47 protein-coding genes and 3 pseudogenes (1 of these 50 only partly in view) are annotated in these 57,671 nt (G+C 61.5%); 24 read left to right on the top strand and 26 right to left on the bottom strand.

Translation table 11 applies throughout. The features are described 5' to 3' along the window. From AC4CS3_RS05715 to AC4CS3_RS05705, 3 genes are read right to left on the bottom strand one after another with little or no spacing between them, the layout of a single operon-like run. Window positions 1-969: an amidohydrolase family protein gene (locus tag AC4CS3_RS05715; protein ID WP_490782585.1), complete on the bottom strand. Its 969-nt coding sequence runs from the start codon at window positions 967-969 to the stop codon at window positions 1-3. Window positions 970-998: 29 nt separating this feature from the next. Next, window positions 999-1,949 (bottom strand): MBL fold metallo-hydrolase, encoded by a 951-nt coding sequence (locus tag AC4CS3_RS05710; protein WP_490782584.1) that lies wholly within the window; start codon window positions 1,947-1,949, stop codon window positions 999-1,001. Window positions 1,950-1,991: 42 nt separating this feature from the next. After that, window positions 1,992-3,242 (bottom strand): MFS transporter, encoded by a 1,251-nt coding sequence (locus AC4CS3_RS05705; protein WP_490782583.1) that lies wholly within the window; start codon window positions 3,240-3,242, stop codon window positions 1,992-1,994. 413 nt (window positions 3,243-3,655) lie between these two features. Here AC4CS3_RS05705 and AC4CS3_RS05700 point away from each other — a divergent pair, with 413 nt between their 5' ends. From AC4CS3_RS05700 to AC4CS3_RS05680, 5 genes and pseudogenes are all read left to right on the top strand, one after another. Then, window positions 3,656-4,342, top strand: a complete 687-nt coding sequence (locus AC4CS3_RS05700; protein ID WP_490782582.1) for a TetR/AcrR family transcriptional regulator — start codon at window positions 3,656-3,658, stop codon at window positions 4,340-4,342. Between the two features lie 148 nt (window positions 4,343-4,490). Further along, on the top strand, window positions 4,491-5,234 hold the full coding sequence (locus tag AC4CS3_RS05695) for an SDR family oxidoreductase (RefSeq protein WP_490782581.1): 744 nt from the start codon (window positions 4,491-4,493) through the stop codon (window positions 5,232-5,234). A 45-nt stretch (window positions 5,235-5,279) separates the two neighbouring features. Next, window positions 5,280-6,176 (top strand): SDR family NAD(P)-dependent oxidoreductase, encoded by an 897-nt coding sequence (locus tag AC4CS3_RS05690; protein ID WP_490782580.1) that lies wholly within the window; start codon window positions 5,280-5,282, stop codon window positions 6,174-6,176. Between the two features lie 123 nt (window positions 6,177-6,299). Beyond that, window positions 6,300-6,446: a hypothetical protein gene (locus tag AC4CS3_RS05685; RefSeq protein ID WP_490782579.1), complete on the top strand. Its 147-nt coding sequence runs from the start codon at window positions 6,300-6,302 to the stop codon at window positions 6,444-6,446. A gap of 201 nt (window positions 6,447-6,647) precedes the next feature. After that, window positions 6,648-7,759 (top strand): annotated as a pseudogene (locus AC4CS3_RS05680) (IS3 family transposase); the annotation flags it as partial. 68 nt (window positions 7,760-7,827) lie between these two features. Here AC4CS3_RS05680 and AC4CS3_RS05675 read toward each other — a convergent pair. Genes AC4CS3_RS05675 through AC4CS3_RS05655 form a run of 5 tightly spaced genes read right to left on the bottom strand, consistent with a single transcriptional unit; the run spans window position 7,828 to window position 13,935 of the window. Further along, window positions 7,828-8,943: an NAD(P)-dependent alcohol dehydrogenase gene (locus AC4CS3_RS05675; protein ID WP_490782578.1), complete on the bottom strand. Its 1,116-nt coding sequence runs from the start codon at window positions 8,941-8,943 to the stop codon at window positions 7,828-7,830. Window positions 8,944-8,991: 48 nt separating this feature from the next. Then, complete coding sequence (locus tag AC4CS3_RS05670; protein WP_490782577.1) at window positions 8,992-10,440, bottom strand: aldehyde dehydrogenase family protein; 1,449 nt, start codon at window positions 10,438-10,440, stop codon at window positions 8,992-8,994. Between the two features lie 24 nt (window positions 10,441-10,464). Then, window positions 10,465-11,292: a fumarylacetoacetate hydrolase family protein gene (locus AC4CS3_RS05665; protein ID WP_490782576.1), complete on the bottom strand. Its 828-nt coding sequence runs from the start codon at window positions 11,290-11,292 to the stop codon at window positions 10,465-10,467. Between the two features lie 29 nt (window positions 11,293-11,321). Continuing rightward, window positions 11,322-12,251: a VOC family protein gene (locus AC4CS3_RS05660; protein ID WP_490782575.1), complete on the bottom strand. Its 930-nt coding sequence runs from the start codon at window positions 12,249-12,251 to the stop codon at window positions 11,322-11,324. A 40-nt stretch (window positions 12,252-12,291) separates the two neighbouring features. Then, window positions 12,292-13,935, bottom strand: a complete 1,644-nt coding sequence (locus AC4CS3_RS05655) for a bifunctional 3-(3-hydroxy-phenyl)propionate/3-hydroxycinnamic acid hydroxylase (RefSeq protein WP_490782574.1) — start codon at window positions 13,933-13,935, stop codon at window positions 12,292-12,294. A 548-nt stretch (window positions 13,936-14,483) separates the two neighbouring features. Here AC4CS3_RS05655 and AC4CS3_RS05650 point away from each other — a divergent pair. The 11 genes from AC4CS3_RS05650 (at window position 14,484) to AC4CS3_RS05600 (ending at window position 27,680) form a co-directional block, all read left to right on the top strand. Then, on the top strand, window positions 14,484-15,431 hold the full coding sequence (locus tag AC4CS3_RS05650; protein WP_490782573.1) for an ABC transporter permease: 948 nt from the start codon (window positions 14,484-14,486) through the stop codon (window positions 15,429-15,431). 346 nt (window positions 15,432-15,777) lie between these two features. Then, a complete protein-coding gene (locus AC4CS3_RS05645; protein ID WP_490782572.1) occupies window positions 15,778-16,362 on the top strand; it encodes an ABC transporter permease in 585 nt (194 codons plus the stop codon). Beyond that, window positions 16,359-18,047 (top strand): dipeptide ABC transporter ATP-binding protein, encoded by a 1,689-nt coding sequence (locus AC4CS3_RS05640; protein ID WP_490782571.1) that lies wholly within the window; start codon window positions 16,359-16,361, stop codon window positions 18,045-18,047. The genes AC4CS3_RS05645 and AC4CS3_RS05640 overlap by 4 nt, the downstream gene beginning before the upstream one ends. 155 nt (window positions 18,048-18,202) lie before the next feature. After that, window positions 18,203-19,654, top strand: coding sequence for an ABC transporter substrate-binding protein (locus AC4CS3_RS05635; RefSeq protein WP_490782570.1), 1,452 nt, complete (start codon window positions 18,203-18,205; stop codon window positions 19,652-19,654). Window positions 19,655-19,779: 125 nt separating this feature from the next. Beyond that, on the top strand, window positions 19,780-20,841 hold the full coding sequence (locus AC4CS3_RS05630; RefSeq protein WP_490782569.1) for a ketopantoate reductase family protein: 1,062 nt from the start codon (window positions 19,780-19,782) through the stop codon (window positions 20,839-20,841). Window positions 20,842-20,853: 12 nt separating this feature from the next. Further along, a complete protein-coding gene (locus tag AC4CS3_RS05625; RefSeq protein WP_490782568.1) occupies window positions 20,854-22,044 on the top strand; it encodes an LLM class flavin-dependent oxidoreductase in 1,191 nt (396 codons plus the stop codon). An 11-nt stretch (window positions 22,045-22,055) separates the two neighbouring features. After that, a complete protein-coding gene (locus AC4CS3_RS05620) occupies window positions 22,056-23,135 on the top strand; it encodes an amidohydrolase family protein (RefSeq protein ID WP_490782567.1) in 1,080 nt (359 codons plus the stop codon). Further along, window positions 23,119-24,384: a dipeptidase gene (locus AC4CS3_RS05615; protein ID WP_490782566.1), complete on the top strand. Its 1,266-nt coding sequence runs from the start codon at window positions 23,119-23,121 to the stop codon at window positions 24,382-24,384. Before AC4CS3_RS05620 ends, AC4CS3_RS05615 begins: the two co-directional genes overlap by 17 nt. A gap of 53 nt (window positions 24,385-24,437) precedes the next feature. Then, window positions 24,438-25,625, top strand: a complete 1,188-nt coding sequence (locus tag AC4CS3_RS05610) for a M20 metallopeptidase family protein (protein ID WP_490782757.1) — start codon at window positions 24,438-24,440, stop codon at window positions 25,623-25,625. Window positions 25,626-25,656: 31 nt separating this feature from the next. Continuing rightward, the gene (locus tag AC4CS3_RS05605) at window positions 25,657-26,892 is read left to right on the top strand and encodes a flavin reductase (protein ID WP_490782565.1); all 1,236 of its coding nucleotides are present in this window, start codon (window positions 25,657-25,659) and stop codon (window positions 26,890-26,892) included. Beyond that, a complete protein-coding gene (locus AC4CS3_RS05600) occupies window positions 26,889-27,680 on the top strand; it encodes an SDR family NAD(P)-dependent oxidoreductase (protein ID WP_490782564.1) in 792 nt (263 codons plus the stop codon). The genes AC4CS3_RS05605 and AC4CS3_RS05600 overlap by 4 nt, the downstream gene beginning before the upstream one ends. A gap of 13 nt (window positions 27,681-27,693) precedes the next feature. Here AC4CS3_RS05600 and AC4CS3_RS05595 read toward each other — a convergent pair whose 3' ends face one another. The 8 genes from AC4CS3_RS05595 to AC4CS3_RS05560 form a co-directional block, all read right to left on the bottom strand. Further along, window positions 27,694-28,659, bottom strand: a complete 966-nt coding sequence (locus tag AC4CS3_RS05595; RefSeq protein WP_490782563.1) for a MarR family winged helix-turn-helix transcriptional regulator — start codon at window positions 28,657-28,659, stop codon at window positions 27,694-27,696. 846 nt (window positions 28,660-29,505) lie between these two features. Further along, window positions 29,506-31,623 (bottom strand): transketolase, encoded by a 2,118-nt coding sequence (tkt, locus tag AC4CS3_RS05590; protein ID WP_490782756.1) that lies wholly within the window; start codon window positions 31,621-31,623, stop codon window positions 29,506-29,508. Window positions 31,624-31,731: 108 nt separating this feature from the next. Further along, complete coding sequence (locus AC4CS3_RS05585) at window positions 31,732-32,475, bottom strand: GolD/DthD family dehydrogenase (RefSeq protein WP_490782562.1); 744 nt, start codon at window positions 32,473-32,475, stop codon at window positions 31,732-31,734. Window positions 32,476-32,479: 4 nt separating this feature from the next. Beyond that, window positions 32,480-32,938, bottom strand: a complete 459-nt coding sequence (locus AC4CS3_RS05580; protein ID WP_490782561.1) for a ribose-5-phosphate isomerase — start codon at window positions 32,936-32,938, stop codon at window positions 32,480-32,482. Next, a complete protein-coding gene (locus AC4CS3_RS05575; protein WP_490782560.1) occupies window positions 32,935-34,662 on the bottom strand; it encodes a dihydroxyacetone kinase family protein in 1,728 nt (575 codons plus the stop codon). The genes AC4CS3_RS05580 and AC4CS3_RS05575 overlap by 4 nt, the downstream gene beginning before the upstream one ends. A gap of 78 nt (window positions 34,663-34,740) precedes the next feature. Then, on the bottom strand, window positions 34,741-35,802 hold the full coding sequence (locus tag AC4CS3_RS05570) for a substrate-binding domain-containing protein (RefSeq protein ID WP_490782559.1): 1,062 nt from the start codon (window positions 35,800-35,802) through the stop codon (window positions 34,741-34,743). A gap of 69 nt (window positions 35,803-35,871) precedes the next feature. After that, window positions 35,872-36,864, bottom strand: coding sequence for an ABC transporter permease (locus AC4CS3_RS05565; RefSeq protein ID WP_490782558.1), 993 nt, complete (start codon window positions 36,862-36,864; stop codon window positions 35,872-35,874). After that, window positions 36,861-38,420 (bottom strand): sugar ABC transporter ATP-binding protein, encoded by a 1,560-nt coding sequence (locus tag AC4CS3_RS05560; protein WP_490782557.1) that lies wholly within the window; start codon window positions 38,418-38,420, stop codon window positions 36,861-36,863. Before AC4CS3_RS05560 ends, AC4CS3_RS05565 begins: the two co-directional genes overlap by 4 nt. Window positions 38,421-38,613: 193 nt before the next feature. Here AC4CS3_RS05560 and AC4CS3_RS05555 point away from each other — a divergent pair, with 193 nt between their 5' ends. The 4 genes from AC4CS3_RS05555 (at window position 38,614) to AC4CS3_RS05540 (ending at window position 44,670) form a co-directional block, all read left to right on the top strand. Then, the gene (locus AC4CS3_RS05555) at window positions 38,614-39,555 is read left to right on the top strand and encodes a sugar-binding transcriptional regulator (protein ID WP_490782556.1); all 942 of its coding nucleotides are present in this window, start codon (window positions 38,614-38,616) and stop codon (window positions 39,553-39,555) included. Between the two features lie 2 nt (window positions 39,556-39,557). Beyond that, window positions 39,558-40,961: a xylulokinase gene (locus tag AC4CS3_RS05550; protein ID WP_490782555.1), complete on the top strand. Its 1,404-nt coding sequence runs from the start codon at window positions 39,558-39,560 to the stop codon at window positions 40,959-40,961. A 278-nt stretch (window positions 40,962-41,239) separates the two neighbouring features. Next, a complete protein-coding gene (locus tag AC4CS3_RS05545) occupies window positions 41,240-42,202 on the top strand; it encodes a hypothetical protein (RefSeq protein ID WP_490782554.1) in 963 nt (320 codons plus the stop codon). Between the two features lie 338 nt (window positions 42,203-42,540). Further along, window positions 42,541-44,670 (top strand): AAA family ATPase, encoded by a 2,130-nt coding sequence (locus AC4CS3_RS05540; RefSeq protein ID WP_490782553.1) that lies wholly within the window; start codon window positions 42,541-42,543, stop codon window positions 44,668-44,670. A 157-nt stretch (window positions 44,671-44,827) separates the two neighbouring features. Here AC4CS3_RS05540 and AC4CS3_RS05535 read toward each other — a convergent pair. From AC4CS3_RS05535 to AC4CS3_RS05520, 4 genes and pseudogenes are all read right to left on the bottom strand, one after another. Next, window positions 44,828-45,023: pseudogene (locus tag AC4CS3_RS05535) on the bottom strand (transposase); the annotation flags it as partial. 1 nt (window position 45,024) lies between these two features. Continuing rightward, window positions 45,025-45,237 (bottom strand): hypothetical protein, encoded by a 213-nt coding sequence (locus AC4CS3_RS05530; RefSeq protein ID WP_490782552.1) that lies wholly within the window; start codon window positions 45,235-45,237, stop codon window positions 45,025-45,027. Between the two features lie 445 nt (window positions 45,238-45,682). Continuing rightward, a complete protein-coding gene (locus AC4CS3_RS05525) occupies window positions 45,683-46,198 on the bottom strand; it encodes a hypothetical protein (RefSeq protein ID WP_490782551.1) in 516 nt (171 codons plus the stop codon). A 316-nt stretch (window positions 46,199-46,514) separates the two neighbouring features. Next, window positions 46,515-47,288: a metallophosphoesterase family protein gene (locus tag AC4CS3_RS05520; protein WP_490782550.1), complete on the bottom strand. Its 774-nt coding sequence runs from the start codon at window positions 47,286-47,288 to the stop codon at window positions 46,515-46,517. A 240-nt stretch (window positions 47,289-47,528) separates the two neighbouring features. Here AC4CS3_RS05520 and AC4CS3_RS05515 point away from each other — a divergent pair, with 240 nt between their 5' ends. After that, window positions 47,529-47,750 carry a type II toxin-antitoxin system Phd/YefM family antitoxin gene (locus AC4CS3_RS05515; RefSeq protein WP_490782549.1) on the top strand — a complete coding sequence of 74 codons (222 nt, stop codon included), beginning with the start codon at window positions 47,529-47,531 and terminating at the stop codon, window positions 47,748-47,750. Between the two features lie 861 nt (window positions 47,751-48,611). Here the strand turns inward: AC4CS3_RS05515 and AC4CS3_RS05510 are convergent. Together AC4CS3_RS05510 and AC4CS3_RS05505 are read right to left on the bottom strand one after the other, a co-directional pair. Then, entirely contained in the window at window positions 48,612-49,019 is a 408-nt protein-coding gene (locus tag AC4CS3_RS05510) for a hypothetical protein (protein WP_490782548.1), read from the bottom strand. Between the two features lie 122 nt (window positions 49,020-49,141). Beyond that, window positions 49,142-49,312, bottom strand: coding sequence for a hypothetical protein (locus AC4CS3_RS05505; protein ID WP_490782547.1), 171 nt, complete (start codon window positions 49,310-49,312; stop codon window positions 49,142-49,144). Window positions 49,313-49,846: 534 nt separating this feature from the next. Between AC4CS3_RS05505 and AC4CS3_RS05500 the strand changes: the two genes are divergently transcribed. Continuing rightward, window positions 49,847-50,509, top strand: coding sequence for a DUF3841 domain-containing protein (locus AC4CS3_RS05500; protein ID WP_490782546.1), 663 nt, complete (start codon window positions 49,847-49,849; stop codon window positions 50,507-50,509). On the opposite strand, the gene AC4CS3_RS05495 is transcribed toward AC4CS3_RS05500, so the two are convergent. The 3 genes from AC4CS3_RS05495 to AC4CS3_RS05485 form a co-directional block, all read right to left on the bottom strand. Further along, complete coding sequence (locus AC4CS3_RS05495) at window positions 50,493-50,666, bottom strand: hypothetical protein (RefSeq protein ID WP_490782545.1); 174 nt, start codon at window positions 50,664-50,666, stop codon at window positions 50,493-50,495. The two genes, AC4CS3_RS05500 and AC4CS3_RS05495, sit on opposite strands and share 17 nt — an antisense overlap. A gap of 326 nt (window positions 50,667-50,992) precedes the next feature. Continuing rightward, window positions 50,993-51,892, bottom strand: coding sequence for a diacylglycerol kinase catalytic domain-containing protein (locus tag AC4CS3_RS05490; protein ID WP_490782544.1), 900 nt, complete (start codon window positions 51,890-51,892; stop codon window positions 50,993-50,995). Between the two features lie 9 nt (window positions 51,893-51,901). Continuing rightward, window positions 51,902-52,972, bottom strand: coding sequence for an SPFH domain-containing protein (locus AC4CS3_RS05485; RefSeq protein WP_490782543.1), 1,071 nt, complete (start codon window positions 52,970-52,972; stop codon window positions 51,902-51,904). Between the two features lie 106 nt (window positions 52,973-53,078). On the opposite strand from AC4CS3_RS05485, the gene AC4CS3_RS05480 reads away from it, so the two are divergent. Then, complete coding sequence (locus AC4CS3_RS05480) at window positions 53,079-53,813, top strand: NUDIX hydrolase (protein ID WP_490782542.1); 735 nt, start codon at window positions 53,079-53,081, stop codon at window positions 53,811-53,813. 30 nt (window positions 53,814-53,843) lie between these two features. Here AC4CS3_RS05480 and AC4CS3_RS05475 read toward each other — a convergent pair whose 3' ends face one another. Next, entirely contained in the window at window positions 53,844-56,603 is a 2,760-nt protein-coding gene (locus AC4CS3_RS05475; protein WP_490782755.1) for a DUF4365 domain-containing protein, read from the bottom strand. A 639-nt stretch (window positions 56,604-57,242) separates the two neighbouring features. Here AC4CS3_RS05475 and AC4CS3_RS05470 point away from each other — a divergent pair. Beyond that, window positions 57,243-57,671, top strand: a pseudogene (locus AC4CS3_RS05470) (TniQ family protein); its annotated part runs 9 nt beyond the window's last position; the annotation flags it as partial.

Raw genomic sequence — 57,671 nt, 5'->3', positions numbered from 1 at the left:
CTAGTGTGCTGGCGCTGTCCTGAGCCTGGGGAAGAGCCGCAGGGAATTCTCCGAGAGAATGCGTTGGCGCAGTCCCCCATCCAGCGTCGAAGTTCCGTCAAGCTTCTTCTTCAGGCCTACGCAGGCGTCCGCCGGGGTGAACGGATAGTCACTGCCATAGTGGATGTTGTCCGGATCTGCGACCGAAAGGAGGGCCGTAAGAAGTTCGTCGACGGGCGCTCCGGCAAGGTCGAAGTGAAGAGACCGCAAGGCCTCCCTCATGCTGGGGGGTACGTGGCCGCCCGGTGGGGTGAGCAAGGGCAGAAGCAGTTCGATGCGGTTCGCCAGGACTGAGAGGGCGGCACCGGCGTGCGGGACGACAACCCGGGCATCTCGATGGCGCTCCAGGACACCGGAAAGGACCATGTTCGTAACCGACCGGGTCGTTTCAAACATGAACTCGAGCATTGGCCGGGGATACCCGAGTGCGAGGTGTTCGGCGCCAGGAGCTGAGGTCGGGTGGATGAAGATTACAGACGACCGGGCTGAGACCTCGGCATAGACTGCTTCCAGCCTCTCGTCACCGAGATACATGCCATGATGGTTGGTCTCCAACACAATTCCGTCGGCGTGGAGTTCGTCGAGTGCGAAGCGCGCCTCGGCGATGGATGCATCAATGTCGGGCAATGGCAGGCTGGCGAAGAAGCCAAACCGGTCCGGGTTGGCCTCTTTGAGCCGGGCTGCCTCTTCATTGACCGCCCGTGCCAGTTCAGCGGCTTTGGCGTCATCGCCGAAGTGCACCCCAGGGGATGAGATGGACAGCATGGCCACGTCGATGTCCAGCCTGTCCATGGAGTCAAGCGCCAGCCGCTGGTTCCACTCGGGGATGCCTTTGATGCCGTCCGGGTGGTCATGGCCCGCGTCAATCAGTGCTGTGCGATAGAAGTCTGGTACGAAGTGGCTGTGGATATCGACGGTACGGCGAGTCATGGTGTTCTTCCTTCAGGAGTGTTCGGCGGTCAGCGAGCCAGGAGTGCAGTGGTTTCGGGTGGAAGGCGGAGCTCAATTTCGCTCGGAAGCCACGCATATCCGCCACCGTCCTTTTTGAGATGGCCGAGGCCTGGGAACGGGAAATGGTAGGCCAGTACCGAATATCGGTTCGACTCGACGAGGTCGTAGATTCGCCACCGCTGGGCAGTGGCGGCCTTCTGTTCGTAGTCGAACTGGAATCCCCACTCCGGGTGCTGGAGGAGAAGGACCTGGTGGTGGCAGAGGTCACCCCAGGCGATCATGGTGTCCCCGTCACTCTCGACCTTGTATACAACATGACCTGGGCTGTGGCCCGGGGTGGCGACGGCCGTGATCCCCGGCGCGATTTCCGAGCCGTCCCTGACCCAGATGATACGCCCGGAATCCGCATACGGCATCAGATTCTTGTGGGCACCCCTGAAGTGGTCCTTCATGTGTTCATTGGGCGCGGACTCGATCCGCGACAGATCGGTCCAGTATTCGAAGTCCTCGCGACTGACCGCGATACTCGCGTTAGGGTACAGGGGTGTGCCGTCGGCATCCACCAGCCCCCATACGTGGTCGGGGTGTGTATGAGTGATCGCGACGATGTCGATGTCGGCGGGCTCGATTCCCGCGGCGCGGAGATTCGGTATCGCCTGTCCGGTTTTCGGGCCGAAGAACCCTCGGCCCAGTTCTGGGTCGACGCCGACTCCTGAATCAAACTGGATGAGTTGATCGCCGATGTTGACGATGAGCACGTTCTGGTTGAGTCGGACGTTTTCGGTTGGCAGGTAGTGGACCGTAAGCAGTGCGTCGATATCCTCAGGGTTCGCCGTGGGAAAATTCACCCTGGCCGCCCCCATTTCGAGTATTCCGTCGCTAACTACGGTGCACTCGAACGAACCGTGGGGGAAGCGAACATAGGGGACAGGACGCTCAGTCGGAGGTGTGGATGACATGACACTTCTTTCTCGTTGCTTTGGAAGGCGTGAACCGGTGGTTCAAGCATGCTGCTTGCGGGTGACGGCGGCAAAGAGCCCGGTCGCGACGAATGCCAGCGCTGCTGAGCCTCCAAAAAGCACAAATACGCCGCCCGGACCAGCGGCCGAGGATAGCACCAGGCCGCCGGCGATCGGCCCGAAAGCGCCGAAGTAGGAGATGCCGTTAGCCCATCCAATGGCGGTTCCGCGGATCTGAGGCGCGAACAGGTTGCTGGTGGCCGCGTTGAGGAGGTTCATTGTGGAGTGTCCCCCCGCGCCCATGAGCGCGATGAACACGAGCAAGGCAGGCAGCGATTGTGATCCGATCCACACGACTCCCACGAGACCGACGACCGTGAAGAGTGCTGTGACGGTACCAACGCGAAGCGCGCCCCATCGGTCGGCCCAGAACGCTGTGGCCAGGGAACCGATCACCGCACCGGCCGTCAGGGTCAGGGAGAAAAGCAGTGCTGATGCCAAAGGAAACTTGAGAGCATTCATGGTCGCGGTGAGCCACACGTTAAGTCCAAACCAGGTGAACATGTTCGGCACCGCAACGGCTGCAATGAGAATGGCGAGTAGGGAACCTTTCCCGGAGAACAGGAGTTTGAGTGAGGAGTCCCGGGTCGGCGCGCTGGCCTTGGCTTCCCGGAGAGCATGCCGGTCTTCCAGGCGCACGGTCAGCACAATCAGCAGTATGACCGTCGTGAGGGCAGCCCCAACGAAGAACATCACGCGCCAGCCGTACAGCGGCATTAGCCAGATGCCCAGCAGTGCTGCGATGGTTCCGCCAAGGGGGATGCCTGCCATCGTTATGTTAACGACGAGACTGGATCGGTTCGCAGGTGCGTGATTTCGCGCCAGGGCAAGTGCTGTCGTGACCGCGCCACCGACACCCACCCCTGAAAGCAATCGTGCGAATCCCAGTCCGGTGGCGGAGTCAGCGAATCCGGCGACCAAACCGCCGAGAGCGAAGAGGGCGATGGCAACCACGAGAACCGGCTGCCGTCCGACCCGATCACCGATGATCCCGGCGAGGATCGCTCCGAAAAACATTCCGACATACACCAAGCTACCGAGTAGCCCGGCGGATTGGGGCGTGATTCCGAGCGAGCCATCTGTCAGGAGCAGCGGGATGACTGAGCCGAAAACGATCAGGCTGTATCCCTCCATCACGGTCACGATGGTGCAGATCAGGATGGCGATGGCCGGAGCCGAGTTCTTGCGGTCGGGAGTCTGCGTTGGTCCCGAGGTGCTGATAAGTGTGGCCACTTTGCTCTCCATTGAGAAGTGTGATGATCCAGGTGCGGACGCATCCGGGGAATACAATCGAGTATTCAGTACTAAAGTTCAGGAGTCAATACCTAAATAATAGGACACGGCGGGTTTGTTCCATGGGTGGAGTCGGTCCGCCTAGGGGTTCGTCCGTTAGGGCCTCGGCGGAGCGAGTTCCGGCTCGCCGGGCCGCCGTGTGGGCGATGGGTGCTTCGGTCCCGCCGTCAAATCTTTGTCCTATTTTGTCGGATCCCGGATCCCGGATCCCGGTTCGCGGCCGCGCTTCTTCATTCCTGTTCCCGCGACCCGGACTTGCCCCCGGTGAATCCCGACAGGCTCGCGGACGCTTGGATGCCACCGCGGTCAATGCATGTTTGCACTGATAACAAATCTTGGATATCGTTGATAACATGAGTGCGAGATCAGCGATAATCGAAGCCACCTCCCAGCTGTTGGCGGCTTCAGCCGTGGCGGATGTATCCACCCGCGCCGTTTGCGAAGCTGCTGGCGTCCAGCAACCGGTGCTCTATCGGCTGTTCGGAGACAAAGACGGGCTTTTGTCGGCGACGGTCGATCATGCCTTTGAGGAGTATCTTGCTTCAAAACGCAAAGCGGAACCTACTGAGGATCCTGTGGACGACATCCGAAAAGGGTGGGATGCGCATACGGGATTTGCCCTAGCTCGTCCGAATTTTTATCGACTGATGTTTGGTCCGGGACTAAAGCGCCAACCCGACGCAGTCCTGGCCTCACACCAGCTCCTTCAGGCTCTCGTAGACCGGGCCGGCAGGAAGGGGCGTCTGCTCGTGCCGCCCGGTCTCGCAACCCAGATGATCATGGCAGCCAATACCGGTGTGGCGCTTGCCCTGATCACGCGCCCGGAAATTTACACCGACCGTTCCGTCTCCGACCGAGTTCGGGACATCACCCTGCATGGCGTGTTCACTTCCGACCCCGGGCACGGGCAGCCCGGCGCCTTGGCCAAAGCTGCGGCGACATTCGCTTCCACCCTAGCTACGGACCCTCCGCCCCAGCTGAGCCAAGGAGAACGGGTACTGATGGCCGAATGGATGGACCGATTCACCGGCGCCTTCTAGCAAACACCAACGCCGTTAACAACGAGATCCCCCACCTAGGCTGTTCTGCAACCGACACGTCATGGGTTGCAGATGCTCGCGCATCGTTCGCCGCAACGAACCTCACAGACCCAAATCTCCGTCACACCCCAACAAAAGGACAAATCGAATGAACCCCACAACAACAGCAACCCGCGTCGCTCTCGTCATCGGCGGTTCCGGCGGGATCGGCCGTATAGCGGCCGAACGGCTCGCACGAGACGGCATGGCGATAGCCGTGCACTATGCAGGAAACAAGACCAAGGCCGACGACGCCGTCGCGGCGATCACGCAATCAGGAGGCCGCGCCATAGCCTTAGCCGGCGACGTGTCTGATGAGGCAGCGATGTCGGCGGTGTTTGACGCCACTGAAGTCGAGTTCGGCGGAGTCGACGTCGTTGTGAACACAGCCGGGGTGATGGTTCTTGGCACGGTGGCCGGCTTCGATCTCGATGATCTGGATCGGATGCACAGAACCAACATCAGGGGGACCTTTGTGGTGAACCAGCAGGCCGCCCGCCGGGTCCGGGCCGGTGGCGCGGTCATCAACTTTTCATCCTCGGTGACGAAGCTTGCGTTCCCCGGATATGCGCCCTATGCAGCGAGCAAAGGGGCAGTGGATGCCATGACGCTCGTCCTTGCCCGCGAACTGCGAGGTCGAGACGTCACCGTCAACGCCGTGGCACCTGGGCCGACGGCGACCGAGTTGTTCCTGGACGGCAAGGACGAGGCCACCATCGAAAACCTGTCCAAGGTCACCCCTTTGGAGCGACTCGGAACTCCGGCGGACGTCGCCGAGGCTGTGGCGTTTCTGGCTGGTCCGGCCCGGTGGGTGAACGGCCAGGTCGTTTATGTCAACGGCGGAGCCATCTGACATCTTCGTATGTCCCTCGTTTCGATAAGTTAAGGAGAGAGTCTCATGAGCAAAAAGATCATCGTCATCAGCGGTGCCAGTTCCGGATTCGGCGCGCTCACGGCACGGACGTTGGCGGATCAAGGAAACACCGTCTATGCCGGCATGCGCCATACCCGCGACCGCAACGCGGCCCGTGTCAAGGAGGCCACCGATTACTCCGTGGAGAATTCCGTCGACCTTCGTGCCATCGAAATGGATTCCGCCTCACAGCAGTCCATTGACGGGGCCATCGGGCGGATTTTGGCAGAAGAGGGCGGCCTCGACGTGGTCGTCCACAATGCAGGGCACATGGTCACGGGCCCGGCAGAGGCTTTCACGCCGGAGGAGCTCGCCCAAGCCTACGACGCCAACGTCCTGTCAACCCAGCGCCTGAATCGTGCCGTTCTTCCCACTCTGCGCCGCCAGGGCCATGGCTTGGTGCTGTGGGTCGGAAGCTCGAGTACGCGGGGCGGGACTCCGCCGTATCTGGCACCCTATTTCGCAGCGAAGGCTGCGATGGATGCCCTTGCTGTAAGCTATGGGGCCGAGTTGGCCCGATGGGGCGTCGAAACCACCATCGTTGTTCCGGGTGCATTTACCTCCGGGACGAACCATTTTGCCAACAGCGGCCGGCCCGGCGACCAAGACCTGGTCGTCGACTACGACCAGCACTACGCAGGACTCATGGACCAGGTGTCGGATAAACTCGCCGAACTGGCACCCCTCGGAGCGGAGGCCTCCTTAGTCTCCGACGAAATCGCCCGCATCGTGGCTTTGCCCTCGGGGCAACGTCCTTTCCGGGTTCACGTTGACCCCGCAGACGACGGCTCGGAGGAAGTCAGTGACTTGGCGGATCGGATTCGCGCCCGATTCCTTAAGCGCATCGGCCTCGGAGACCTCCTGATCCCTCTCAACAACTGACGCATTTGCGACACATCTCCTCGCCCAAGCTTCTTGTTGAGAAGCTTGGGCGAGGCATGACTAGAACTAGAAGGGCAAACTTGGGACTGTCATTTCACTCCCGAATCGCCTCAAAGATTTGAAGTGCCGTCATTGGAACAGGCCCGAGGCATCGATGTGGTTCTCGGACGGGTAACGGCGTCCGGCGGCGGAGCAGGTCCGGGCGGTGATCGAGAATCCTGGCCTGCCCCGGAGCCGGTCTCCTTCGCATGGACGGAAATCTTCTTCTGACTCAGTCCAGGCGACCATTCACAGGCGTTCAGGAAGATTTTCTGCGCGCCGGTCTGGCCCTAGGCGAACACTGGCTGGGGTTCAGCACGCAGGGAGAGGTTGCGACCGGTTCCGCGCGAGTGTGTGCCCGTGCCAATGAACTCCGTCACGGCCGAAGAAATAGGGCTTTCGTCGCTCAAATGGTGTTACTAGCGATAGCCACGGCCGATCAAGGACGTGGCTACCGCGTACGGTGTCGGCCCTGAGACGCTCCGGAACTGGCTGGTCAAGTACCGGGAGGCGAACGGCGGCACGGAGGTTGATCTGACGGTGTCGGAACGGGCCCGGCTGAAGGAGCTCGAGCGTGAAGTTCAAGAGCTGCGGGCAGAGACTGCCTTCTTGAAAAAAGCCAGCGCTTACTTCGCGCGGGAGCAGCGGTAGTGAGCAAGTATGAATTCATCGATTCCCAAAAAGCCGAGCCTGCCAATCTGAATTCGGTGGTGAAAATGTGTCGTTGGTTGGCCGTCTCGACGTCCGGTTTCTATCACTGGGCCACGTGTCCGCAATCGGCCACGGCGGCCCGCCGCGAGGCCCTGACGGCCCGGATCCAGCACTACTTCGAGGAGTCCGACGGCACCTACGGGTACCGGCGCATCCACGCCGATCTCGCCGCGGAACAGACCGAGTGCTCTCCAGAGTTGGTGCGGCAGATCATGCGCTACCGGGGCCTGGTGGCCTGTCAGCCACGCCCGTTCCGCGTCACCACCGAGGCTGACGCTGAGGCCGCCGCGGGCATGCCCGACCTCGTCAGGCGGGACTTCACGGCCGACCGCCCCGGGGTGAAGTTCGTCGGCGACATCACCTATATCCACACCTGGCAAGGGTTCGTCTACCTCGCCACCGTCATCGACTGCTATTCGAAGAAAGTCGTCGGCTGGTCCATCGCCGATCACATGCGCACCGGGCTCGTCGCAGATGCGCTCAGGAACGCCGCCGCCACGACCCTGATCGAGCCTGCCGCGATCTGGCACTCCGATCGGGGCAGCGTCTACACCTCGACCGGGTTCAGGGCCTTGGTGACCGGCCTGGGCATGCGCTCCTCGATGGGACGCACCGGGGTGTGCTGGGACAACAGCATGGCCGAATCGTTCTTCTCGATGCTCAAGAACGAGCGTGTCTATCGGACCGTTTACGCGACTAAATCACAGGCCCGCAGCGACGTCATCCGCTACATCGAGGGGTTTTACAACAGCCGGCGCCGTCACTCCGCGCTCGGTTACCGTCGGCCTAACGAAGTCCACTATGGTTATCAACAGCCAGCCTTGGCAGCGTAGAATCATCCACTAATTCCGCTGTCCGAAATCCCCGCAGCAGCTCACTATCTTGGCTTGTTTAGTTTGGGTCAGAAGACGAGCACGGGTTTGATGGTTTGACCGGAGCCTGCGTCTGCGGCTGCCTGCTCGATGTTCTCGAAGGCATAGCGGCGCTCGAGCCGGTCGATCGGGAACCGGCCAGCCCGGTACAGCTCAATGAGCTGGGGAACGAATGACAGCGGCTCGCTGTCTCCGATGGTGACGCCGACGATCCTTCGGCCGGGGAGCAGAGCGTTGACGTCAAAACTTGCCCGAGTGCCGGCCTTGGGAGCGCCGATGACCGCGCAGGTGCCGGCGATTGCCAGGGAATCAATCAAGGATTCCAGGACTGTGACGTTGCCTGTCGTCTCTACAGCCATATCGGTCCCTCGTTGCCCGGTCAGGTCCGCCAGCCGTTTTCTGGTGTCTTCCGTTGCGGCGTTGATAGTGTCCGTGGCGCCTAGGGACTTGGCGAGAGCCAGTCGTTCAGGCACAACGTCGATGACGATGATTTTCGTGACGGGTGTGAGTGCTGCAGCCATGACCGCTGCCAAGCCGACGGCACCCGCTCCAGCGACTGCCACTGTGTCTCCGGTGCCGGGCCTGAGTACGTTGAGGATTGCACCGGCTCCGGTTTGGAAGCCGCAGCCCAGGGGGGCGAAGGTGATCAGTTCTTCGTCAGTGGTGTCTGATGGCAAGGGAATCAGACTTCGTTCGTCAACCACGGCCAGGGAAGAGAAGGAGGACTGCCCGAAGAAATGGGCATTGAGGTCTTGGCCATCGCGGTGCATCGTCGCCGTGCCATCGGCACGCCGCCCTCCGAGGAGGTTCCATTGCAGATGCGATTCGCAGAGTGCGGGTGAACCGGAACGGCAAGCCTTGCAGTCTCCGCAGGAAGTGAACGTCATGGCGACTTTGTCGCCCGGTTTCACCCGCATGACGCCTGCGCCGACTTGCTCAACGATGCCGGCGCCTTCGTGTCCCAGGACTCCGGGCAACGGATATGGGATGGACCCTGACTTTGCGCTCAGATCGGTGTGACATATTCCCGTCGCGACAAGCCGGATGAGGACTTCGTCCCCGCGCAGGTCGTCGAGCTCAATTTCGGCGATTTCAAAAGGCTGTCCGGGGGCGACGGCGATGGCTGCAGTGGTTTTCGTACCCATGGGTCTTCCTTGGTTTAGGGGCTGGAGTGAGTGTTCATCATTCACAGGCTAATTGTCGTATCCGTGCAGATAGAAGGTGCGTTCCTCGGTGAAGGTGCGGACTGATTCAAAGCCGCCGAGGCGGCCAAAGCCGGAAGCGGCGAGGCCGCCGAACGGCACGTGGGGCTCATCTCCAACGGAGGGGCCGTTGACGTGGACGGCACCGACTTTCAGCCGTTTGGCAAGCTGCTGGGCGGCATGGAGGTCTGCGGAGATGACGCTGCCGATGAGGCCGAATTCAGAGTCGTTTGCCAGGGCGACGGCTTCGTCATCATTGGCTACAGGGTAGATGCTCACTATCGGCGCGAAGCTTTCCTCGTAGTACACCGAAGCTTTCGGGCTCACACCAGCGAGGACCACAGGCCGGGCGTAAAGGCCGTCGATGTCCAGGCCGCCGGTCAGCAAGCGGGCGCCATGATGCACAGCGTCCGCGATCTGGCGGGTATAGCTGTCCGCGGCCTTCTGGTTGATCAGCGGACCCACTTCGGTATCAGCCTCGCGCGGATCGCCGACGACCATGGCTTCGGCATGCATTGCGAGGCGTTCCTGCAATTCAGCCGCGCGTGATTCGTGCACGATGATGCGGTCCGTTGCCATACACACCTGGCCGGCATTGACGAAGGAGGAGAAGGCAAGGGCCGGCGTCCACAGTTCCAGGTCTGCGTCAGCCCGGACAACGGTTGGATTCTTTCCGCCCAGTTCCATGACGGCCGACTTCAGATTCCGCCCCGCGAGTTCGGCGATGCTCCGCCCTACGGGGGTGGATCCAATAAAGACCACTCGGCGGACGGCCGGGTGTTCAACCATCGCGGCGATGAGATTCCGGCCCTGGCCCGGGGCGGAGGAAACCACATTGACCACACCGTCGGGGATGCCCGCCTCGGTGAGGGCCTCCGCCAGCAGGTAGCCCGCCGTGAGCGGGGCTTCCTCGCTGGGGCGGATGACCACCGTATTGCCCACGGCCAAGGCGATGGCCACGGATCGTGCCGCCAGAACGAGCGGAGCGTTCCAAGGCACAATCGCAAGTACCACGCCGGCCGGTGTTCGGCGTGCGACGTTGATCGTCCTTGGATCATGCGATGGCAGCATCTCGCCAACGGCGGCGCTTACGAGGCCGGCGGCTTCCCGCAGCGTAGATGCAGCCTCCGTGACGTTCATGTCTGCCCAGCTGGCGACGCCACCGGTTTCCAGGGCAAACGTCATACGGTGTTCCTTGCGCCGCGATTCCAGGATCTCTGCGGCCTTCAGCAACACTTGGCGGCGTTCTACGAAGGAAACGCTCGCCCAGACAGCCAATGCTGCCGAGGCCGCTTCGACGGCGCTGATGGCATCCTTGACTGTCCCGGCAGCGACCTGCAGGAACGAGCTTCCCGTGGTCGGGGACATGTTCTCGAACCGCTGTTCTGAGCTTGATGGTACTTCTCGCCCGTTGATCAACAGGCCTTTGAAGCCGTTCATGATGATTCCTTCTGCGCCGTTTCTTCAGACCCGCTCGGCGGTGACTTTGTTGGTGATGACGCCGACGCCTTCGATCTCTACCGTAACGACGTCGCCGTCGCGCAGAAAGAGCTGTGGATCGCGGCGGTAGCCGACGCCCGAGGGGGTGCCGGTGAGGATGACGTCGCCGGGCTGGAGTTCGGTGAACTCCGAGACGGTTGCGATCAGCGTGGGGACGCTGAAGATGAGGTGGGACAGATCTGATTCCTGCACCACTTCACCGTTGAGGGTCGTGCTGATGGCGGCGTCGGTGAGGTCGACTTCGCCCGGGGTGACCAGGTAGGGGCCCAAAGGCGTCGAGTTGTCCCACGCCTTGCCCTGCATCCACTGGTGCGTTTTGTACTGGTAGTCGCGCATGGTCACATCGTTGCAGACCGCGTAGCCGAGGATATGGTCCGCAGCCTCTTCTTCGCTGATCCGACGGCCAGCCTTGCCGATGATGACGGCGAGTTCGCCTTCGTAGTCCACTTCGTTGGATTCCGGAGGGAGCACGATGTCCCCGTTCGGGCTGATGAGACTCGAGGCGTATTTGGGGAACATGACCGGGTAGGTGGGCAGTTCGCGGTTGGACTCCTCGATATGTGCTGTGTAGTTCAGGCCGATGCAGACGATCTTTCCGGCCCTGGGGGAGACCGCCCGGAGTCGGACATCAGCCACCGGGACACGTTCGGCACTCCGACGTTCGGCGGAGGCCAGGGCGTCCGTGGTGGTGGCCGGTCCGATTTCATCTAGGCCGGTGAGAGGGATTAGATGTTTGCCGTCGACCTCGCCGACATAATTACGGCCCCTGAGTTCGTAGTTGGCGTATGCCATGGTGCTGTCTCTTTCTGTTGCGGGGTGGTTTAGACGGTCTGGCTGACTTTGCGCCAGCGGGGGAGCTGTCCGCCCCAGAGATTGACGCTGCTTGGGGCTGGCTGCCAGCGCCGCGGGACGTAGGTGACACGGTCGTCGTAGAACTTTTCCATTTCGGCGGAGAGTTCGATGTGGTTGCCGGCGGGGTCGTCGAAGAAGACGAAGAGGTTGTTGCCGGGACCGTGGCGGCCCGGGCCCCAGGCCACGGGAACGTCGAGTTCGGTCAGCCGGTCGCACCAGGACTTGAAGTCCTCCCATTCGGCCAGGTCGTAGGAGTAGTGGTCGAGGTCTCCGCCCTGGCCCACATTGACGATGGCGAGGGTGTGATGGTCTTTGTCGGAGCGAAGCCAGCAGAACCTGCCGTCCTCAAGCTGGTCCGAGATGCGGAAGCCAACGGTGTTGACGAAGAATTCGACCATCGGCTCCAGATCGGCGGTCCCGACGGTCGTGTGTTGGAACTTGATGGGGCGCCGACCGGGATCGGCAGCGTTCTCGCCTTGGCGATGCACGGCGGTGTGGAAGTGCACGGCGGTACCGTCCGGGTCGACGACGGCGATCCCCTCGGGGGCGCCGATGGCCGCGCTGATGTGGGTTGTATCCAGGGCCTCAACGGCGTGCCCTGCTTTCTGCAGGCGGGTACGGATGCCCTCGATGCCGTTTTCGTCGCGGACTTCGAAGCCGTAGTAGGCGAGTCCCTTGGGCCCCTCGATCAGGTCCAACACGTGGTGGCCGGTACCCCACCCCATACGGACGGTGCCGTCGGGAAGGGTCTCGTGGACGGCCAGGCCCAGGACACGGTTGTAAAATGCTTGGGCCTCGGTGATATCCGGCACGTAGAAGCCGATGTGTGAAACGGCGGTGTGGCGCAGGGTTCCGGCGGTGTCGTTTTCCTGCAGAACTAGGCGGGTGGGACGGTCCATGATTGGTTCCTTTCAGGGATGATGCAGATGAGTGGGGGTGTCACGGTATGAGCAGCGATGCAGCACGCCGCGAGCGGACGGGGGCCATGGTCCGCCAGGATGCGACGGCGAGGGTGACGGCTGCAGTATCGTCCGGCCGCCACGCCGCGGCCACGAAACGGTCCGGACGCAGCAGGACGAAACAGCCGTGGAATGGCTCAAATTCGTGATACAGGCTCCCGTCCAGATCCAGTAGGATCCCGGTGTCCTCTACTCTTCGCGGCAGTTCATCGAAGAGCGGGACCTGCCACAGGGAGGCTTCCGTCAGCTGCGCAAGCGCCCGTGCGCTGGTCCAGCTGGCCGGCTCGACATCGATGCCGAAGATGGACCAGCCGTCGCCAAGTGCATCGTCGAGCCGAAGCGTTCGCCGGCTGTCGATGTCAAATGCCAGGGGCTGGCCCAGGGCGGTCCCGATCACTTCACCTACTCCCTCCAGTTCAGGACTGCCGACTACTAGGCCGGTCTTGTAGCGGGCCAGCGGCCGATAGCGCATCTCTTCGAAGAATGCGCGACCGTCGACGGTGGCAAGGGCAGTGCGAGCTGCCGCGTCACGGTGGGTCGCGGCACGCGCAGACGCGGTCATGGCCACGCTGCCCAACCGCACCGAAAGCTCGATTGTGGCCTGGGCATGGGGTTTGCGTTCAGACTCGTATGAGTCCAACACCTCGTCAGTGGCCTTGCCCTGGACTACCTCGGCGATCTTCCAGGCAAGATTTCCGGCGTCCCGAATGCCTGAATTCAGGCCCTGCCCCGCAAACGGCGGCATCATGTGTGCCGCGTCTCCTAAGAGAAAGACGCGTCCTGAGCGCCAGGTGTCCGCGTTTAGGGCATTGAACTTGTAGTTGACGACTCGTTCGACCTGTTCAGGTTTGATGCTCCGGTAAGGGGCCACGAGCCGTTGGATGAGCCCGAAATCGGGAGTCTGGCCAGCCTCGCCCTCGCCTGGGAACAGCAGGAATTCGTAGCGGCAACGGCCATTGAGGCCTGGCACAATCACATGTGGTCGGACTGGATCGCCGTGGTGCATTCCGTATCGCTCGGTGTGGGGATCCTCAAGGGTGTCTACGACCAGCCATACATCCTTGTAGCTGCGCCCACTCATGTTGATGCCGAGGATTTCGCGGACTGTGGACCGGCCGCCGTCGGCGCCTAGGACAAAGCGGGCGTTCACGGTCAGCGGGCCATCGACTCCCAAGCCTGTAACGCGGGCCCCAATCTCGTCCTGTTCAAGGGCGATGACCTTCATGCCGAAGCGCAGTGAGACCTGCTGATTGCGGGCCAGGGCATCTGCGAGGATCCGCTCCAGGTCCGGCTGGGCGAATGGATTCTTGAACGGATAGCCCAGCCGGTAGGGCACCGCCGCCTTCGCCTGGAAAAGTGGTTGATTGTCCGAGTCGTAGTAACGCGTGCCGGTGCCCGGAACAATGATGCCGAGCACATCCTCGGCGATCCCTGCCTGCTGGTAGATACGCAGTGATTCGTCGTCGAGGCTGATGGCCTTCGGCTCGTCACTCGTACTCAAGCGCTGTTCCAGCACCACGACGCTCAATCCGCGCGCAGCCAACAACGCCGCAACGCTCATACCGGTGGGGCCGGCGCCGACGACAACGACGTCGCAGCTCAGTATCTCAGCGGAAGACTCCATTGTGCTCCTTGGTTCGGTTGTGATCCTAAGCACCACACTAAAGGTTGAATGTCCTAAAAGCAAGGATACAAGTCCTGCAAAACAGAACTATTCCTGTCCGCGTCGGTTCTGAAGGTGCCCTGATGCTCGACATGACGGCTGCGCCGCTCTCCTCAGGATGTCGAGTGCGGAACTGGTGAATTAGGAGTCCTTGGGGGGTGGTGCTGGTCGCCTTCGTACTCCAAGGATCTTTGCCAGCGGTGCAATGCGATTGTTCTTCGGAGTCGCTTCGCCCCGCGGCCGCAAGAGATGGCATTGCTTGAGAGTGGCCATGTCCTGAAAAATAGGATTATCGTCCTTCTCTTGTTACGGCGGTGTAAACAGTTGCCCGATTTGACGCCTAGCTATTGACCGGAGTGGGCGTCGTCGCCAATATCTAACGTGTACGAACGAATTTTCTTGAAACACGGACTTTCATCAATGTCTTGACGCCAATGTAACTATGTGGCACACGAACAATCATTTGGCGAGCTCGGTTCACCGGCCGAGACCGCACGGAAGGGGGCAAGTTGAAGTCCTTCGTTGCAAAGCGGTTCGGGCAAGCGGTGCTCGTCGTTTTCGCGGCGTATACGCTGTCTTTTCTGCTGCTGTACGTCATCCCAGGCGATCCTGTTGTCGCCATGTACACCGGGGGAGACGCTGGACACACGGTCGACCCGGCTGCTCTTCAAAAGCTCCGCGAGGAGTTCGGGTTCGATCGTCCCATCTTCGATCAATACCTAGGCCGTTTGTCCGGGGCATTGACTGGAGACTTCGGGGCCTCGTTGAAAACCGGAGAGCCAGTTGCCGCCATTATGGCCACCGCACTTCCTCAAACGCTGTCCTTGATCGGGCTGAGCCTCGTTTTCGCTGTCGGTCTGGGCCTGATTGTTGCTTTGTTCGGAACCTACACGCGCATTTCCTGGGTTCGTCAATTTCTGCTGGGGCTTCCTGCCATCGGCGTGTCGCTTCCGACCTTCTGGGTTGGGCTGATGCTGGTGAATCTCTTCTCGTTTCAACTGCGGATGCTGCCTGCCATTGGAAATGCCGGCTTGCAATCGTTGATACTCCCGGCTATCACGTTGGCTCTTCCGGGGGCCGCAGCTGTGGGGCAGGTTCTGGCGAAGAGCATGCTGAGCACGCTTTCAGAGCCATATGTCGCCACTGAGAAGGCGATGGGCTTGGCCCGAAGAACCATTCATTTCCGTGATGTTTTCCGGAGCGCAGCGATTCCAGCGGTCACTGTGGCCGGCGTCCTGGTGGCCAATCTCATAGGCGGATCGGTTGTCGTTGAAAGTGTCTTTTCCCGGTCCGGTATCGGGCAAATCACGGTGCAGGCAGTGCTTGCACATGATTTGCCCGTCGTTCAGGCAGTTGTCGTCCTAGGTGCTGTGATCTTCGTCCTCGTAAGCCTGATCGTGGACCTGCTCTACCCGCTCATTGACCCCCGTCTCCGTACTGCCATCGTGAAGGGCTGAGCCTGTGACTGACCCAACTCAAGTGCTTGCTGCCGAGGATAGCCCAGGTGCCCGTTCAGCCTCTCCTGGGGCGTCTGAGGTAGTGGCGTCGAAAGAGGTGCATGGACAGCTTGCCCGCACACTTATGCGGCGTCCCACTGTCATTCTCTCGCTGATGGTGCTCTCAGCCGCTGTGGTCGCGGCATTCTGGCCGCAGTTGTTCACCCAAGCAGACCCTCTTCAGACTTCTCCGGCGAATGTCCTGCAGCCTCCCGGCACGACCGGGTACCTGTTTGGAACGGACCAAGTAGGCCGAGACCTTTATTCAAGGGTCATTTATGGAGCTGGACCCTCATTGTTTGCAGCAATGATCGCCATCGCAGTTTCGTTCGTCGGAGGTGGCCTGTTGGGGCTTATTGCCGGCTACTTCGCTGGGAAGACGGACGCAGTCATAATGCGGTTCGCCGATGTTCTGTTATCGTTTCCGGCCTTGTTGCTGGCCATGGCGATCGTCGCCGTCCTTGGTTTTGGACTTGTCAATGTCGCCACAGCTGTAGGCGTAGTCGGAATCGCCGGCATGGCCAGAGTCATGCGATCGGAGGTCTTGCGCGTGAGTAGCCAGACATATGTTGAGGCTGCGGGAGTAAGCGGCGCACGATGGTGGACGGTACTTCTGCGGCATGTTCTTCCGAATTCACTGGGACCGATCGTGGTTCTTGCCGCTTTGGAGTTCGGAACTGCCATCCTTTCAGTATCGAGCCTGAGCTTCCTAGGCTTTGGTGCGCCCCCGCCCTCCCCGGAATGGGGCTCGCAGATTGCCGTTGGCCGAAACTACTTGGTCTCGGCGTGGTGGCTCACCGCGATTCCTGGTCTGATTCTCGCGCTGGTGGTAATTAGCGCTAACCGCATGTCACGCGCCGTCGACGGTGAGATCAAAGGGGTGACCCGATGACTTCGCATTCGCCGGTCCTAACTGTTCGGGACCTAAGGGTCGCCTATCGTACTACCCGCGGAGAGTTGGCCGCTGTCAGAGGAGTCACCCTTAGTCTCCATCCCGGTGAAATCGTCGCTGTTGTGGGGGAATCAGGTTCAGGCAAGAGCACTCTCGCGCAGGCAATTATCGGACTTCTCGCGCCGGGAGGGGTCGTGACCGGCGGCTCGGTGCTTCTTGATGATCTCGACGTAACGGCGTTGGGTGAAGCTGAAATGACGAAAATTCGCGGCAAAGGAATTGGGCTCATTCCTCAGGATCCGATGCTTTCACTGAACCCGCTCCGCCGGGTGGGTGAACAGGTGCAGGAAGCTCTGCTAGTACACGGCACCGTTCCGAAGAATGAGGCGGCGGCCCACGCCATCGAGCTTCTTCGGGAGGCGGGACTCCGAGAACCTGAGATCCGTGCCAGCCAGTACCCTCACGAATTGTCCGGGGGAATGCGCCAGCGGGTCCTCATTGCGATTGCTTTCTCATGCAGACCACGGGTCGTTATCGCGGACGAACCAACAAGCGCCCTCGACGTGACAGTTCAAAAGAGAATTTTGGACAGCATCGGCAAGATCACGCAACAGTTCGGTACTGCTGTTCTGATGATCACACATGATCTCGGGGTGGCCGCCGATAGGGCGGACCGCATCATTGTCATGTGCAAGGGAGAAATCGTCGAACACGGAAAGACCGCTGACATACTCTCGAATCCGCAGCATGCATACACCCAAAAGCTCATTGCGGCCGCTCCCGGCTTCACGGACGATGATCTCCTCGCCTCCGACTCCAACCGGGCCGACATCGAGGAAGTTCCGCTGCTTCGTGTTACGGGCTTGGTCAAACAGTTCCGGGTTCACGAACCAGGCCACAAACCCGGATCAATCCTGGCAGTAGACCGAGTGAGCTTTGACCTTCATAGGGGCCGGACAATCGGCATCGTGGGCGAATCGGGATCGGGCAAGTCGACAACTGCCCGTCTGATCATGCGACTCGAGATACCGACCGAGGGCAACATAGAAATCAACGGCCAAGATATTAGCCGGTTGAGAGGCGTTGGGCTGCGCCAGATGCGCCAGCGCATGCAGCTGGTTTACCAAAGCCCGTACGGCTCCCTGAACCCGAGGTTTTCGGCCGGGAAAGTTATTGAGGAACCTCTGCGTGAATTTGGCTTGGGCAATGCTCGCTGGAGACGCAACCGAGTCACCGAACTCCTAGATCTGGTCTCTCTCCCTGTCTCATACGCTGACCACAAGGCTGGTGAACTATCAGGTGGTCAAAGGCAAAGGATTGCTATTGCTCGCGCCTTGGCGATAGAACCCGAAATCGTCGTGTGTGACGAGCCTGTCTCGGCACTTGATGTCTCGGTTCAGGCGCAGATTCTCGAACTTCTCGTGCGGCTTCAGACGGAACTCGGTCTTAGCTACGTCTTCATTTCCCATGACCTCGCTGTCGTTCGACAAATCTGCCAGGACGTCATCGTCATGCAGCAAGGCGTTGCTGTTGAGGCGGGGCCCACAGGAATCTTGTTCGACGATCCCCAACACCCGTACACGAAAGAACTGATCGCGGCCATCCCCGGCCGTGGCGCACTGAGACACGACGCTGGTTCGTCCCTTGTGCCATCACTAGAAGCAACCATGAAAGGTACATCGTGAATTCGAATCCACTGGTTAAGGAGTGGGCGCGGAAGCGTTTCGCGCTCATCGTTCCGGCAGTCGTCCTGGCCTCGGTCCTCGTGTCGTGTTCCGCGGCCGGCCCCCAACAGCCAATAGCCACAGGGGGGACTCCCTCGCCAGGCGGAACTCTTCGAATGACTATCGGAGCGGACGAGGGCTGCGTCGACCCTCAGCAAAGTCTGGGAAGAACACAACTCGTTGTGGGTCGTGCCATGGTCGACTCCCTCGTGTATCAGGAGCCGGACTCCGGTAAATTTCAACCGTGGCTCGCCGATTCCTGGACCATTTCGCCTGACGGAAAGAGCTACACCTTCACGCTCCGCAACAATGTCACCTTTAGTGACGGCACGTCTCTGACCGCCCAGACGGTCAAGGACAACCTCGACGCAATAGTTGCTCTCGGCGCGAAAGCCCGATTGGCGTCAACATATCTCGTTGGCTATTCAGGAACTACCGTCGTCAGTGACCTAGTTGCGCAAGTCAATTTCACCAGTCCAAACGCGGCATTTCTCCAGGCGGTGTCGACACCGTCGATGGGTCTGATTTCCAGCAAGTCGACGTTGCTAAGCCAAGCTGACCGCTGCCTGGGGCGCATCAGTGGTTCCGGACCATTCGTCCTTGATAGCTACGAACACAATCAGCTCCAGAAACTCACGAAGCGGAAGGACTATAACTGGGCGCCCAAGGCGATGCATCAAGGTGCCGCCTACGTAGATAGCGTCGAAATCAGCATCGTTCCGGAAAGTGGTGTCCGAACAGGAAGTTTGGGCAGCGGTCAGAGTGATTTGATGATGGAGGTATCAAAGGCTGACGTCGCCACGCTGAAGGCGTCCGCATTGCCAATCGAGTCTCGCTCGAACCCGGGCATTCCCCAAGAGCTTTTCGTCAATCCGACCAAGGGCGTGCTCACTGACATCGCTGTGCGCCAAGCACTCCAGCTCGGCGTGGACCGGTCCACCATCGTGAAAGCGACCCTTACCGAGTACAACACGGTCGCGACCGGAGCCCTTTCATCAACGACCCCCGGTTTTGTGGATCTGAGTGCAGAGATGGCCTACAACCCGGACAAGGCAGCGAAAATCCTTCAAGACGCCGGATGGGTGCCCGGACCTGACGGCATTCGTGTGAAAAATGGTCAGCGCCTGACAACGACCTTGCTTTACGGGTCGCAGCTCTACGGCCCCCTGGTACCCCTCATGGAACTCGCGCAGGCCAACCTGGCCAAAATCGGTGTCGGGGTCACCCTTCGCCCGCTCCCGGATGCCGACGCGAATGCTGCCTGGGCCAAAGGCGACTATGAGCTTCGATTCTCCGGCCTCACCCGGGGAGACCCCGATGCGCTCCGCACCGCCTACTTCGGCCTCGATCCGAAACTGGACAAGCTGCTGATCGCCCAGGCATCGGAGAGCAATATTGAATCCCGGATGAAGATTGTCGCCGATGTCCAAAGCTACGTGATTTCGAACGGCATTTCGGTTCCGCTTAACGAACTCAGTCTTCCGCTGGCTCACCAGCCGACTGTCAGAAACATTTCCTTCACCGCCGATTCGCTCTTGTTGCTCCACGAGATCTCGATGAATCAATAGCCGCCCACCCGCTGTTCCGGGGGCGTCCTCTCGCAGCCGTCCCCGGAACAGCCCGGCAAACAGCCACTCGCCTTAGGCCTGGATCCGACCCCGCCGGAAACCAACCCATGAAAGGAAGTTCAGCTTTGCATTTGAATGACTACGCAGTTCTCGGTGCAGGCGCCATAGGCGGCACCTTGGCGCACACGCTCGCGAGTGCAGGGCACAACGTGACGCTAATTGACTCGGACGAGGCCCACATCCGCGCTATCCGCGAACGCGGACTCGATTTGGTTTCCGCTGACGGCGCTTCGGACGTGCTGCGGATGCACCAGGCCGTTACCACGTCCGAGGTGGATGCCAGCGGAATCAAGCTCGGGCTGGATCGAGTCTTCCTGGCGACCAAGGCCCAACATGTTGGCGCCGCCGCAGAATGGCTGGCCCCGCATCTGTCAACCGAGGCTACCGTCGTGCTGTGCCAAAACAGTGACACCTTCGACACCGCGGGGCTATGGATTGACTCTGACCGCATTGCATCGGCGTTTGTCAATTCTGCCGCGGATGTTCTCGGCCCTGGATCCATCCGGGTGGGCGGCCCTGGTGCGCTTGTGCTGGGGGAACACCACGGACCCGTGAGCCCACGCATTCTCTCTTTCGTGGATGATCTGGCAGGCATTGGCGATGTTGCGGCGACCGACAACATCACCGGCTATTTATGGTCGAAAAGGGGTATCGCCGCAATCCTGACAGCCACCGCGCTGGTGGACGAACATGTCTCCGTTGTCATCGATTCTTCTCGCGAAGTAATGGCAGAACTAGCCACGGAGGTCTACGCCGTCGCGGACACCCAAGGTGTCCGCCTAATGCCCCTCGACGGGATCACTCCTGATTACCTGCGGACGACGGCGGAAGCCCCCGCCCGGGATGAGGCTTTTGACCGTCTTGTAGCCTTCACGGGTTCAATGCCCGGAAAGTCCCGCAGCGGAGTCTTTCGCGATATCGCTGTTCGGCGGAGGCCAACGGAAGCCCGTCCTGACTTGCTTTCACTGCTCCAGCTCGCCCAGGACGTTGGCCTCAGGACACCCTATCTCGAACGTCTCACCTGGCTCATCGGCGAGCTGGAAACCGGAGCCCGCAACTTTGGACGCCACAACCTCACAGAACTCGCCTCGGGCACATCCGGGGCTCCGACAGCATCCCATTATTAGGAGAGTCAGCAAATGTCAGCTCAGCTAGCCACCGGACGACAGGCAGAGAAACCCCGCAAGGTCGACGACAAGATGCGCTTTGGGGTCATGTACCCGAACTCGCCCTCGCCGAGCGTGACCTCGGGCATCGTCGCTGCCGCTAACCCTGACGTGCTCGACATCGACGCGCATATTGCATTCGCCCGGGCGTCCGAGGACGCCGGCGTCGATTTCGTTTTCTTCGCCGACGGCTACACAAACCACGGCCCGGACAATGCGCGGGTTGGTCACGGTGAACCTTGTATTTCCGCGCCAGTGTGGGCGCCGATCGTCATGGCCGCGACGGATCACGTCGGCGTCGTCACCACTATGCATGCCCGGTATATCTCCCCAGTAGTACTCGCACGGCTTGGTGCCAACTTGGACGTGGTCAGCGGTGGGCGCTGGGGGTGGAACATCGTGCCCGGCTCCAAGGGATCCGAGGCGAGTCTATTCGGACTTACCGACGAAATTGACCATGATGAGCGGTACGCCGTTGTCTCTGAAACTCTGGACGCCGTGCGGACCCTATGGGGGGCTCGTGGCGAACCAATCAAATTTGATGGGAAGTACTACAAACTGGAGGGAACTCCACGCGGGCCATATCCCGTGCAGCAGTCACCTCTCATATTCAACGCAGGAGTTTCAGCCGCTGGACAGGAGTTCATCTCAAAAAGCGCTGACTACGCATTCTTCGCGGTTGTTGACGATCTCACGAAGGTGAAGGCGACAGTGGACCAAGTCGGCGACAAGACTGAGGCGGCCGGACGCAATCGGCTTGAGGTCGGCCTCGCCGGATCGGTCGGAATCTGCATTGGCAAGACCAGCTCCCAGGCGCAGGAAAAGTTCCAATGGGTGAAGGACTCGCTTGACATGGATGCTGCCCGTGGCTGGGCAAAAGGCTTTCTGGGAGGCAGCCAAACGTATCAAGACAACTTCGGCTCCCAACTCGACGAGGCTGCAAGGAAAATCGGCATCGCCGCAGGAAGCAAGGTGCTCGTCGGGACAGCCGAGGAAGTGGCCGAGCAGTTCATGGAGATTCACAGAGTGACCGGACTACGGGGATTCATGCTCATCACCCTGCTCTGGAATCCGGAAGAAATTTCGGCCATGAAGGACGTGTTCCCCTATCTGGAAAAGGCGGGCCTCTGGGAGTCACCGGAATCGCGTGGGTGGTCATGGTGAGTGGGGCGCCAATGAATCGGTTTTCCGACGAGCAGAACGAGGCTCGCATGTCGCGGGGGGCGGCGAACCGCGATATTTTGAAGGCGATTGATGTGCACACCCACTACGTGCCGCAGGGCTACCGTGACGCGTTGGCCAGGGCCGGCATCACGCATCCAGATGGCTTCCATGGCGGCATTCCTGCCTGGTCCGACGAGGCTCAGCTCGCCCAAATGGACCGATTTGGCATCGAGACGGCCATAGTATCCCTCTCGACGCCGGGCGTCAGGCTGGCAGGGGTCGATACCGCCGCTGTCGCGCGGTCGGCCAATGAGGCAGGCGCGGGACTTGCGGCGGCATACCCTGGCCGGTTCGGTTTTCTGGCTGCGCTGCCCGTTCCTGACGTCGAAGCTTCCCTTGCCGAAATCGCGTATGCCTTCGATGAGTTGGGAGCCTGGGGCGTCTCTCTGCTGACCCACACGGAAGGGGTCTACTTGGGAGATCCGAGACTTGAACCCATCATGGAAGAACTGGGACGACGCAATGCCCGGCTACTTATCCATCCGACTGAACCAGCGCTGGTTGTCCCCGGGGTGATGAACGAGTGGTCACGGTCGATGTATGAGTTCTTTTTCGACTCCACGCGAGCGATCACAAACCTGATCTTTTCGGGCACACTTTCGCGGCACCCGGGCATACGGGTGATTATTCCGCATGCTGGAGCCGCGATACCAGCGCTGGCCCAGCGCATTGAGCGCAACGTGTGGAGGGCAAATTCCGGCCTATCCCACGACGCCGAACGCATACCCGGCTACATCGAAACACTCCAGCGCTGCTACTTCGATCTCGCAGGAAGCGTTCTGCCACACCAGATCGCTTCGCTTCAGGCCCTGGTTCCCGATACCAACATCGTGTACGGCAGCGACTTCCCCTTTACCAACACCTCGATGGGGGCGGAGCTGAGTGCCGACCTGCGCGGCACGGATCTGCTGACAAGCGAACAAAAGCGCGCGTATCTCCGGGACAATGCCCTTCGACTGTTCCCTCAACTCAACGATCATCAAACTCCAGCCTGCACCCAAGAAAAGAAAACCGATGCCCTCAACGCGTAATTTCAATCAGGCGTCCGGGTACGCCGGTTACCGATCCTTCGACTACCTCACGCCCGGGGTCGACTACCGAACCTATGAGTGGACACCGGAAATCGACCGCCTGCCGCTATACGATTTGGGGCTGTCGCCTGAGCAGGCAGCTCATGCAGAAGATCTTCTACAGAACAATCTGGTGATCAGCCTGCACGACCATCCCCAGGTTTTCCCCAAGGACATGTCCAAGGCCGTCGAGTACGGTCAGAGCGGCCGATACCCGGTCGGTTATGAGGGCTTGTCATACTCCGGGATGGATGTTGTTTTTGACAATCTGGCAGGACCTACCGGCTGCATCATGAGTCACTACAGCTGGACCTGGGCCGATGTGGCCTACGACATTGGGCATCGTCTCGCGGATATCGCCCACCAGGACTTCGTGCGGATCGTGCGGACGGTCGACGACATCAAGGCCATTGCTGGCTCCGGACACCTCGGCTGGGTGCTAGCGCTAGAAGCAGCCAGCATGATTGACAACGACATCGACCGCATTGACATACTGCATGGCTGGGGCGTCCGCCAGATGGGACTGGTTTACAACGAGGGCAACCTATTGGGCGGGGGTCTGAAAGAATCCTCCGACGGCGGCTTGACACGCTTCGGTCACCGGGTGGTGGAACGAATGAACAAGCTCGGCGTGTCAATTGACCTCTCCCATGCAGGGGACCGGACATCGATTGACACGATCGCAGCTTCCGAGGCTCCAGTCATGATCACCCATGCCGGTGCACGCGGTGTTTGGCCCAGCGAGCGGATGAAACCCGACCACGTCCTGAAAGCGCTTGCGGAAGCCGGCGGACTGCTGGGAATCGAGGCTGCCCCGAACTCCACGATGTCCCCGGATCACGAGGCCCACACCATTGAATCAGTGATGCAGCACTTTGAGTACTGCGCCAACCTCATGGGCATCGAAAACGTGACCTTCGGGCCCGACACCCTCTATGCAGACCACGCCAAGATCCATACTGAATTCTCTACTCTGTTCGGCGCGAACGTGGACGCCGTCGAGCCGGCCTCGGAGCCAGCCCCCCTGACTCGTGTTGGCGTCCAGCCAATTTCGGCAACGAAATCCGAATACTGCGCAGGATTCGAAAACCCGACAGAGAACTTTCGCAATGCGATTGGCTGGATGCTAAAGCAAGGGTACTCCGACGACGACATTCGTAAGGTCGCCGGCGGCAACACTCTTCGGGTGCTCGGGCAGACCTGGCGTTGAACGCAGTGGATCATGGCTCGCTCCTCTCCAGCGCTCACGCCCTGCTTCCTGAGATGCAGGCGCTTCGAAGGAAACTTCACCAGCATCCGGAAATCGGTCTCGAGCTTCCAGCGTCCCAAGCACTCATCGTGAAAGCACTCTCGGATTTGGACGCTGATCTAATCCTGGGCCAGACCTGCAGCTCGGTCATCGCGGTCCTTACCGGATCCCTGCCCGGCCCGACCGTAGTCCTACGGGCCGACATGGATGCACTTCCCATCCAGGAGGCGCCAGGCAGCGGGCCGCGATCGCTCACCGAAAACGTCATGCATGCCTGCGGACATGACCTGCATTCGGCCACCCTCGTCGGCGCTGCCGCACTGCTCTCGTCCCGTGTCAAGGAAGTGGCTGGGCGTGTCGTGCTGGTCTGGCAGCCCGGGGAAGAAGGATACGACGGCATGCAGGTCATGCTGGACGAAGGGTTGATGGACGTCATTGGCTCCGAGTCCGTCGCGACGTATGGTTTGCACGTCTTGGCGGACACGTTCCCGCACGGGGTCTTCTCTGGCCGCGCCGGGGTCTCCCACGCCACGAGCGCAACATTTCAAATTAAGGTCTCGGGAGTCGGCGGTCACGCGGCTTTCCCACACGCGGCCGTAGATCCTGTACCAGCAGCTGCGGAGATCGCTTTGGGTCTGCAGATTCGGTTGACCCGCACGGTAAACATCTTTGACCCTGCGGTAATTACGGTCGGAAGCATCCATGGTGGGAACGCACCGAACGTAATCCCCGAATCTGTTGTCCTTGCAGGTACGGTGCGGGCCTTCTCCCAGGCGTCGGCCAACCAGTTGCCCGATCTTGTACGGTCAGTTGCTGCTGGCATCGCTTTGGCGCATGGCGTACGTGCCGAGGTTGACTATCGGGAGGGGTATCCCGTCGTCGACAACGACAAAGCCGAGGTGGATCTGCTCCGTGGGGTGGTCCAGGATCTCCTGGGGACCGCACGGTTTCAGGAGCTTGCCGTGCCCATTCCGGCTGGGGACGACTATGCCCGCTTGATGCAGCTGATCCCTGGTGCGTTCTTCCTGGTGGGCGCCGGAATTCCAGATCAGAATGGCCGCCTGCACCCGAACCACTCTGCTGGAGCCAACTTCGACGACGGTGTAATGGGGGATGGTGCCGCAGTCCTCGCAGCAGCGGCTCTTCGTCGTCTGTCCGGTAACTACCCTCCGGACCAACCGTCCCGCTCACTCAGCTCCTAACGACTCATCAACTAAACCAAGGAGAATGCAAATGCTTACCGACCCTTCGCCGCGGGTCACCGACGGTCGATATTTCCGATCAGTGCTTGGGAACTACCCGACAGGTGTCGCAGCAATTACGGCTGTTGGGCGAGGTGGTGAGCCTGTTGGAATGATTGTCGGCACGTTCAGTTCCGTGTCGCTTGATCCACCACTGGTTTCCTTTACGCCAACCAAAGATTCGGAATCATTCAAGGCGCTCCGCGAGTCAAAGAGCTTTTGCGTCAACATACTCGGCGAGCAGCAAGAGGAGGTCTGTCGTGCACTCGCTGTGAAGGGCGCCAACGACAAATTCACGTCGGTTCGGTGGCGCCCTGCCGGTTCCGGCTCTCCAATAATCGAGAACTCGGTGGCCTGGATTGATTGCGACTTCGAGTCGATTACCGAAGCGGGTGATCACTACATCGTTCTTGGCGCAGTCCGGGACCTAGCGATCTCGGAGCATTCACCGGATCTGCCACTCTTGTTTTTCCAAGGCGGATACGGCCGATTCTCACCCCATTCGCGTGTGATGCCTGCCGCAACTGACGCTCTTGAGCAAATCAGGTTTGTCGACATGGCCCGGGAGCATATGGAGTCCCTTGCGGCTGAACTCGGGATGGAATGTTCCGCCGTAGCCCCTGTGGAGAACTTTCTCGTCCGTCTGGCGAGTGCGGGTGTCCCCCCGAACGGGGGTTCACCGGTAAGGGTAGGCATACGTCTGCCTTTCGAAGCCCCCATGGGGGCCCTGCTCGTCGCCTGGGCTGATCCCGCCACGCAGGACAGGTGGATCGACCGGGGAGTTCCACGCGAAAACGTTAAGGAGCGAGCACGACACCGGGATGCCCTGGCACGGGTGCGAGCTAAAGGGTGGACGATCACCTTGTTCAGCGAAGGCTTCAGGTCGATTGACAAGAGGCTGGAAGATTTGGTGGCCGATGGACCTACCCGCCAACCGGACCCGCTACTAAGTCAGTTAGCCTCTTCCCTGAATGGTCCCGATGCATACGAGCGTGACGAAATCCTTTCTGGTGAGACATACCAAGTCCGAAACGTCTCGGCCCCAGTGTTTGATTCCGAGGGAAACGTTGTTCTCTATCTGACACTATTTGGTTTCCCCGTCTCTACGCAGGGGGACCGGGTGCTGGATATCGTGGCGAGACTAGTTGAGACTGCATCACGGGTATCGGACGCGATTTCCTGGGCGGGGCTCAGGGAATCGATTGCGAGCGCGGAGCGGCGGGCATGAACGGGCACAGTGCCGGAATACGGGCAGAACACTTCACGGACAGGGTTGCTGTTATTACTGGCGCTCTCGGTGAGATCGGACTGGAAACAGCCGAAGAGCTTGCGAGGCGCGGTGCTACCGTGTGGGCAGCCGATATTGGTTTCAGCCCTAGCGAGGCGTCGCGCCCTGTCGGCGCCGGAGTCATCCACCCGGTAAACCTCGACGTTACGGATTCGCATGCAGTCGATTCCCTCTTCAGATCGATCACGTCAGCCAGCGGTCCCATCTCGATGCTTGTAAATGCTGCGGGCGGTCCTGGTACTGATCGATCCCCTGTGGAAGATGTAACAGACGCCCAGTGGAAAAAGGTCGTGAGTCTCAACCTCGACGGCACTTTCTACTGTTGCCGTGCTGCCGTGAAGTCGATGAAGTCAGGCGGAATCGGGGGATCGATCGTGAACATCTCATCAGGTGCCGGTCGCACCTATTCACGGACAGGGGTTCAGGCCTACGCCGCGGCTAAGGCCGGTGTCATCGGACTTACTCGCCAACTCGCCCGCGAAACGGGAACGTACGGCGTAAGGGTAAATTGTGTTGCGCCCGGCCTTATCGCCGTTGAAGGGCTCGCTGAAGAGCTCAGCAGCATTAGTTCCGAGGCCATGCAAACTCACCTCTCCGGCGTCGCCCTTGGGCGCCTTGGCTCAGCAGCTGACCTCGTCGGTCCGATTGTGTTCTTTCTTGGACCACAGGCTGGCTACGTGACTGGACAGACCATTAGTGTTGATGGCGGTTCGACCATGCTCGGATAAGGCCCCCGGGGTACTACGTATCAGTACGCTCAACCGTCAGCCGTCGAAAGAGGGCGAGGAATGGTATCTGGTTGTGTTGCTCGACAGGTTCAAGAATGCTTTCCGTTACGCGGAAAAATGACGGAGCGATGAGGCGGGAAGAATCGGCACCTTTGGGTGTCACTCGGATGATTTTTCGTCGCTTGTCCGATGGGTGGAGAGCGGATTCCAAGAGCCGCTGCGAACTCATTCGGGACACTAAACCTGCCATTGATGCTTTGTCCAGCGACAGGATCACCGACAGGGAACGTTGATCGAACGGACCGTCCTCCACCAAAACCCTGACAGCAGAATAAGCCAAAGGGGTAACGACAGATCCGATCTCCCTTTTCCATAAAGAGCCGTAGGCTTGCTGGCTGATCCGGATCAGTCGACCAAAGGCCCAGTTCGTTGCAGCGATCGCAAGTCCGTCACTCCATTCCTGAACCTCTTCGAACCCGGACGCAGACGCATCCGGGCGATGGCTGAAGGCGATCAGCCGAAGCTGGGTCAGGAACCAAGTTTGTTCAGTGCCGTTCAGCGGCGAGAGAAAAATCTCATCTGCGTGACGGAGGCGACGCCCATGGCCACGAACAAGCTCCACGGCGTCGGGCGAGGCGAACAAACGCTGACGACGGGCGTCTGAAGAGTCCGGAACCGACGAGATAAACCCTAGTTTGATAAGCCGTCGGACGATTTCTCCGACCGTTGACCGGTCCAGCGCTGACACGTCCGCAACAGCAGTTTGATCTAGACCGGGCACGCGCGAGAGAGCGAGGAGGACCGCAAATTGTGATGGAGTTAGATCGCCCTTGCCGCCAATCGACTGGAGCCCTGAATGCAGTTGACGCCCAACGCGGATCAAATGTCCTGGATCAGCGGCGAGGAGTCGAAGCGCATCGCTTTCATGGGGATTCGGCCTTTCGACCGCGATTGGATATCGGGCAACTACGTCTGTCACGACGCTAGTCTACGCGGAGGTGTGGACACGGTCTGGCTAGCAACGGTTGGCTTGGCGCCAGATTTCGATTCCGGGCTTCATCCCGCCCCGGCTGGGGCGAAGGATGAAGGTGACGGTTCAGTGGGAATTCTTACCCCCTTGTGACATACATCTTCGTACCCGGCGTATCCAAGGTCATGGCCAACTGGCTCGTCCCGGGGGAGGATTAGGCATTTCTGAGGGCTCATGGCCAACGGCGATCAGCTTCAGGAATGGTGTGATCCATTTCCCCGCCGGGTTCTAGAGAGCCTTCTTTTCGGGCGCGTGCCTGTTTTGAAAAGGACCAGACCCTGAAAATTTCACGATCTGCTTGGCCAGGAAGACTTACCTGGTCCGCGGGGTGGAGCAACGTCCAGTTGCATTAGCCGCAGCAGTGCGCCTAGGTAAACGAAACCTGGCGGCAACTCCTCGGCTGTCAGCAACGCAGAGCCCTTGGGGCGCTCTCATCGACTGCAGCGGCCCTTTGGCAGGACGGCCAGTGTGACTTCACCGTGTTGCTTTCCGAACACTATCTTGGCGGGAGAATATCGGAAATTCACCGAGCGTGCAGACTGCATCAATTACCTCGTTGCGGGCGCACTGGGTATTCCTCCCTTCCAGTGGAAACCCATATAAGCAGTCAAACCCCTACGACTATGCGACCCGTCAGATGCAGACACTGCAGCTGTGGGTGCTGGGCCATTCCGTGCCTGAACCAGCAGTTGTCTTGCGGACTCTGCGGGCATGGCGGCTTTGTCCGCCAGTGGCATTTCTTGGGCTCGGCCTGGGGCAAAGCAGCCTCGGACCTGCCCCGGCCGAGCCTCAGAATCAGGCTATAAGGTCCGCGAGGGAGTCCTTGGCGGCGGCGGCGACTGCTTCGGCCGTGATGCCGAACTCCTTGAAGAGGCGCTTGTAGTCTGCGGAGGCGCCGAAGTGCTCGAGGCTGATGGAGCGTCCGGCGTCGCCGACGAATTCCTTCCAGCCCAGTGCCAGGCCGGCTTCGACCGAGACGCGGGCCTTGACGGCGGCCGGGAGCACGGACTCGCGGTAGGCGGAGTCCTGCTTGTTGAACCACTCGACGCACGGCATGGAGACGACGCGGGTGGCGATGCCTTCGGCCTGGAGCGATTCGCGGGCGTTCACCGCGAGCTGGACCTCGGAACCGGTGCCGATCAGGATGACGTCGGCCGGGACCGTGGCGCCGTCCTTCGAAGCTTCTGCCAGGACGTAGCCGCCCTTGGCGACGCCGGCGGTGGAGCCGAAGGTGTCGCCCTCGGCAAGGCCTTCGCCGCGTGCGTAGGTCGGGATGTTCTGGCGGGTCAGCACGATGCCTGCCGGGTTCTCGTGGTTCTCCAGCATGGTCTTCCAAGCTGCGGCAACCTCGTTGGCGTCGCCGGGACGGACAACGTCCAGGCCCGGGATGGCGCGGAGGGTCGACAGCTGTTCCACCGGCTGGTGGGTGGGGCCGTCTTCGCCAAGCCCGATGGAGTCGTGGGTCCAGACGTACAGCGACGGGACACCCATGAGGGCGCCGAGGCGGATCGCGGGACGCTGGTAGTCGCTGAAGATCAGGAACGTGCCGGAGAACGCCCGGGTCCGGCCGTGCAGCGAGATGCCGTTCACGATCGACGCGGCGGCGTGCTCGCGGATACCGAAGTGCAGCACCCTGCCGTAAGGGTTGCCCTTCCATGCGCCGGTGGAGCGCGAGGTCGGGATGAACGACGGCGAACCCTCGATGGTGGTGTTGTTGGACTCGGCGAGGTCGGCCGAGCCGCCCCACAGTTCCGGAAGGACCGGGCCGATCGCGTTCAGGACCTTGCCGGAAGCGGCACGGGTGGAGACTTCCTTGCCTGCTTCGAACACCGGCAGCGCGGCGTCGAGCTCGACAGGAAGCTTCTTGGCCTCGATGCGCTCAAGCAGTGCCGCGCCCTCGGGGTTGGCGGTCTGCCACGCCTCGAAGGATGCCTGCCATTCGCTGCGCTCGGCTGCGCCGCGTTCGACGACGGCACGGGCATGTGCCAGGACGTCCTCGTCAACCTGGAAGGAACGCTCGGGGTCGAAGCCCAGGACTTCCTTCAGTGCTGCGACTTCCTCGGCACCGAGGGCGGAACCGTGGATCTTGCCGGTGTTCTGCTTCTTGGGTGCCGGGTAGCCGATGATGGTCCGCAAGGAGATGATGGACGGCTTGGACGTCTCGGCCTTCGCGGCGAGCAGGGCGCCGTAGAGCTCCTGGACGTCTTCGACATACTCGCCGGTCTTGGTCCAGTCCACGCGCTGGGTGTGCCAGCCGTAGGCCTCGTAGCGCTTGAGGACGTCTTCGGTGAACGCGACGTCGGTGTCGTCTTCGATCGAGATGTGGTTCTCGTCGTAGATCACCACGAGGTTGCCCAGTTCCTGGTGCCCGGCCAGCGAAGAAGCTTCCGAGGTGACGCCTTCCTGGAGGTCGCCGTCAGAGGCAATGACCCAGATGGTGTGGTCGAACGGGCTCTCGCCGGCGGGAGCATCGGCGTCGAACAGGCCGCGTTGGCGGCGCTGCGAGTAGGCGAAGCCCACCGAGGACGCCAGGCCCTGGCCCAGAGGGCCGGTGGTGATCTCGACGCCGGCGGTGTGCTTGTATTCCGGGTGACCTGGGGTCAGTGAACCCCAGGTACGCAGGGCCTCGAGGTCCTTCAGCTCCAGGCCGTAGCCGGAAAGGAACAGCTGGATGTACAGGGTCAGCGATGTGTGTCCGGGGGACAGGATGAACCGGTCACGGCCGATCCAGTCCGGGTGCTTCGGGTCGTGGCGCATCAGCTTCTGGAACAGCAGGTAGGCGGCCGGTGCAAGGCTCATGGCCGTACCGGGGTGACCGTTGCCGACCTTCTCGACGGCGTCAGCGGCCAAAACGCGGACGGTGTCCACGGCGCGCTGGTCCAGGCTTGTCCAAGTCAGTTCTTGCTCTTCCAAATGTGGCACGTAAACCGAGCCCCTCTCTGTGCGTCTTTCAAGGACTTTTGGTGTGATGGCAGACAGGAGCGGTCCGCGGGCGCGGAACGCTCCTGTCTGGTGTGTTTGTTAGACGGTGGTGAAGCCGCCGTCGATGAGGACGTTGCTGCCGGTGATCATGGCGGCGTCGTCACTTGCCAGGTACCCGATGAGCGAGGCGACCTCCTCGGGCTGGGCGAAGCGCCCTACAGGGATTTCCTTCTTGGCCTTCTCGCCCTTTTCTCCGGCCCAGGCCTTCTTGCCCAGAGGGGTTTCCACCACGGTGGGGGAGACGGCGTTGACCGTGACACCCTTGGGCGCCCATTCCAGGGAGAGGACGTGGGTGAGGCCGACGATCGCTGCCTTGGAGGCACAGTAGGCGGCGTGCTGGTCCAGGCCGATGACAGCGGCCTGGGAGGCGAGGTTGATGATGCGCCCGTAGCCTGCCTCGACCATGGCCCGGCCTGCCGCCTGGGCCATGTAGAAGCTGGCGCTGAGGTTGATGTCGATCGTTGCCTGCCAGCGCGCCGCCGGTACGTCGACGGCGGCATCGAGCAAGGCGACGCCGGCAGAGTTGACCAGGATGTGCGGGACACCGGCGACGCGGATGGTTTCTTCGACGATCTCACGGGCCGCTTCGGGTGCGGTCAGGTTGCGGGCAATGCCGTGGTGGCCCTTGCCGGGGAGCTCCGCCATAAGGGGCCCGACGCTGTCGGAGAGGTCCACGCCGACGACCCGGGCGCCGCGTGATGCGAGGTGGTGGGCGACGGTGTAGCCGATGCCGCTTGCGGCGCCCGTAATGATGGCAATTTTGCCGTCGAATTGCTGTTCCATTGTTCTATCCTTCGTAAGCGCAGATGTCCCGGACTTTTTCGGCCGAGGCACTGCTGGTGTCGAATTCGTAAGTGAGCCATTCCTTGGCGAGGCGGCGGGCCAGTTCCAGGCCCACGACGCGTTGGCCGAGGCAGAGGACCTGGGCGTTGTTGCTCAGGACGCTTCGCTCGACAGAGAAGGAATCATGGGCAGTGACTGCGCGGATCCCTTTGACCTTGTTCGCGGCGATGGCGACTCCCAGCCCGGTGCCGCAGACAAGCAGTGCCCGGTCCGCCTCACCGGAGGCGACGATGCGGGCGGCTTCGACGGCGATGTGCGGGTAGGCGGTGTGCCCGTCGGTGTCAACGCCGACGTCCACAACGGAAGCGACAAGGCCGTTGGCGGCGAGGTCCTTCTTCAGGGCCTCTTTGTAGTCGAATCCTGCGTCATCGCTTCCGACGACGATTCTCAGACCGGTGGTCATGACTGGGTCCTTTCAGTGGCAGGGGTGAGGGCTTCAAGGGCGGTGACGATCATGCCGAATGACGTCGCGCCCGCGTCGGGGGTGCCGATGCTCTTCTCGGCCAGCGGGCGTGCCCGGCCCAGCTTCGGTGTCAAGGATGCTGTGGCAGCTGCAGCTGCCGATGCTTCGGCAGCTGCGGAAGCCCAGGCAACGGCGGGGTCCTTGCCGCTCATCAGGGCGAGCTCCAGACCGTCGACGAACGGCAACATGGCATCGACGATCGTCTTGTCACCTGGTTTGGCCCGGCCAAGGTCGGTGATGGCGCTCGAGAAGGCATGGACGGCCGTTGCGATCACGCCCCGGTCGAAGCTGGTGCCTTGATCGTCGATGACCGCTGCCGCGCTTTCCAGCCCGGCTCCCCAGAGCACCCCTGAGGTGCCCCCTGCCGCGGCCGCCCATGCTTGCCCGGCCTTGCGGAGGATGTAGGAAGGACCCGCGGCTGCTCTGGCGGCCCTCTCGGCCGAGGCCAGCGCTGCGTCGGCGCCCTTCACCATGCCCCGGCCGTGGTCGCCGTCGCCGGCTACCGCGTCAATGCGCCCAAGCTCGGTCTCGTTGGCGTGCATCGTCGAGGCCAACACGCGCAAACCATCCAGGACCAGCGTGGCCACCGGGACGGCGGCTGGGCTCGGGACCGGAATGGAGTCGAGCTCTTCTGCCTCGTCAATGTGTCGGACGGCCGGTCGCAGCCCCCGCAACGCGGATTTCTGCTTCCGGTAGGCCGGGGTATAGGTCTCGGCACTCCACAGCCATTCGAGTTCCTTGTCCAGCCACATGAGGGTGAGCGAGATACCGCCCATGTCGAGGCTGGTCACGAGCTCCCCGACCTCGGGTTCGACGATTTCCAGGCCCGCCTCGCGGAGCAACGGTGCCACGGAATTCCACACCAGGAACAGTTCTTCGTATTTCGTGGTGCCCAATCCATTCAGGATCACGGCCACACGGGACGAAGCCCTGGCAGGGGCCTGGTTGAGCAGGTCGCCGACAAGGAGCCTGGCCAGCTCCTCAGCGGTTCCAAGGACTTCGTCACGGATCCCCGGCTCGCCGTGGATGCCGAGACCGACGCCCATGTGGTTTTCCGGGACAGTGAAGAGCGGTGCGTCGGCGCCGGGCATGGTGCAGCCGGAGAAGGCGACGCCGAAACTGCGGGTGGCGGCGTTGGCGGCGCGTCCGATGCGTTCTACTTCGTCCAGATCCAGGCCCGCGGCAGCGGCGGCACCAAGTGCTTTGAAGACGGTGAAGTCCCCGGCGATGCCCCGGCGCTCGGATTCGATAGGGGATGAGGCGATGTCGTCGGTGACCACGACGATGCGGGTGTCGATGCCTTCCTTACGGAGGCGCTCGGCGGCGATGCCGAAGTTCATGTTGTCGCCGGCGTAGTTGCCGAACGTGAGGATGACGCCTTTGCCCTGGTCGGCGGCTTTGGCCACCGAGTAGACCTGGGCGGCGCTGGGGGATGTGAAGATGTTGCCGACGACGGCCGCGGTTGCGAATCCGGGACCCACGATTCCGCAGAAGGCCGGGTAGTGCCCGGAGCCGCCTCCGACGACGACTGCGACCTGCGGGGTTTCGGATCGGTGGGCGACGGCGCCGCCCGGCACGCCGCGGAGGCGGTCGGAGTAAAGGTCGAGGAATCCGCTGAACTGGTCTTCAGCGAACTCGGAGGGGTCATTGAACAAGACAGTCATTGTGGTGCTCCGGTCGGGAATACGTGGTGGTTGGGGCGGACAGGCTGCCCGGGCGGCGCCCGGGCAGCCGGTGGCCGGCTACTTCTTTTGGCCCGGAAGGCCTTCGTAGGCGATGTTGCCGCCCTGGAGGTTGTCGTTGATGAGTGCGGGGAGGTTCTTCAGGAAGGCGTCCTTGTCGGTCACGACGTTTTTGAAGGCGTCGTTGACGTTGGCGGCGGTGATGGCAGGCATCGTGTAGACAGGCTTCTTGTTGACGCTCTCGCCGCGCACGATTTTCGCGGCGACTGCGAGGCCGGCGGCAAGCTCCACCGTGCCGTGCTGCAGGGAGGTGCCGATCATGTCGCCGGACTGCACGGCGTTAAGTCCGTCCTCGATGCCGTCGATGCCGACGACCGGCGTGCCCTTTACCCCGGCTTCGCGGAGGGCCTGGATGGCACCCAGGGCCATGTCGTCGTTCTGGGAGATGACGCCGTTGATGTCGCCCTTGAACGCGGAGACCCAGTTGCTCATCTTGTTGACGGCCTGGTCGCGCTTCCAGTTGGCGGTGTCCTTGGCCAGGACCTTGATGCCGGGGTTCTTGTCGAGCACGTTCTGGATGCCCTTGCCCCGGCCGATCTGCGGTGAAGAGCCCAAGGGGCCTTCGAGCACAACGACATTGCCCTTGCCCCCGAGCTTGTTGACCATCATGGTGGCTTCCTGCTCACCCGCGGCGACGTCGTCGGGCTGGACGCTGGCTGTCAGGTCAGCCCCGGACAGGGCGGTGTTGACGTCGAGGACGGGAATGCCAGCGGCCTTTGCCGCGGCTACCTGGGGTTGGAGTGAGTCGGCTTGCACAGGGACGATGATGATCGCGTTGACCTTGCTGTTGACGTACTGCTGCATCTGGTTGGCCTGGGTGGCGACGTCTCCGCCTGCCGAGTTCCATTGCAGGTTGATGTGGTTGGCCTTGGCGTAGGCCTCCATGCCTTCCTTGCCTTGGGTGATGAAGGAGGACATGTCGTAGACCGTCACTCCGATGGTGATGTTGTCGTTGCCGGCGCTCGGGTCGCCCGCGCCGCAGGCGGTCAGGCCAAGCGCGGCGACGGCGGCAATCGCCGTGCCTGTGAGCAGCTTCTTCGTCGTTGAGGATGCCTTTTTCATTATCTTCCTTCACATATGGGTTGGGGAGTGCGGATGGTTGGTTGGGATGTGGTGGTCAGGATGTAATGGTCAGCGGCGGCCCCGGCGGGCGGCCCAGACATCGACGCCGACGGCGGCGACGATGATCACGCCCTTGATGACGTTCTGCCAGTAGGCGGGGACGAGGAGGAGGTCGAGTCCGTTGTTGATGGTCTGGATCAGGAGGAGCCCGACGGCGGTGCCCCACACCGTGCCCCTGCCGCCCATGAGGCTGGCGCCTCCGATGACCACCGCAGCGATGGCGTCGAGTTCGTAGCCTTGGCCGAGGTTGGGGGCACCGGTAATAACACGGGAGGCGAGCATGAGACCGGAAAGGCCGGCGAGCACACCGCTGATGGCGTAGACGCTGAAGAGGATGCGGCGCGAGTGGACGCCCGCGATTTCGGCGGCGAGCCTGTTGCCGCCAATCGCGTAGACGCGCAGCCCGTAGTTTGTTCGTTTCATGACGAAGGCTAGGCCAAGGATGGCGACGATCATGAGGACGACCGGGAGCGTCAGGCCCAGGACCTGGGTGTTGGCAAAGAGGCCGAAGCTGGCGGGCAGGCCGTTGATGGGTGCGCCGTCGCCGATGACGTAGGCGAAGCCGGATGCCAGGGTCAGCATTCCGAGGGTGGTGATGAAGGGCGGGACTCCGAGCTGGCTGACGATGAACCCGTTGATGCTGCCGGCGAGGAGGCCGGCGGCCACGGCGGCCACGAGGGGCAACAGCAGGTTGTCCCCTGCGTTCTTCGCGGTCCAGGCCGCGGCCATGGCACTGACGGCCATGACGCTGCCGACGGAGAGATCAATGCCTCCGGTCAGGATGACAAGGGTCTGCCCCAATGCAATAAGGGCGAAGGGTGCTGCCGCGATGAGGATGTTGGTGAGGTTGTCTGGAGTGGCGAAGCGTGCGCTGCGGTACGCGAAGAACGCGACGATGAGCAGCATCACGACGACCATGATGTGGCGGACGAGGAAGTTCCCTGCGAGTTCTTTCCAGTTGCTGCGCTGCAGGGCCGCGGGGGCGGTGGCTGTGGTGTTCATGGGGTGGTGTCTTTCAGAGGTTCGGCCCGGAGTCCGGAGGCGAGTCGGAAAATGGTGTCCTGGACGTCAGGGGAGTCGAGTTGTTCGCGGTCGAGTTCGCCGACGACACCGAGCTCGCGCATGATGAGGGCGCGATGGGAGAGACTGAGAATCTCGGGCATATCGCTGGATGCCATGACGACGGCCATGCCGGCAGAGGACAGCTCGGTGATGATGCGGTAGATTTCGCTGCGCGCGCCGACGTCGACCCCGCGGGTCGGCTCGTCGAGCAGCAAAGCGTCTACCTGGCCGGTGAGCCAGCGGCCGAAAACGACCTTCTGCTGGTTGCCCCCGGAGAGGTTTTCCAGGTGCTGGTCCAGGCCGCTGCTTTTCAGGCGCATGGATTTCATGACCTCGGAAATCGCTGAGCGCTGTTTCCGGCGGCTGAGGACGCCGAACCGGGAGAACGCCGCGATCCTCGGCAGGGTGGCGTTGTCCAGGATGCTCATGGAGAGGATGGCGCCGGCGCCTTTGCGGTCTTCGGGGACAATGGCCAGGTTCCGGGCGATGGAGTCCTGCGGGGATCCTGCCTTGAGCACCGAGCCGGAGAGTGTCACGGTGCCCGAGTGGGGTTTGCGGATACCGTAGATGCACTCGATGAGTTCGGTACGTCCGGCACCGACGAGCCCTGCGAGGCCGAGGATTTCTCCTTTCCTGACGGTGATGTTGATGGGTGTGGCGCCGACGGTGATGACCAGGTCTTTGACTTCAAGGGCGACGTCGTTGCCTGCGTCCGGGCGTTCGGGGAAGAGCTGGTCGAGCTCGCGTCCGATCATGGCGGTGACGATCCCGTCGTCGGAAATATCCGCCAACGGGGTGTCGCTGACCAGGGTGCCGTCGCGCAGGACCACGACCCGGTCGGCCATGGCACGGATTTCTTCCATCTTGTGGGTCGTGAAGAGGATGGCGACGCCCTGGTCCCGGAGCGAGCGGACAATCGTTGCCAGCCGTGCGACTTCGCGCTCGGCGATGGCACTGGTGGGTTCGTCCAGCAGGAGGACCCGGGCTCCGCGGTGGGTTGCTTTGATAATTTCGATGATTTGCCGGATACCCACCGGCAATTCGCGCATCCGGGTCTTGGGATCTGTGTCCAGGCCGAATTCCTTGAGGTAGCCCTTGGCGGCCTTGACCATGGCCGCGCGGTCCAAGGTTCCCAGCCGGGTCTTGACCTCCCGTCCGATGAAGAGGTTCTCGTAGACCATCATTTCCGGGATCGATGCGAGTTCCTGGGGCACGATGGCGACGCCAAGTTCGTAGGCGGCCTGCGTGTTTCCGCTGACCAGGTCCTGGCCCCTGACCTGCACCCTGCCATCGATGGGGCGGTACTGGCCGGAGGCAATTTTCATCAACGTGGACTTGCCTGCACCGTTTTCTCCGGCAAGGGCGGTAACAGTACCTGGTTCCAAGGAGAACGTGATTCCGCGGAGGACCGGGATGCCTCCGAATGACATGGTGATGCCCGAACACTCGAGCATGGGGACGACTTGGTTGCTGTCGTCTGAGCGGACGGTCGACACCTGTATCGAGCTCCTTTGCATTGCCGTCTCAGCGGCCACCAAACGGTGACGAGAAATGACTATACGCTGGCAGTGCGCATTATTTAATACCCTCTGCTCATATGAGCAAAATGGACATTAAATGGGACTGGTGCTCATCTGAGCGTCCGTGTAGACTCGTGCGGAGACGAGAGTTACTACTGCGGAGGTGTGCATGGCACAGGCGCCAGGGCCAGGCAGGCAGGTGCAGATCGCGCATATCGCTACGCAGCACTACCTGCAGAACAAGACCCGAATCGAGATCGCCAACGAAACCGGCCTCAGCCGTTTCAAAGTCGCACGTCTGCTCGATGAGGCCGTCAGCACCGGAATCGTCCGGATCGACATTCAAAGCCCCTCCGGTGTGAGGCTTGATCTGTCGGTGCAACTGGCGGAGCGCTTTAAACTCGGCCACTCCGTGGTCGTTGACGTTCCCTCTGACGATGAGCAGGTCCTGCAGGCCCGCCTGGGCTCCACCGTGGGGGACCTGCTCAGCGAAATCCTGACAGACGACGACATTCTTGGGCTGACGTCCGGCCGGACGCTCAGCGCGATGGCTCGCTCGCTGACCACACTGCCCAAATGCGGGGTGGTTCAGCTTGCCGGCGTGGCCGGACCCATACAGGAAACGGGGCTGGAAATCATGCGGCGCGTCAGCAGCCTCGCTGGAGTCCGGCCCTGGACCATCTATTCGCCCCTGGTCATCAGCGACGCCCAAGCCGCCCTCGGGGTGCGCCGGCAGCCCGACACGGCCCAAACCTTTGATCAATTTCCCCGTGTCACCGTCGCCGTCGGAGCCGTCGGCTCCTGGCAGCCGGAAAACTCCCAAATGATGAAGAACCGTGCACTGAGCGAAGAGGACCGGACGAAACTGCTGGAACGGGGAGTGGTTGCAGAGTTTGGTGCCACGCTGATAGCGGACTCAGGCGAAGTCATCCATGACATCGATGACCGCTGCATCGCGATCTCTGAAGCGGGATGGAGGGCAATCCCCGCCGTCATCGCCGCCGCCGGCGGTCCATCAAAGACCCGCGCAATCCGTGCGCTTCTGGCCTCCGGGCTTATTCAGGGCCTGGTGACAGACAGTGCCACCGCTGAAAGACTCCTCGGAGGCTAGAAATGGCGCGGCCCGTCCTCGTCGCTGGCGTCGATTCGTCAACGCAAAGCTGTAAACACATCACCGTCGATGCTGCCACGGGGGAGGTCCTTCGCTCGACGGCACTGCCGCACCCCGACGGTACGGCTGTCGATCCGCGGCGCTGGTGGGATGCCTTCGAGGGAGTCGGTGCTACCAGACTTCAGGGCATCGCCGCCGTCGCCGTCAGCGCTCAACAGCATTCCACCATCGTCCTTGGCGCCGACGACCAGCCCGTCCACGATGCCATCCTTTGGAACGATCATCGGGCAACGCAATCGGCGTTGGATCTGCGCCACGAATACGGTCAGGACCGCTGGCTCCGCGAACTGGGAATGGTTCCGACCGCGGCGCATCCCGTCTCCAAACTGCGCTGGCTTTCGCATCACGAGCCAGAGGCTGCAAACAGGATCCGGCGCGTGATGATCCCTCACGACTGGCTCACGTGGGGCTTGCTCGGACAACAGGGCGAACCGATGACGGATCGCTCCGACGCGTCCGGAACCGGCTACTGGTCCTCCTCTGACGCCGTGTACCGCAACGAACTCATCCAGCTGGCCCTGGGCCGGGACCTCAAAGTCCCGAAGGTGCTTGGTCCGGCAGACCGGGCCGGCATCACGTCGCGCGGGGTGGTGGTGGGCGCAGGGTGCGGTGACAACGCTGCCGCGATCCTTGGGCTCGGGGCGAAACGCGGGGAAGCCGTCGTCTCCATAGGCACCAGCATGACCGTGTCCATGGTGGAGGACAGCCACGTCAACGACCCTTCATGCCATGTCGCCGACATGGCCAACGCCGCCGGCGGACAATTGCCGCTGGTCGCCACGCTCAACGGCGCCAGAACCCTGACCGCGATGGCGGCCATGCTCCGGCTGAGCCTGGGTGAGATGGACGTCCTGTCCTCTGCAGCTCCACCGGATGCGGGCGGAATATGCTTTGTTCCGTATCTGGACGGCGAGAGGAAACCGCTGCTGCCCGAATCACAAGGCGCGCTGACCGGCTTGACCCGCCGGTCCATGACCCCGGAAAACCTGGCGCGGGCGGGCATTCTGGGCCTGGCATGCGCGATAGCAGACGCAGTTGAGGACCTCATTGGCGCCGGTCTGGTAGTTGACACCGTCACCCTCATCGGAGGCGGCTCAAAATCCAAATCACTTCGTCAGGCCGTCTCAGACCTCACCGGTAGAACCGTAGGGTGGCCGGAGCCGCGGGAATACGCAGCATTGGGGGCAGCTAAGCAAGCAGCATGGGCACTCACGGGAGAGTTGCCTCAATGGGACCGGCCAAGCTACACGCTGATACACCCCTCCGCGACACGTGAATGGGCTCCAGCCGTCCGCGCCAGATATTCAGTCGCTTCGGAAAGGATATTCGGCGCCGAGCTTCATTAAGGATTGGGCCTACTACACAGCCCGGCGCGTCGGTAGGCTCGGTGCGTCAAGCTCGGAGCCTACCTGAATTCTCGTCGGACGGTCTTTCGTAGCTGGATCCCAGAGCATCAGGATGCCCGGTGCTTCGAGTTCGCGCATTTCTCGGATTCCGAACGGGCCGATGCAATGATCAAGGTCCATCGCGCAAACCAGGCGAGGAACAATCCTAGGAATGGAGCTCCTCCGACCCGGACGCCGACCTTGGAAAGAAGACCGCCACCGAGAACCATCCGAAGGATATGTTCTTCGGTTATGAGGCCCACTTCGGTGTTGACGCCAGCCCGAAAGGAACCGTCGACGCCCCACGCGTCGTCAGATCATTCCTTCTCGTCCCGGCAAGTTCGAGCCGGGCCGACGCCGGCCTGACCAGTCTGGACATCGTCAAAAAAGCCGCCGCCTACCGTCTCACCGCGGTCTACGCGGACCGCGGCTATTCCATCCTCAAAGCCATCAATTGGCAGCTGCCCTTCTGGAGCAGAAATCTACGTCAGGTCTACGACCTCACCAGCAACCAAAGGACAACCATGTCAAGCACACGCCCCGGGACTATCTACATTGATAGAGGGCTCTTCACGACGGCCATCCCCAAGCGGCTGCACCAGCTGGACTCGCCAGCGGCGCCAAACATCCGCCGCGAAGAGAAAGACCGCCGGGCCAAAATCTACGACGAGCGCAGCCACTACGCCTACCACCCCACGGCGCGCAACCCGCAAAACGGACACCAACGCTACAAAGGACCCGCAACCGCAGGCAAGCTTCGCTGCCCCAACAACGCCCAATCCATGAGGCTGGGTTACGAAAACCCTGAAACGAACTGCACGCCCGGAGAGCCTTGCGGATGTTCCGGAACGTTCACGCTCATCCCCGACGACCACGCCCGCGAGTCGCAATGGCCACTCTTCGGGACCACATCCTGGGTCAAGCAATACACGGCCCGCAACGCCTTTGAATCATTCGCCGCCGACGTGCGAACCAACAAGCTTAGCTGGCGGCGAGGCTACGTCAAAACCTTCACAAGGCTTCGGACCGCGTTCCTCCTCGCGCTGTCGCTCGCATCGCTGAACTTCCGGATCGTGCGGGACTGGTCCTTCAAGAGACGAAAACAAAACCCTTGGGGCGGCGAAGTCTGGGATTTCGGCCCCGAACCGAAGAAGAACCGGGAACGCCGGACAAAAGCCCTCGACGAGCGAATGAACGACTAACAACACCCATCCAAACAACGACCCCGGCACCCGAGGTGTCGGGGTCGTTGGCGTGCCCGCAACCACGCCGCGGCCGCCAAGACGGCGGGCCCGATCAGCCGCGTCAAAAAGCGAATTCCCCCGGACAAGAGCGCTCCAGGGGAATTCGTAATCACTAACGGGGGCAATTCGTAAAACCCCCGTCTATGGGGGTTCGGCGGGCCGATAGCAGATCCCTTATTGACGCCGGGAGCTGGACACGGATCCTGTGGCGCCGTTCGCGGATATCCGACCCATCAATGCCAGACTTGATGTGATGGCGCTAATAGCGGCGCCCACCAGCGTTGGGGGCAAAGGGCATGGTTAAAGTAGCGGCCGAAGAACTGTCGATTGAGATACGCGACTGCAACAGCATCTCCATGGCGAACATCACGCTCCGCCGAGCGGCCTTGAACATAAAATATGGACCTAACGGCGTCGGTAAGAGCACCATTGCAAATGCGCTCAAGCTGCGAGCTGACGGGGCTGATGCACTCGCAACGCTTCTGCCTTTCAAACACCGTGGGGTTGAGGGAGCACCGTCGCCGACAGTAGTCGGGGCGGACTCCATCGAGAAGATCTTGGTATTCAATGACGAATATGTCTCCCAGTTCGTGTTCCGTCCTGATGAGGTACTCAAGGACAGCTTCGAGGTGTTCATCAACACGGAGGAGTACAAGCAAGGTCTGACCCAGATCGAAGCGTTGTTCCAAGCGCTCAAGGACACGTTTACGCAACAGGAAGAGTTCGATTCCGCGTTAACCGCCTTCACGGCGCTCCGCGATGCGTTCGGGGTCACCAAAGGCGGTGCTCTCGCCAAAACGAGTAAGGGTTACAAGGCGATCGGGATGGGCAGCAAGCTGGCGAACGTACCGGAGCCCCTAAAGGGATACAAACAGTTTCTGGACAGCGACAATCCTGCAGAGTGGATCACCTGGCAGTCGAAGGGCAAGTCCTTCCTCGACCTCTCAGAGAACTGTCCATTTTGCTCAAGCACGGACGTGAATAAGGAGACTGCAAGACATGTCTCGGAGGTGTACGAGTCGGGTGCTGTGAAGCACCTAAGCGCACTCAGACTGGTGATCGACGAACTCGGCGACTACTTCGAAAAGAGTAAGCTTGAACGTCTACGCGGCCTTCTCACGTCCGTCGGCGAACTCTCTCCAGAACAGGGGACTTTCCTGGCCAATCTGAGAACACAAGTGGAGACGTTCCTGGGAAAATTGACCGCACTTCGCGCCCTTTCTTTTCATACCCTCCGTGATACGGACACAAGCATCGTCGGCGAAGTCTTGCTGGAGCTGAAGGTAGAACTCCCTCTTCTCGATGCACTCGCCTCTGAGAAAACCGCGTCCGTTGTCGGGCTAATCAACGACAAACTGGACGAAGTTGCGAAACGGATTGATGAACTGCGCGCTGAGATCGGGAAGCAGAAAGGCCGCGTTGCTGCCCTGATTAAGGACAATCAGAACGCTGTCAACGATTTCCTACGCTCGGCTGGGTACCGGTACTCGGTGAAGATCGAGCAGACGGATACCTCCTACAGAATGATCGTGGAGCACGAGGACTTCACAGGGCACCTTGAAGCTGCAAACCGCCACTTGAGCTACGGAGAGAGGAACGCTTTCGCGCTCGTGCTCTTCATGCACCACGTCCGCAAGGTTCGGCCCGATCTTGTTGTGCTCGACGACCCGGTGTCGAGTTTCGACAAGACGAAGAAGTTCGCCATCCTTCACCAACTGTTCCACGGCTCGAGCAGCATTCGCGAGTTCACGACGTTGCTACTTACACACGACATCGAGCCCGCGATCGACATCGTTCTTAACCCGACCTCAGGGCAGTTCGCCATAATGCAGCCGATTGCGCACTTCCTTAGAGGTAGCGCTGGTAACTTGCAGGAGAAGCAGATCGAACGTCGGCACATCTCGACTTTCTCGCAAGTGTGGAAGAACAACATCGATGCCTCATCCGATGACGTCATCAAGAGCATTTACCTTCGACGGCTTTACGAAGTCCACGGTGACCTTGGAGTTGAGTACGACATCCTGTCGAGCCTGTTTCACGTGCGCGACACGGTGAGCTCAAAGAACCAGGATGGGGAGCTGACCCCATTGCCGGAGGATGTGGTTGCTGCCGGCCTGGAAAAGATCCGCGACTCGATTCCAGGGTTCGATTACGACAGGCTGGTCCAAGACCTGAAGAACCCCGCCGTGGTGAAGGCGAAGTTCGACGCCACTGAGGTCGGATACGAGAAAGTGCAGATCTTCCGCACTCTGCTTGCGGACGGGAGCAAGGCCAGGCTCAACGACGAAGCATTCCAAAAATTCGTCAACGAGTCGTATCACATCGAGAACGAGTACGTGATGCAGCTGAATCCCAGGGAGTTCGACGCGGTTCCCGAACACGTTGTATCCAAGTGCAAGTCGATCATGGACAAGGCCACTGTTTGATCCGTGTGATCGATTCGTCGGTGGCTCTCCGGCGCGAACGATCAAATGCACGGTGACGGGTGAATATGGCACCCTGATTCAGGACCGGTGTGACCGGGCGGATTCTAACGATCGTCGCAACACTCGGTGGCTGGTGGTGGGTGGTTAAGAGATTAGCGAAGCGCTGAGCGGGGGTCTCATCGTTGAGTTTTAGCCGGGGCGGTTGTTCAGGTGCGTGGCCACGTTCGCTAGATGCTTGGGGCTGTAGCGCGATAGGACAGTGAATTTCGGAAAGTATTGGCCCAGCAGGCCGTGGTGTTCTCGTTGGTTCCGCGTTGCCAGATTGAGAGGGGATCGCAGAAATAGACTGGCACCCTAATTAGCGACGCCCGTCTTGAAGCTGTTGAAGTGCAATCCCCGTAGAAGCTTCAGGGCCCTTCTGCACCGGAAAGGGACCACCCGGCGGCGATGATGGCGTGAGAGGTACCGGTGTTGTTCTGGTTTGGGCGTGCCGGCTTCCTGTGCGGCGAAGGAGGCGGCGTGGATGAGTTCGCCCAGGAGATCCAGTTCATCAAGCTCGGGGTTCACGCCCCTACGCCGCTGTTGCATACCAGGTGCTCCAGTCGAGCTGACTTACTGGGTACTTCGCGTCGCGGGACTTGGAATCGAAATAGAGCGGCGCCGCGGGCGCTGGGCCGACGCAGCCCTGTTCGTTGGTTTGTTGGGGTTCTCGGAGCTGCTGCCCAGCCGGCGCTGATCACGGCGAGTGCTGTGTAGTTTTCCCTTTCATACCAAGGCATGTCATGGACAGGGTCGACCGGGGAGCGGGTTTCCTTTGAAACTTCGCAAAGCAGTCTGGTGAGCAGTTCCTCGTTGTCCAGGTGCGGGGAAGATACGGCCAGTTCCTGGTACCAGTTGGCCCAGTCGAGCCGGGCGACCGGGAACTTCCTGTCAAGGGACTCGGAATAGTAGTACAGGTGCCGGTGAGCCATCGGGGTGGGAGGTTCGGTCGGTGCCCGGCGCCGCGGTCTTATCACCATTGGATGCCGGCATCGCCTGTCAGCGCGGCGATGACCGCGGTAGGTTCATCGAGGTGGTCGACGGGGCGGCCGTGGTCCGCGAACCAAGTCGTGGGAGATGCCATCCAAAGGACGACATCGTCCCCCTCCCAGCCGTACTCGCTGGCGATCTTCTTCAAGTCCTTCAGGAGAGGGCGCACTCTCGTCGGCCCCTCACCGCTGGGTGAAGGTTCAAACAGGAATCCCGGGTACAAGGTCTGGCCGCGATACCGGAGTCCGAAATCAAGGACGTCCGTGGCGTTCCCTGGTCCGAGAGCGGCCCGGGCTTCACTTTCCGTGAGAAGCCCGAATTCCCGGCCGATTTGCTTCACCACGTTGATCGTGGCCTGAACCGCCCGGGCAAGCTGCGGCGAGACTTCGCCGTCCACGCTCTCCAATGCGCGGAACAACGCTGCGACGGGTTCCGCTGACGTTGCACCAGCTGCGTCACCGGTCTCGTGCTGATCGGAAGGTCCTGCAGGTGGGGCCATCGTCTGTTCCCTGTCATGCGCCAAAATGTGCCTTGCTACGCGACGATAGACCATCCGTCGGCGTGTGCAAAGTGCCGCAGTTTCGCGTTGGGCAGGCCGGTGCGGAGTCGTCTTGGCCGGGCCTTTCCAAGCCTGCTATGCCATCTTGTGATCCACGGATGGCGGCCGTTATCAGTTGCGGATCTCACGCGCCATTGGCGGGAAACTTCCGCGCAGCCTCGGTGAGTTGCGGTGCTCCGGTTCTGCGAATATGGACTTCCCCAGTAAATGGGTTCGCCGACGAGCTCGTTGGGTCTTCGCAGGCTTTCGCCGCGCCTCATCTGCCGCGGATGGCGAGAGGCTCGATACACAGCGGTGCTTTGCCTGGCCAAACGAGTACGCCGTTGCCCTCGCGGGAGTTCTCCATGTCGAGGACGTCCACCCGGGTAATGGTTCCGTCAGGCCGGGGCAGCCGGTAAGTGCTTCGTTGGTGCCAGTGCCCGCAGAAGAGATGCGGCACGGCGATTGAATCGACGACCTCGCTGATGAGGGTGCGGGTTCGCTCGGCCTTCCAACCCAGCTCCGGCCGGAGTTCGAAATGGCCCTTGAGAGAGACGCCTGATGGTGCGTCGTGGGTGATGAGGATGTCGAGTGGTCCGCCGGCTATGAGTCCTTTTGCTTCTTCCGGTGTGGGTTCCTCATCAGCCCACCAGTCCTTGCCCTCGGTCCGGTGCTCGTTGTCCACGCTGAATGCCCCGCCCAGGGCGCCAACGACAAGGTCCTCGACCTGCGTGCGGCCGCCCCGCGGCAACACGCGGATGTTGGACCGTACGAACGCCGTACCGTCTTCGCCGACGGGAAATTTGTTCAGGGTTTCCCAGTTGTCGTGATTCCCGCCGGAGACGAGGAGGGTGGCGCCTAGGTCGAGAAGGTATTTGTTCAGCTTGTCCTCATAGCGTCCGCGTTTCGGCCCGGGCCAGTCCAGGCCGAAGTCGCCGACGTGGAGCATTGTGGTTGCACCTTCGCGGGCTGCGGACCTGATCGCGGTGATCGCCCAACCGGCGTTGGCGTGCCAGTCACCGAAAATTGCGATGGGTCTTGGATCCAACATTGAACCAGCATACGTACAGCGCTTTGGATTCCCTCCAGGTGTGCCTAGGCGCAGGGGCTGCATGGCTTCGGGGTTGCTTGCTGTCGCGGCGGCCCGTTGGGGGCAGGACCGGGAGCGGCGAACCGCAAGAGGCCTGATGGCCACCCGGTGCGGTGGAATGCGGTCCCGCTCAACTGTCGATCTGTCGGACTTTCTTCCGTCCCGAGGGCCCAAGGCCACCGTTTGTGGACAATGGGACCTATGACCGATGAGCACGTCTCCATGAGCATGACGACTTCCGCCGTTTCGATCTCTTACCTACGGAAGAGTCTGAAGGACGTGATTGCGCCAGCAGGCAAGGGCGAACGGATCCAAATCACCAGGAACGGCAAAGTCGTGGCGGTGCTCGTCGGGCCTGCAGATTTTGAGTTGCTTGAACAGCTGGAGGGGGCGCGAGATGTCGCAGAGTACCGTGCCCCATGAGCGCAGACGACGGGGGACGTGTCGGACTGGAGCCGTTGCGCGCCGACCTTGACGGGTGAACTCCTGTCGTGTCGGGTTCGCCAGTCCCGTTAGGAAATTCGGCGAGAATGATCCGGGCAGGCTTTACCGGCTCCGAGTTGGGCGCCTTCACGGAGACCGCTCCGGGTCCTTGGTCCGCTGCAAGACCTTCAACGTGAAGGCGGCAAAACCTTGCGGTACCCTCGTGTTTGGCCGGAACCATTAGGCATTTACGGAGACCCCGGGAAAGCATGAAAGCCGCTCTCCCGGGGCTTGCCGCCAGATGATTAATCGGGCCAGGCAGCCGGGGAGTCGAGGCAAAGATTGGCCCGAAATGCTGTGCGCGGTGCTAGGTTCCGGCGGATTGCTGGTTTGCACGCAGGATCCAGGCTCTGTGGCGGTCTTCGGTTGTCTCGCGAGGAAATCGATTGGCCTACCCTCCGCGGGGTTCTGCAAGGAAGCATGGTGACGGGCAGCGAACCGCAACTTATCGCAGGTCTTCGGACCCAGAGGGCAAATATAGGGACGAAGCCCAGCCCGGATTTTCGCGGGAAGGGCCGAGAAAGCCCGCCGCTGGCTAGGAACCACTGCGGTGCTCATCTCGGCCCTGATGCCCGTAGTGGTCAGATTTATGACCACTACGGGCGTTAGTGACGCTGCCACATCCGGAGGGTCGATTGGATAGGACGACGGCCCGTCTGTGTCACAGGCTAGACGGCGCGCATCTCCCGGCCAAGAGCGGGCCTGACTTGAAGACCTAATGCAACGCAAGTGGGCACCTCATCGTTACCGCGGGGACAGACACCCCCGACAGCGCAAAGGTGCTGAAGCGAGCGGGCCTCGTCACATGGTCTCCAGATCTCGGGCATGGATCCAGATACCCAGTCGGGAGAACTCAACCGGGGTGCCGGACTTGATTCTAGCGACCCACCGCTCGGTGGCGTTCGGCAGGATCGTGACAACCCACTCCTCCGCCAACGGCGTCGGTTGCGTCCACGGAGGCTTGGGGATTCCGAGCCGGTCGCATTCACCGCCAATGACCGCGGCAAGCAGTGTGTCCCACCGAAGAGATCCGGTGGAGTCTGGGGGTATCAGGAAATCCTCATAATTCGACGGCGATGTCTGACGGAAGTCAGCGGTGGCGGTAACCATGATCCGGAAGGCGAAATCAATGTCTCCGTTCCTCAGCTCGCGACTGATGATCTCGGCGGTCCTCCGCGAGGTCAGCCGGTGTTCGTCCGCCATACCCATGACCACACGATAACCAATACGGGCCCCAGCCCGCCGACTGGCGTCCGCATTTGCAGCTGCTGCCGTTATCGGCCCGGAATTGTCCGGCTAGGGGTGGCCTGTTGGCTGGCCCCTCGGCATCCTTACGGCGTTTTGCCCGGTTTCGTCTCGGTTTCCGGGGGTTCTACCCGGATGGGCCCCAGGTCATCTGTCGTATCGTCGGTGAGGTTCTTCACGTCGCGTTCATAGTCTGCATCGACGATGGCCCGGATGAGAAGGACGTCGTCCCTGGTCAGGCCCGGCTTTTTCTCCACTGCATCTTCCTCCCTTCAGGCGAATACACTTCGTCGAGTGACCCCAAATCGTTCAGGGGAAATCGGGCATCAGCGTCCGTGAGTACGTCCACGGACGTGCGCCTGGAAGGAACGGCTCGAACCGCTGAAGTCACGATAGCGCAGTCTCACGAGTCGTAGGATCACCATCGCATGGTCATTCCCGCCGGTTGCGGTATCGACGACGTCTTCCATGGCGAATAGCCTAGACCCTGATCGTTGCGTAATGAGTTGTTGCTGGCCTCCCACGATTCGGCTTTGTCCCACTTGAACGCCGTCGTGGCTGAAACGCCGAATCGTCCAAAGCGCTTTGGACGATTCGGCGACACGTGAGAGCCACGCGTCTGCCTGGGAGCGGCATGAAATTCAGCTGGGTCTCGTCCAGGCTTCACCAAGTCCACGTGACACCCGGATTCGTAGCGCAAGCCGCCCGCCGTCGCAGCTGATAGGTCAATTGTGCAAAGGCGCTTTGCACAATTAGCGACCACTGTCGGTGTTCTCAGCGATGATATTGCCGTGGCGAATTTTCCAATCAGCGAAGCCAGCCCTTCGGACGCCGTAGCGCCGGGGCGGATTGGCTACGACATCTCCGCAGACCGGCTCCTTCTCCACACCATTCAGAGCGAGGAAGCTTTCGAGGCCATCGTTTCAACCGGCGTGCTCGTGCCGGATCCTTCCCGTATCGATCCTTATCTTGTCGACGCCTACGACTGGCTCTACCGGCAGATGGCAGCACGGCTCACCAGCGCCGGGGACGGGGCCGTCTGGCTTTGGGCACGGATCACGCGCCGGGATCTGGTGGACAGCTGCAAGGTCTCCATCGGGCAGGTTCTGTTGACCTGCAGGGTGCCGCGGGAACGGGTGCTGCTCTCGCACTATGGCGACTGGCACGCGGTCCTGAACAAGTTCCCCCACATCCCCGGGCTCCCCGGCGAAAGCGATGGAGGCTACACCGCCCGCATGAATCGCGTGGTCGACGAATTCTGGGCCAGGCTCAGGGCCGCAGGAGCCTGGGGTGCAGGAATCGCGGACTGGCCGGCGGATTTGAGGGCAGAAGTCGAGCAGGGCTGGGAGAAAATCTTTGACCCCGGGAATTACGGTCGTTTCGAGTCCTGGCAGGCCACTATGCATACACTGCGCGGGGAAGACATCGTGGAAGCTGTCAGAATCCAACGCTGAACTTGCCGTCCTGTGAGTCCAGTTGGACGGCGCCGTTGCCGGTGGACCCCGAGTACAGCAGGACGGCTTGGGCCAACACCATCGGCTTGCCCGGCTGGCGACGTTGGGCCCTTCTCGGCCAATGCGGCCGTCTCGAGTTCTTCTTCGCGTGGGTCACTGCTGAACCTGGCATAAATGTTCACACACCCTGCCGGGGCGCTGACGCCGACAACGTTGATGAGATATTCGCCTTCGTCGGGGAGCCCGTCCAAGGCTAGAGCGAACGGTTCGGTGCGTTGATCCTGTTGCCGCAATGTCAGCTGCCGCTGGCCCCGTCTTGATGGGCCGGTCCATTGCTGTCGCTGGTGGACCTTTTATACGTCTTTATACTTTTTGTACCTTTTATACTTCCCGGGCCCGTCCGGTAAGCGAAAGCAACCCTCAGGGCCGGTTTCCCGGCCGGTCGACAGGTGCGCCGTTGGGCTTGCCTCCGGTCGGGCTACTTTACGCCGCGAGCCGGAGTGGTCGTTCGCCCAGGTGGACGGTGATTTCCTGGCCCCAGGAGCCGGTGAGGCGGTCTTCTTCCACGCCGTCCCCGAAGACCACGAGCTGGTCGGAGCCCACGGTGATCCTGAGTGTCTCGCCCGCCTGCAGGGTGCCTTCGGTCAGGGAGGCTCCGGTGATCGGGGAGGGCCAGGCTTCCCGGACGAACCACGCGAGCCGGGGATCCGTGGGGGCGGGCAGGGTGCGTCCTCCGCGTTCGAGGGCGATGGATGCGCACCAGCCGGTGGCGCCGGTACCGGTGGAGACGATCAGCCCGGAGGAGGACTGGCGTTCGGTCAGCCCGTCCGGGGTCGTGAGCCGGTACCGGGCCGATTGATGGGAGGAGTGGCCGATGAAGATCTCGTTGAGTCCTGAGAGTTCCTGTCCGTCGTCGAGCCGTGCCGTCACGGTGGACAGTTCCCGGCAGGACAGGTGCTTCATGTGCCCGGCCGGTGCGGCGTCCCGGAGCAGTTTGGCTGCCGCGTCGGGGGTGTGCCGGACCAGGACGCCCGGGTTGATGCCCGGCTCCGGGTTGATTCCGATGACGGGCTGGCCGTTGAGGTATTTGGCCGTGTTGGCCACGAGTCCGTCCTGGCCGACGACGGCGATGACGTCCCCGGCGGTGAACAGGAAGCGGCTGAGGTCGTTGCGTTCGACGTCGGCGCGTCGCCACTCTGCCGGGACCGCGGCGCGGATGGTTGCCAGGGCCGTAGTGGTCCGGTCGTGGTGGTATTGGACTTCCTGGATGGTGCGGCCTCTGGTGCGGAGGAAGAATTCGGCTTGGCCGCGGGTGGCGTGCCGATCCAGGAGTTCCTGCAGTTCGGTGCGCCGGTGGACGATGACCAGGCGGGGGGTGGCCATGGCGGCAGCCTACTTTCCGGGGCGGCCGGTGGTTCCGGACGCCGCCCCGGCCGCGGCGGGGACAGCACTGCCGGCAGGGTTTTGGAATAGTCCGGCGAGGGCGCCGCTGAGCAGGTCGGGGGTGATGGTGAGGTTGCCGATGTGGGGGAGGGACCCGGCTGCTTCGCGAAGGGCCAGTGCGAGCAGGGTGGCTTGTTCCATGCCCCGGTAGACCTCCATGGTGGCGGCTTCGCGTGCGGCGGCCGCCTCGCCGACGAGTCGGATCTGGTTGGCTTCGGCGGTGGCGTTGATGCCTTGGCGTTCGGCGGAGGCCTGGGCGTGGATGAGTCCTGCGGCGGCTTTTTCCTCGGCTTCGCGCCGTGCGTTGGCGCCTTCCTGGGCGACGAGGTGTTCGCGGCGGGTGGCGAGTTCGATCTGGCTGGCCATTTCGTTCTCGGAGATGGTCCGTTCGCGCTCGACGGCGACGGCCCGGCGTTCGTACACGGCTCGGTCCGCTTCGGCCTGGAGCTGTTCACGGACCGGTGTCTGCAGGGCCCGTTCTACGTCGGACTCCGGCCGGACGGCCAGGACCTGCACGCCGAGGATTTCGATGCCGGTGGACGCGAGCCGGGTGTCCGCCCGGAGGGCGTCGGTGAGGACGGTGCGGAGCTGGCTGACTCCGCGTTCCAGGGCCTGGGCGAGGGTGGTGGTGGCGATCTGGTCGATGGCGTGGCTCTGGCATAGCTGGCCGATGATCGTGGCGACCTGCTCTTTCCCGGTCGCCTGCGCCGTGCCTGCCCCGGGGCCGGCGGGTTGGAGGGCGAAGTCGAGCCGGGTGGACACAGCGACCGGGTCGATGAAGCGGTAGGTCACGTTGGCCTGGACGCTGACGTCCTGGTGGTCGCGGGTGATGGCGTGGAAGAGCGTGGGTAATTCCTGGTCATCGACGGGGACCTCGCTGAGCACGGAGTTCACCGGCCGGTACCAGAACGCCTGGCCGACGCCTTGGTGCCTGACCCTGCCTTTCTGCAGGTGGACGACGTAGCCGGTGGGGCTGCCCAGGAAGTGGCTGATCCAGGGGTAGCGCTTGATGCTGGCCATGGGATTCTCCTAACCGTTCAAGGTTTTCGTCAATATGACGATAACAAGACGATAGGCTCGCCTCCGATTTATTGTCAAGGTGACGATAAATATCTAGGATGGGGACATGCCTAGGCCCTACCCCGCGCCCACTCGCTTCCCCGTCACCGTCGACGTCGTCGCCCTCACCGTCTCCGAGGACGTCCTGAACGTCCTGCTGATCACCCGCCTCATCAAGCCCTTCCGCGGCGCACTCGCCCTGCCGGGCGGGTTCGTCCTGGTCGGTGAAGACCTGCTGACAGCGGCGGCACGGGAACTGGCCGAGGAAACCGGAGTCGAGCGGATCCCTGGGTATTTGGAGCAACTGGGGAGTTATGGTCCGCAGGGGCGGGACCCACGGGGGGATGTGCTGACCGTTGCCCACTTGCTGTTAGCGCCCAACTTCCCGGTCCTGTCGGCCGGGAGCGATGCCGAACATGCGGCCTGGTACCCGGTCAGCCAGGTTCTGGAGGGTGAGTTGACGCTCGCCTTCGACCACGAGCGGATCCTTGCCGATGCTTTGGAGCGCGCGAAATCAAAGCTCGAATACTCGCCCCTCGCGGCCGCGTTCTGCGGCGAGGAATTCACCATCGCCCAGCTCCGCGCCGTGTATGAGGCCGTGTGGGGGACCCGCCTTGATCCCCGGAATTTCCACCGCAAAGCAACAGGAACCCCTGGTTTCCTCGAAGAGACCGGAACGATGACGGCGGGCGACGCCGGCCGCCCCGCGGCGCTCTTCCGCCTTGCCGAGGCGGCACGACCCTTGCAGGGTCAGCCGACTAGGGCCGTGCTTAATCCGCCCCTCATGCGACCACGGGACTGACGCCCGGCTGATCGCTTAGCGACCGGGCTTCTATATCAAGCGGTTCAGCACGTGATTTGCTCGCCTCCGCACCGTCGCGCTTGGGTGTGTGGTCAGGCTTGATATCAGGTCTATAAAATTCCCCGTTGGTTCGCCTGCTTCCACACCCCCGAGGACGTGGAGTGCATTGGATTCTCCGTCGGCCGACGCGAACCTAGCGAGGGCGTCTCTGTAGACGTTCTCGAGTCCGTCGCCGGTTGCTGCTAGTTTGGCGAGGCCGAACATTGCACGGTTCGAGACCTGGTGGTTCGCGTCGTGGGCGAGTGCCAACAGGATCGATTCCGAACCATGGCGCCGTGAGTAGTAGTCGACGGCGTCGCATCTGGTCCTTTCACCGCCGGAAAGCAGCGCACCTTCGAGGACGCTTCGGTCGGCATGCTGCTTGGGCAGAAGTTCCAGGAGTAACTCATGGAATGCGCCGCCGATTTCGGTCAGATGAGGGGCGGTTGGGTCGGGCCGCTTGTCCGCAATCAGCATTCTGAGTGACGCGGCCAAGCGCTCTCGGTGCTCGCCGGGGATCTCTCCAGGGTTCTCCGCCAGTATTTTGCAGGCGGCCCGCTTCGGAGCTGGATATGCATCAGTGTCGCAAAGAAATCCAACGATGGTGCCCCAGGCGCCAGACTCCGGGTGCAGGATGGCCAGACCCGTGCATAGCTGAGCCATGTCCATTTGATGGATGGCGAAGCCGTTCTGCGACCGTCTGTAACCCTCAAAGGCGCCAGCGCAGGTTCCGGTCAACGCCACGGCTTCCTCGGTCGTGAGATTGGCTATCGTGCGGAGAGCAGGGAGTGCCCTCACATCGCCTTTGACCAGGGATTCATGGAGGACGTCGCGCGCCATTGGGGCGTGTGCTGCGAAGATGTTTCGGAGCCACCCCGGAAGGGTTGCGTCGTTTGCCTTGTCCGCGAAATCCGGCTCACGGCCGGCAGGAACGTCCTCGTCGAGCTCGGCCAGGAGTGAACTGAGACCACGGTCAAGAAGCTGGGATGCGTCTTCGCCGAGCGATAATGCGAACTCGATGACCTCCTTTGCGTGCTCGTCGTCGAAGTGACCGAGCAAACCCATCAGCGCCTCAAGCATTCGATGGCTAGGCGTTGGCTCCCCGAACCTTTCCGCCCACAGGCCCGGATTGCTGAGGCCGCCCAGGAGGAAAGAGATGAGCGTCTTCGCTCGCTCAGGCGGGCAGTAGCTGCCGGCCACGGTGAGTGCTGCAAGATCTGCACGCCAAGTTGTACGCGTGATTGTTTCGGGCCGAATGGATGTCATGAAATGTGAGAGACCGGCAAGGGGGCCATCGTCGCGAACTTTCGCTAAAGCAAGGCGGAGCTGGTCCTCGCCGCCGGCCCTGCGCAACGCGTCGAGACTGTCCGCCACAGAAGGACCGTCCGCGCCGTGTGTGGAGAGATCGACAATGGCCATGAGGCCAAGCGTTGAGCGCCAACTCCCGTGGTCCCCCGCCAGCCGGGCCGTAAGAGACGCTGAGAACAGCTCATTGTGAGCAATGTTCGCTCCGCCGAACCGAATTGATTTGTCCCGGCCCCACAGATTGAAGATCCGCTCTACTGCATCCTCGAGTCCACTGGCGGTCGCCTGGTTGCGCCACCAGGCTGTTGCAGTGTCCATCGCCGGCACCACTTTGGACAGGTCTGCATCGAATCGATTGGTCAGCTCAAACAATGACCAGAGGGCAGCGGACCGCAACGCCGACACGGTAACATCCGTCGCAACGCTGGCGATCACAGTGTTCGTGCGTTCAAGGATGTCGAGCGCAGCCGGGATGTTGCCGGTCTCAGCGAGTATTCGGGCCTGATGAGTGCTGAGCCAAGCCTGATCCACCGACAACTCATCCTCCAAGTATTCGGCCTCGAGCGATACTCGGGCGGCATCGAACCGGAGGTCGTCGAATTCAGCAATCGACAGGCACACCGCCCGGGCAACACGCAGCGAACGGCCAGCCGCTGTCAGATCCAGCTGTCGAAGACTCTCAGATGTCCCTCCGGTTACCCACTCATAGACCGCAGCCGCGAATCGCCAACCTGCGCTCTCGGAATCCATCGCTTCGTCCGGCTTTGGGACATCTTCAAACCGGTCGGCGAACTGGTGCCAGCGGTTCGGCCTCGCCTCGATACAGACCGCCACGGCTTCAGCCCAATTGATCGACGCGCCGATGCCTCTATTCGGGTGCGGAGCAATCAGGCGTGGCGCGATGAGCGCGTGCCGGGCCCATGCGGCTTCCGGCAGGTCCTCGACCGAAAAGGACCAGCGGCTGCCCTCAAAGGCAATTGATTCACGGGCCTCGACAGCGAGCTCGATCCACTTGGTTGCACTTCCCGGCTCAAGACGCTGATCGGCAGGGACGAAGACTTTGAACCCCTTCCCTGTATCGATAATCGTTCTCTCCGTGAGCGCGGCCCACACCCGAGTGCTCAGATCCCTGCTCTGGAGAATCAGAATGTGGGGCACGTGGTGATTTGACCAGTAGTCGGCGTGCGCATTGTCCGATTCGCTGTACCACCATCCCTCTCGGCCATCGACGATGCCCGGCCTGTAAAACAAGCTGTTTCCAGTCTTGACCTGCGCACCGAGCATCAACCTGAGGTCCAGTAGCTGTTCGTCGCGAAGCTGGATATAAAGGTCGGTACCCAGATCCTGCGAGCCGGTAGAGAGCGGTCCCCACCCAAGCTGCTTGAAGAACAGCTCGACCGCTGTTTCCCCGAAATCCCCCTGCTGAACTGACTTGGGTTGCCGCATGCTCACGAAGTAGACCCTCCCCTTGCCCTGGCACCGCTCTTGCTGGGCGACGAGACTGACGCTCGGCAGCCGGTCACCGGTTGTCAGTTCAGGGTACCGGCGGTGTGCGACGCTGAGCGTGGGCTGACACGCCGGGAAGGCGTCTAGTGTGGCGTCGACTTCTTCCCCAGGGCGTCCGGGGATCGGCGGAGAGCGCCCGTCTCCTGCGTGCGTCGGATGTGTCCGCGCGTTCCATTGGAGAGGAATCCAGGCCCATGGTTCCAGCCTCATTCGCCCGGAAATTGGTCGGTTCTGGCCTTTCAATGTCCTCGGAATTCTGCGCGAGAACCGCGGTATAGGATTGGAGACTTTTCCGATAAGTGCTACACAAATAGCCGCCAAAATATGTATAACACTTCGTGAGGATGGACGCTGCGTGTGTTATACATATTTCACAGATGCGGCATTTTAATTTCCTGCCACCTATTGCTCCAGGTGCATTGAAGCGGCATTATTGCAATAAGCACAGTGATTGTCTGCATAACTTGCGGCGGGATCTTCAGGGATGGTCCACGTCCTCTTAATGGGAGTTCAGGCGGCTTGTAAACCCATGCCGCAGGTCACTCCTGATCGTATTCATAATTGAGAGTCCGAGACCGTGTGGCTGAGGTGGAAAAGGCATTGAGGCGGCTTCCCATTAGGGTGAAGCTTGAACCGGGAGAGGCATTGGATAGCTGGCTGGACCGATCTTGTGCCAGGCTGCAGGTTTCGCGCAATGTTCTGTACCGTACCGTCGGGTTGCTTTCCGAGAACCAACCCCGAACTGCGTTGCCCGATATTGCGGTTGGCGTTTCGCCAGAACGCGCAAGGTTCATAAGTTATGTGGCTGCTGTGCCGGTCAAGACACTGCACAGCATGACATTGGCCCGATATGAAGGTCGAGCACTTTTCCTGCGCCGGGGCCGCCATGGAGTTGATCTTCATTTCCTCTGGGCCCGGGGCACCGGCTCGCGATACTGTCCGCTGTGCCTTCGGGACAAGCCCGGAGTCTGGAAGGTTCGGTGGCGTCTTTCATGGTCTTTTTGTTGC

It is taken from the genome of Arthrobacter sp. SE2 (assembly GCF_058244265.1).
This window is presented reverse-complemented; position numbering and strand designations above follow the sequence as displayed.

What these genes read in the sequence shown, in the direction of transcription:
- AC4CS3_RS05540 (WP_490782553.1), top strand. Translation starts at nt 42,541, where the DNA reads ATGGTTAAAGTAGCGGCCGAAGAACTGTCGATTGAGATACGCGACTGC.
- AC4CS3_RS05565 (WP_490782558.1), bottom strand. Translation starts at nt 36,864, where the DNA reads ATGAACACCACAGCCACCGCCCCCGCGGCCCTGCAGCGCAGCAACTGG.
- AC4CS3_RS05610 (WP_490782757.1), top strand. Translation starts at nt 24,438, where the DNA reads ATGCAGGCGCTTCGAAGGAAACTTCACCAGCATCCGGAAATCGGTCTC.
- AC4CS3_RS05515 (WP_490782549.1), top strand. Translation starts at nt 47,529, where the DNA reads ATGACCGATGAGCACGTCTCCATGAGCATGACGACTTCCGCCGTTTCG.
- AC4CS3_RS05550 (WP_490782555.1), top strand. Translation starts at nt 39,558, where the DNA reads ATGGCGCGGCCCGTCCTCGTCGCTGGCGTCGATTCGTCAACGCAAAGC.
- AC4CS3_RS05510 (WP_490782548.1), bottom strand. Translation starts at nt 49,019, where the DNA reads ATGGGTATGGCGGACGAACACCGGCTGACCTCGCGGAGGACCGCCGAG.
- AC4CS3_RS05690 (WP_490782580.1), top strand. Translation starts at nt 5,280, where the DNA reads ATGAGCAAAAAGATCATCGTCATCAGCGGTGCCAGTTCCGGATTCGGC.
- AC4CS3_RS05585 (WP_490782562.1), bottom strand. Translation starts at nt 32,475, where the DNA reads ATGGAACAGCAATTCGACGGCAAAATTGCCATCATTACGGGCGCCGCA.
- AC4CS3_RS05700 (WP_490782582.1), top strand. Translation starts at nt 3,656, where the DNA reads ATGAGTGCGAGATCAGCGATAATCGAAGCCACCTCCCAGCTGTTGGCG.
- AC4CS3_RS05655 (WP_490782574.1), bottom strand. Translation starts at nt 13,935, where the DNA reads ATGGAGTCTTCCGCTGAGATACTGAGCTGCGACGTCGTTGTCGTCGGC.
- AC4CS3_RS05665 (WP_490782576.1), bottom strand. Translation starts at nt 11,292, where the DNA reads ATGGCATACGCCAACTACGAACTCAGGGGCCGTAATTATGTCGGCGAG.
- AC4CS3_RS05475 (WP_490782755.1), bottom strand. Translation starts at nt 56,603, where the DNA reads ATGCGGCAACCCAAGTCAGTTCAGCAGGGGGATTTCGGGGAAACAGCG.
- AC4CS3_RS05525 (WP_490782551.1), bottom strand. Translation starts at nt 46,198, where the DNA reads ATGGCCCCACCTGCAGGACCTTCCGATCAGCACGAGACCGGTGACGCA.
- AC4CS3_RS05570 (WP_490782559.1), bottom strand. Translation starts at nt 35,802, where the DNA reads ATGAAAAAGGCATCCTCAACGACGAAGAAGCTGCTCACAGGCACGGCG.
- AC4CS3_RS05600 (WP_490782564.1), top strand. Translation starts at nt 26,889, where the DNA reads ATGAACGGGCACAGTGCCGGAATACGGGCAGAACACTTCACGGACAGG.
- AC4CS3_RS05675 (WP_490782578.1), bottom strand. Translation starts at nt 8,943, where the DNA reads ATGGGTACGAAAACCACTGCAGCCATCGCCGTCGCCCCCGGACAGCCT.
- AC4CS3_RS05640 (WP_490782571.1), top strand. Translation starts at nt 16,359, where the DNA reads ATGACTTCGCATTCGCCGGTCCTAACTGTTCGGGACCTAAGGGTCGCC.
- AC4CS3_RS05715 (WP_490782585.1), bottom strand. Translation starts at nt 969, where the DNA reads ATGACTCGCCGTACCGTCGATATCCACAGCCACTTCGTACCAGACTTC.
- AC4CS3_RS05545 (WP_490782554.1), top strand. Translation starts at nt 41,240, where the DNA reads ATGTTCTTCGGTTATGAGGCCCACTTCGGTGTTGACGCCAGCCCGAAA.
- AC4CS3_RS05490 (WP_490782544.1), bottom strand. Translation starts at nt 51,892, where the DNA reads ATGGCCACCCCCCGCCTGGTCATCGTCCACCGGCGCACCGAACTGCAG.
- AC4CS3_RS05485 (WP_490782543.1), bottom strand. Translation starts at nt 52,972, where the DNA reads ATGGCCAGCATCAAGCGCTACCCCTGGATCAGCCACTTCCTGGGCAGC.
- AC4CS3_RS05625 (WP_490782568.1), top strand. Translation starts at nt 20,854, where the DNA reads ATGTCAGCTCAGCTAGCCACCGGACGACAGGCAGAGAAACCCCGCAAG.
- AC4CS3_RS05710 (WP_490782584.1), bottom strand. Translation starts at nt 1,949, where the DNA reads ATGTCATCCACACCTCCGACTGAGCGTCCTGTCCCCTATGTTCGCTTC.
- AC4CS3_RS05620 (WP_490782567.1), top strand. Translation starts at nt 22,056, where the DNA reads ATGAATCGGTTTTCCGACGAGCAGAACGAGGCTCGCATGTCGCGGGGG.
- AC4CS3_RS05660 (WP_490782575.1), bottom strand. Translation starts at nt 12,251, where the DNA reads ATGGACCGTCCCACCCGCCTAGTTCTGCAGGAAAACGACACCGCCGGA.
- AC4CS3_RS05670 (WP_490782577.1), bottom strand. Translation starts at nt 10,440, where the DNA reads ATGAACGGCTTCAAAGGCCTGTTGATCAACGGGCGAGAAGTACCATCA.
- AC4CS3_RS05520 (WP_490782550.1), bottom strand. Translation starts at nt 47,288, where the DNA reads ATGTTGGATCCAAGACCCATCGCAATTTTCGGTGACTGGCACGCCAAC.
- AC4CS3_RS05580 (WP_490782561.1), bottom strand. Translation starts at nt 32,938, where the DNA reads ATGACCACCGGTCTGAGAATCGTCGTCGGAAGCGATGACGCAGGATTC.
- AC4CS3_RS05695 (WP_490782581.1), top strand. Translation starts at nt 4,491, where the DNA reads ATGAACCCCACAACAACAGCAACCCGCGTCGCTCTCGTCATCGGCGGT.
- AC4CS3_RS05635 (WP_490782570.1), top strand. Translation starts at nt 18,203, where the DNA reads ATGACTATCGGAGCGGACGAGGGCTGCGTCGACCCTCAGCAAAGTCTG.
- AC4CS3_RS05615 (WP_490782566.1), top strand. Translation starts at nt 23,119, where the DNA reads ATGCCCTCAACGCGTAATTTCAATCAGGCGTCCGGGTACGCCGGTTAC.
- AC4CS3_RS05645 (WP_490782572.1), top strand. Translation starts at nt 15,778, where the DNA reads ATGATCGCCATCGCAGTTTCGTTCGTCGGAGGTGGCCTGTTGGGGCTT.
- AC4CS3_RS05605 (WP_490782565.1), top strand. Translation starts at nt 25,657, where the DNA reads ATGCTTACCGACCCTTCGCCGCGGGTCACCGACGGTCGATATTTCCGA.
- AC4CS3_RS05480 (WP_490782542.1), top strand. Translation starts at nt 53,079, where the DNA reads ATGCCTAGGCCCTACCCCGCGCCCACTCGCTTCCCCGTCACCGTCGAC.
- AC4CS3_RS05555 (WP_490782556.1), top strand. Translation starts at nt 38,614, where the DNA reads ATGGCACAGGCGCCAGGGCCAGGCAGGCAGGTGCAGATCGCGCATATC.
- AC4CS3_RS05575 (WP_490782560.1), bottom strand. Translation starts at nt 34,662, where the DNA reads ATGACTGTCTTGTTCAATGACCCCTCCGAGTTCGCTGAAGACCAGTTC.